General features: G+C 73.5%; 50 protein-coding genes and 1 tRNA gene (2 of these 51 running past the window's edge). 11 read left to right on the top strand and 40 right to left on the bottom strand.

Going from position 1 to position 57,426, the window contains the following annotated elements:
- The 4 genes from ATJ97_RS16000 to glgB form a co-directional block, all read left to right on the top strand.
- Positions 1-1,661: the 3' portion of an alpha-1,4-glucan--maltose-1-phosphate maltosyltransferase gene (locus ATJ97_RS16000; protein WP_098485542.1), read on the top strand. The gene continues 508 nt to the left of window position 1, outside the view; the window shows 1,661 of its 2,169 coding nt (coding positions 509-2,169); its start codon lies off the left edge, out of view; its stop codon occupies positions 1,659-1,661.
- An 89-nt stretch (positions 1,662-1,750) separates the two neighbouring features.
- The gene (gene treS / locus ATJ97_RS15995; RefSeq protein ID WP_098485541.1) at positions 1,751-3,760 is read left to right on the top strand and encodes a maltose alpha-D-glucosyltransferase; all 2,010 of its coding nucleotides are present in this window, start codon (positions 1,751-1,753) and stop codon (positions 3,758-3,760) included.
- A complete protein-coding gene (locus tag ATJ97_RS15990) occupies positions 3,760-5,142 on the top strand; it encodes a maltokinase N-terminal cap-like domain-containing protein (protein WP_245862631.1) in 1,383 nt (460 codons plus the stop codon). The genes treS and ATJ97_RS15990 overlap by 1 nt, the downstream gene beginning before the upstream one ends.
- Before the next feature lie 61 nt (positions 5,143-5,203).
- Positions 5,204-7,429 carry a 1,4-alpha-glucan branching protein GlgB gene (gene glgB, locus ATJ97_RS15985; RefSeq protein ID WP_098484584.1) on the top strand — a complete coding sequence of 742 codons (2,226 nt, stop codon included), beginning with the start codon at positions 5,204-5,206 and terminating at the stop codon, positions 7,427-7,429.
- 105 nt (positions 7,430-7,534) lie between these two features.
- Here the strand turns inward: glgB and ATJ97_RS15980 are convergent, their stop codons facing one another.
- Genes ATJ97_RS15980 through ATJ97_RS15970 form a run of 3 tightly spaced genes read right to left on the bottom strand, consistent with a single transcriptional unit; the run spans position 7,535 to position 11,154 of the window.
- Positions 7,535-8,500, bottom strand: coding sequence for a tetratricopeptide repeat protein (locus ATJ97_RS15980; RefSeq protein WP_098484583.1), 966 nt, complete (start codon positions 8,498-8,500; stop codon positions 7,535-7,537).
- Between the two features lie 60 nt (positions 8,501-8,560).
- On the bottom strand, positions 8,561-9,595 hold the full coding sequence (locus ATJ97_RS15975; protein WP_098484582.1) for a DUF8094 domain-containing protein: 1,035 nt from the start codon (positions 9,593-9,595) through the stop codon (positions 8,561-8,563).
- Positions 9,592-11,154, bottom strand: coding sequence for a hypothetical protein (locus ATJ97_RS15970; protein WP_098484581.1), 1,563 nt, complete (start codon positions 11,152-11,154; stop codon positions 9,592-9,594). Before ATJ97_RS15970 ends, ATJ97_RS15975 begins: the two co-directional genes overlap by 4 nt.
- Before the next feature lie 255 nt (positions 11,155-11,409).
- On the opposite strand from ATJ97_RS15970, the gene ATJ97_RS15965 reads away from it, so the two are divergent.
- On the top strand, positions 11,410-12,507 hold the full coding sequence (locus tag ATJ97_RS15965; protein ID WP_098484580.1) for a coiled-coil domain-containing protein: 1,098 nt from the start codon (positions 11,410-11,412) through the stop codon (positions 12,505-12,507).
- Positions 12,508-12,525: 18 nt separating this feature from the next.
- Here ATJ97_RS15965 and ATJ97_RS15960 read toward each other — a convergent pair whose 3' ends face one another.
- Positions 12,526-13,017 (bottom strand): GNAT family N-acetyltransferase, encoded by a 492-nt coding sequence (locus tag ATJ97_RS15960; protein WP_098484579.1) that lies wholly within the window; start codon positions 13,015-13,017, stop codon positions 12,526-12,528.
- 49 nt (positions 13,018-13,066) lie between these two features.
- Here ATJ97_RS15960 and ATJ97_RS15955 point away from each other — a divergent pair, with 49 nt between their 5' ends.
- Complete coding sequence (locus ATJ97_RS15955; RefSeq protein ID WP_098484578.1) at positions 13,067-13,480, top strand: hypothetical protein; 414 nt, start codon at positions 13,067-13,069, stop codon at positions 13,478-13,480.
- Positions 13,481-13,486: 6 nt separating this feature from the next.
- Here the strand turns inward: ATJ97_RS15955 and ATJ97_RS15950 are convergent, their stop codons facing one another.
- The 17 genes from ATJ97_RS15950 to ATJ97_RS15870 form a co-directional block, all read right to left on the bottom strand.
- On the bottom strand, positions 13,487-14,299 hold the full coding sequence (locus tag ATJ97_RS15950) for an alpha/beta fold hydrolase (protein ID WP_098485540.1): 813 nt from the start codon (positions 14,297-14,299) through the stop codon (positions 13,487-13,489).
- Between the two features lie 78 nt (positions 14,300-14,377).
- Entirely contained in the window at positions 14,378-14,689 is a 312-nt protein-coding gene (locus ATJ97_RS15945; protein WP_098484577.1) for a hypothetical protein, read from the bottom strand.
- A 12-nt stretch (positions 14,690-14,701) separates the two neighbouring features.
- A complete protein-coding gene (locus ATJ97_RS15940) occupies positions 14,702-16,129 on the bottom strand; it encodes a GH1 family beta-glucosidase (RefSeq protein WP_098484576.1) in 1,428 nt (475 codons plus the stop codon).
- Positions 16,126-17,337: an N-acetylglucosamine-6-phosphate deacetylase gene (locus ATJ97_RS15935; RefSeq protein WP_098484575.1), complete on the bottom strand. Its 1,212-nt coding sequence runs from the start codon at positions 17,335-17,337 to the stop codon at positions 16,126-16,128. Before ATJ97_RS15935 ends, ATJ97_RS15940 begins: the two co-directional genes overlap by 4 nt.
- A 44-nt stretch (positions 17,338-17,381) precedes the next feature.
- Positions 17,382-18,077 carry an endonuclease NucS gene (gene nucS / locus ATJ97_RS15930; protein WP_098484574.1) on the bottom strand — a complete coding sequence of 232 codons (696 nt, stop codon included), beginning with the start codon at positions 18,075-18,077 and terminating at the stop codon, positions 17,382-17,384.
- 28 nt (positions 18,078-18,105) lie between these two features.
- Positions 18,106-18,492 (bottom strand): DUF2550 domain-containing protein, encoded by a 387-nt coding sequence (locus ATJ97_RS15925; RefSeq protein WP_211287266.1) that lies wholly within the window; start codon positions 18,490-18,492, stop codon positions 18,106-18,108.
- Between the two features lie 39 nt (positions 18,493-18,531).
- Positions 18,532-18,798: a F0F1 ATP synthase subunit epsilon gene (locus ATJ97_RS15920; protein WP_211287378.1), complete on the bottom strand. Its 267-nt coding sequence runs from the start codon at positions 18,796-18,798 to the stop codon at positions 18,532-18,534.
- Between the two features lie 34 nt (positions 18,799-18,832).
- Positions 18,833-20,299 carry a F0F1 ATP synthase subunit beta gene (gene atpD, locus ATJ97_RS15915; RefSeq protein ID WP_098484571.1) on the bottom strand — a complete coding sequence of 489 codons (1,467 nt, stop codon included), beginning with the start codon at positions 20,297-20,299 and terminating at the stop codon, positions 18,833-18,835.
- Positions 20,300-20,339: 40 nt separating this feature from the next.
- Positions 20,340-21,236, bottom strand: a complete 897-nt coding sequence (locus ATJ97_RS15910) for a F0F1 ATP synthase subunit gamma (RefSeq protein WP_098484570.1) — start codon at positions 21,234-21,236, stop codon at positions 20,340-20,342.
- A gap of 1 nt (position 21,237) precedes the next feature.
- Positions 21,238-22,878 (bottom strand): F0F1 ATP synthase subunit alpha, encoded by a 1,641-nt coding sequence (gene atpA, locus ATJ97_RS15905; protein ID WP_098484569.1) that lies wholly within the window; start codon positions 22,876-22,878, stop codon positions 21,238-21,240.
- Positions 22,879-22,950: 72 nt separating this feature from the next.
- On the bottom strand, positions 22,951-23,766 hold the full coding sequence (locus ATJ97_RS15900) for a F0F1 ATP synthase subunit delta (RefSeq protein WP_098484568.1): 816 nt from the start codon (positions 23,764-23,766) through the stop codon (positions 22,951-22,953).
- A complete protein-coding gene (locus tag ATJ97_RS15895; protein WP_098484567.1) occupies positions 23,766-24,332 on the bottom strand; it encodes a F0F1 ATP synthase subunit B in 567 nt (188 codons plus the stop codon). The genes ATJ97_RS15900 and ATJ97_RS15895 overlap by 1 nt, the downstream gene beginning before the upstream one ends.
- On the bottom strand, positions 24,332-24,541 hold the full coding sequence (atpE, locus tag ATJ97_RS15890) for an ATP synthase F0 subunit C (RefSeq protein WP_211287265.1): 210 nt from the start codon (positions 24,539-24,541) through the stop codon (positions 24,332-24,334). The genes ATJ97_RS15895 and atpE overlap by 1 nt, the downstream gene beginning before the upstream one ends.
- Positions 24,542-24,630: 89 nt before the next feature.
- A complete protein-coding gene (atpB, locus tag ATJ97_RS15885; protein WP_098484566.1) occupies positions 24,631-25,446 on the bottom strand; it encodes a F0F1 ATP synthase subunit A in 816 nt (271 codons plus the stop codon).
- Positions 25,447-25,600: 154 nt separating this feature from the next.
- Positions 25,601-26,098 (bottom strand): Cg1360 family ATP-synthase-associated protein, encoded by a 498-nt coding sequence (locus ATJ97_RS15880; protein WP_098484565.1) that lies wholly within the window; start codon positions 26,096-26,098, stop codon positions 25,601-25,603.
- Complete coding sequence (locus tag ATJ97_RS15875; RefSeq protein WP_098484564.1) at positions 26,095-27,471, bottom strand: MraY family glycosyltransferase; 1,377 nt, start codon at positions 27,469-27,471, stop codon at positions 26,095-26,097. Before ATJ97_RS15875 ends, ATJ97_RS15880 begins: the two co-directional genes overlap by 4 nt.
- Positions 27,468-28,223 (bottom strand): L-threonylcarbamoyladenylate synthase, encoded by a 756-nt coding sequence (locus ATJ97_RS15870; RefSeq protein WP_483866837.1) that lies wholly within the window; start codon positions 28,221-28,223, stop codon positions 27,468-27,470. The genes ATJ97_RS15875 and ATJ97_RS15870 overlap by 4 nt, the downstream gene beginning before the upstream one ends.
- Before the next feature lie 47 nt (positions 28,224-28,270).
- Here ATJ97_RS15870 and ATJ97_RS15865 point away from each other — a divergent pair, with 47 nt between their 5' ends.
- Positions 28,271-28,678, top strand: coding sequence for a VanZ family protein (locus ATJ97_RS15865; RefSeq protein WP_211287264.1), 408 nt, complete (start codon positions 28,271-28,273; stop codon positions 28,676-28,678).
- Here the strand turns inward: ATJ97_RS15865 and prmC are convergent.
- From prmC to argS, 9 genes are all read right to left on the bottom strand, one after another.
- A complete protein-coding gene (gene prmC / locus ATJ97_RS15860) occupies positions 28,638-29,552 on the bottom strand; it encodes a peptide chain release factor N(5)-glutamine methyltransferase (RefSeq protein WP_098484563.1) in 915 nt (304 codons plus the stop codon). The genes ATJ97_RS15865 and prmC overlap by 41 nt on opposite strands.
- Positions 29,549-30,646 (bottom strand): peptide chain release factor 1, encoded by a 1,098-nt coding sequence (prfA, locus tag ATJ97_RS15855; RefSeq protein ID WP_098484562.1) that lies wholly within the window; start codon positions 30,644-30,646, stop codon positions 29,549-29,551. The genes prmC and prfA overlap by 4 nt, the downstream gene beginning before the upstream one ends.
- A 116-nt stretch (positions 30,647-30,762) precedes the next feature.
- Complete coding sequence (rpmE, locus tag ATJ97_RS15850) at positions 30,763-30,975, bottom strand: 50S ribosomal protein L31 (protein ID WP_098484561.1); 213 nt, start codon at positions 30,973-30,975, stop codon at positions 30,763-30,765.
- 180 nt (positions 30,976-31,155) lie between these two features.
- Entirely contained in the window at positions 31,156-33,237 is a 2,082-nt protein-coding gene (gene rho, locus ATJ97_RS15845; protein WP_098484560.1) for a transcription termination factor Rho, read from the bottom strand.
- Between the two features lie 284 nt (positions 33,238-33,521).
- On the bottom strand, positions 33,522-34,415 hold the full coding sequence (thrB, locus tag ATJ97_RS15840) for a homoserine kinase (RefSeq protein WP_098484559.1): 894 nt from the start codon (positions 34,413-34,415) through the stop codon (positions 33,522-33,524).
- 5 nt (positions 34,416-34,420) lie between these two features.
- Complete coding sequence (thrC, locus tag ATJ97_RS15835; protein WP_098484558.1) at positions 34,421-35,521, bottom strand: threonine synthase; 1,101 nt, start codon at positions 35,519-35,521, stop codon at positions 34,421-34,423.
- The gene (locus ATJ97_RS15830; protein ID WP_483866836.1) at positions 35,521-36,831 is read right to left on the bottom strand and encodes a homoserine dehydrogenase; all 1,311 of its coding nucleotides are present in this window, start codon (positions 36,829-36,831) and stop codon (positions 35,521-35,523) included. Before ATJ97_RS15830 ends, thrC begins: the two co-directional genes overlap by 1 nt.
- Positions 36,832-36,912: 81 nt before the next feature.
- Positions 36,913-38,316 carry a diaminopimelate decarboxylase gene (lysA, locus tag ATJ97_RS15825; RefSeq protein WP_098484557.1) on the bottom strand — a complete coding sequence of 468 codons (1,404 nt, stop codon included), beginning with the start codon at positions 38,314-38,316 and terminating at the stop codon, positions 36,913-36,915.
- Positions 38,313-39,959, bottom strand: coding sequence for an arginine--tRNA ligase (argS, locus tag ATJ97_RS15820; RefSeq protein ID WP_098484556.1), 1,647 nt, complete (start codon positions 39,957-39,959; stop codon positions 38,313-38,315). The genes lysA and argS overlap by 4 nt, the downstream gene beginning before the upstream one ends.
- A 197-nt stretch (positions 39,960-40,156) precedes the next feature.
- Here argS and ATJ97_RS15815 point away from each other — a divergent pair.
- Positions 40,157-40,229: transfer RNA gene (locus ATJ97_RS15815), tRNA-Arg, on the top strand.
- A 167-nt stretch (positions 40,230-40,396) separates the two neighbouring features.
- On the opposite strand, the gene ATJ97_RS15810 is transcribed toward ATJ97_RS15815, so the two are convergent.
- Together ATJ97_RS15810 and ATJ97_RS15805 are read right to left on the bottom strand one after the other, a co-directional pair.
- Positions 40,397-40,960, bottom strand: a complete 564-nt coding sequence (locus tag ATJ97_RS15810; RefSeq protein WP_143427047.1) for a TetR/AcrR family transcriptional regulator — start codon at positions 40,958-40,960, stop codon at positions 40,397-40,399.
- Between the two features lie 147 nt (positions 40,961-41,107).
- The gene (locus ATJ97_RS15805; RefSeq protein ID WP_211287263.1) at positions 41,108-41,890 is read right to left on the bottom strand and encodes a glycerophosphodiester phosphodiesterase family protein; all 783 of its coding nucleotides are present in this window, start codon (positions 41,888-41,890) and stop codon (positions 41,108-41,110) included.
- Positions 41,891-42,005: 115 nt separating this feature from the next.
- Between ATJ97_RS15805 and ATJ97_RS15800 the strand changes: the two genes are divergently transcribed.
- Positions 42,006-42,767, top strand: coding sequence for a 3-hydroxybutyrate dehydrogenase (locus ATJ97_RS15800; protein ID WP_098484553.1), 762 nt, complete (start codon positions 42,006-42,008; stop codon positions 42,765-42,767).
- 171 nt (positions 42,768-42,938) lie between these two features.
- Entirely contained in the window at positions 42,939-44,813 is a 1,875-nt protein-coding gene (locus ATJ97_RS15795; protein WP_098484552.1) for a helix-turn-helix domain-containing protein, read from the top strand.
- Positions 44,814-45,001: 188 nt separating this feature from the next.
- Here ATJ97_RS15795 and ATJ97_RS15790 read toward each other — a convergent pair whose 3' ends face one another.
- The 8 genes from ATJ97_RS15790 to ATJ97_RS15755 form a co-directional block, all read right to left on the bottom strand.
- On the bottom strand, positions 45,002-46,123 hold the full coding sequence (locus ATJ97_RS15790; RefSeq protein WP_098484551.1) for a branched-chain amino acid ABC transporter permease: 1,122 nt from the start codon (positions 46,121-46,123) through the stop codon (positions 45,002-45,004).
- Positions 46,120-46,989: a branched-chain amino acid ABC transporter permease gene (locus ATJ97_RS15785; protein ID WP_098484550.1), complete on the bottom strand. Its 870-nt coding sequence runs from the start codon at positions 46,987-46,989 to the stop codon at positions 46,120-46,122. The genes ATJ97_RS15790 and ATJ97_RS15785 overlap by 4 nt, the downstream gene beginning before the upstream one ends.
- Positions 46,990-47,059: 70 nt before the next feature.
- On the bottom strand, positions 47,060-48,277 hold the full coding sequence (locus ATJ97_RS15780) for an ABC transporter substrate-binding protein (RefSeq protein WP_483866857.1): 1,218 nt from the start codon (positions 48,275-48,277) through the stop codon (positions 47,060-47,062).
- A 124-nt stretch (positions 48,278-48,401) separates the two neighbouring features.
- Entirely contained in the window at positions 48,402-49,094 is a 693-nt protein-coding gene (locus ATJ97_RS15775) for an ABC transporter ATP-binding protein (RefSeq protein WP_098484548.1), read from the bottom strand.
- Positions 49,087-49,851 carry an ABC transporter ATP-binding protein gene (locus ATJ97_RS15770; RefSeq protein WP_098484547.1) on the bottom strand — a complete coding sequence of 255 codons (765 nt, stop codon included), beginning with the start codon at positions 49,849-49,851 and terminating at the stop codon, positions 49,087-49,089. The genes ATJ97_RS15775 and ATJ97_RS15770 overlap by 8 nt, the downstream gene beginning before the upstream one ends.
- 393 nt (positions 49,852-50,244) lie before the next feature.
- Entirely contained in the window at positions 50,245-51,591 is a 1,347-nt protein-coding gene (locus ATJ97_RS15765) for a M23 family metallopeptidase (protein WP_098484546.1), read from the bottom strand.
- Between the two features lie 155 nt (positions 51,592-51,746).
- A complete protein-coding gene (locus ATJ97_RS15760; RefSeq protein ID WP_098484545.1) occupies positions 51,747-52,805 on the bottom strand; it encodes a hemolysin family protein in 1,059 nt (352 codons plus the stop codon).
- Positions 52,802-54,115 carry a hemolysin family protein gene (locus ATJ97_RS15755; RefSeq protein WP_098485537.1) on the bottom strand — a complete coding sequence of 438 codons (1,314 nt, stop codon included), beginning with the start codon at positions 54,113-54,115 and terminating at the stop codon, positions 52,802-52,804. Before ATJ97_RS15755 ends, ATJ97_RS15760 begins: the two co-directional genes overlap by 4 nt.
- A 350-nt stretch (positions 54,116-54,465) precedes the next feature.
- On the opposite strand from ATJ97_RS15755, the gene ATJ97_RS15750 reads away from it, so the two are divergent.
- Positions 54,466-57,426: the 5' portion of a multifunctional oxoglutarate decarboxylase/oxoglutarate dehydrogenase thiamine pyrophosphate-binding subunit/dihydrolipoyllysine-residue succinyltransferase subunit gene (locus tag ATJ97_RS15750; protein WP_098484544.1), read on the top strand. The gene runs 873 nt beyond the window's last position; 2,961 of the gene's 3,834 nt are visible here — the first part of the coding sequence; it begins with the start codon at positions 54,466-54,468; the stop codon falls past the right edge of the window.

The following is a 57,426-nucleotide window of genomic DNA, read 5'->3' as shown; positions in this document are numbered from 1 at the left end:
ACGTCGAGCTCATGCTCACCGAGGGGGCGCTCGTCCTCGAGCGCGCCGCGGACCGGGAGCTGCCCGCCGACGCCGCCGCCGTGCTGACCGACGCCGTGACGGCCCTGCGCGACACCGCGCGCCCCGCGCAGGCCCGGCTCGCGGCCGGCACCGCGGCCGAGGTCCGCGCCGTGCTGGACGCCCACCCGCTGCGCGACCTCGTCTCGCCGTCGGCCACGTACCCGGTGGTCGTCCACCGCGAGCGCGCGCTCTACGGGTCCTGGTACGAGATGTTCCCCCGCTCCGAGGGCGCCCGGCGCGACCCGGAGACCGGCCGCTGGACCTCCGGCACCCTGCGCACCGCGGCCGAGCGGCTGCCCGCGATCGCCGACATGGGCTTCGACGTCGTCTACCTGACCCCGATCCACCCGATCGGTTCCACCAACAAGAAGGGCCGCAACAACTCCCTCGAGTCCACGCCCGAGGACCCGGGCTCGCCGTACGGCATCGGCAGCCCCGACGGCGGGCACGACGCGATCCACCCGGACCTCGGCACCTTCGAGGACTTCGACCACTTCGTCGCCCGGGCCCGCGAGCTCGGGATGGAGGTCGCCCTCGACGTCGCCCTGCAGGCGTCCCCGGACCACCCCTGGGTCACCGAGCACCCCGAGTGGTTCACCACCCGCGCGGACGGGTCGATCGCGTACGCCGAGAACCCGCCGAAGAAGTACCAGGACATCTACCCGCTGAACTTCGACAACGACCCCGAGGGGATCTACACGGCCGTCCGGGACGTGCTGCAGACCTGGGTCGACCACGGCGTCACGGCCTTCCGCGTCGACAACCCGCACACCAAGCCGCTGAACTTCTGGCAGCGCCTGCTCGGGGAGTTCCACGAGCGCCACCCGGAGGTCATCTTCCTCGCCGAGGCGTTCACCCGGCCGGCCATGATGCGCACCCTGGGGGCGATCGGGTTCCACCAGTCGTACACGTACTTCACGTGGCGCACCTCCAAGGGCGAGATCGGCGACTACCTCACCGAGCTGGCCACCGAGACCGACGCGCGGGTGCGTCCCAGCTTCTGGCCGACCACCCACGACATCCTCACGCCGTACATGCAGCAGGGCGGCACCGCCGCGTTCGCGATCCGGGCCGTCCTGGCCGCCACCGGCTCGCCCACGTGGGGCATCTACTCCGGCTACGAGCTCGTGGAGAACGTGGCCCGGCCCGGCGCCGAGGAGCAGATCGACAACGAGAAGTACGAGTACAAGCAGCGCGACTGGTCCCTCGCGGACAGCCTCGGCATCGCCGACCTGCTCCGCTCGCTCAACCGGATCCGCCGCGCCCACCCCGCGCTGCAGCGCCTGCGCGACGTCCACGTCCACCCGACCACCGACGACGCCACGCTCTGCTTCTCCAGGCGCGTGCCCGCCGAGCACTCGCCCACGGGTCGGGAGGACACGGTCATCGTGGTGGTGAACCTCGATCCCTACGCCACCCGCGACGGCGTCGTGCACCTCGACCTGGAGGCCCTGGGGCTGCGCCACCCCGGCACCGACGCCCCCGTCATGGAGGTCACCGACGAGCTGGGCGGTGAGCGGTACTACTGGAACGACCACCCGTACGTGCGGCTCGACCCGCACGGCCGCTGCGCCCACATCCTGAGCGTGAGGGCCCTGTGAGCGCGCCCTCCACCGGCGCCGGCCCCCACGGGGCGGACGCCGCACACTCGGCACCCGTCGCCACCAGAACCACTCCCCCGGCGGGCACGCTGCCGGCCCCGGTCCACCCGGTCCGGCACCTCGGCGCCGACCGGCCGGGGCTCACGCCCGACCCCGACTGGTACCGCACGGCCGTCTTCTACGAGGTGCTCCTGCGCGCCTTCCACGACTCCGAGGGCTCCGGCAGCGGCGACCTGCGCGGCCTGATCGACCGCCTGGACTACCTCCAGTGGCTCGGCGTCGACTGCCTGTGGCTCCCGCCGTTCTACCCCTCGCCGCTGCGCGACGGCGGGTACGACGTCTCCGACTACACCTCGGTGGACGGCCAGTACGGCACCCTCGACGACTTCGTCGAGCTGATGGACGAGGCGCACGCCCGCGGCATGCGCATCATCATCGACCTGGTCATGAACCACACCAGCGACCAGCACCCGTGGTTCCAGTCCTCCCGGTCCAACCCGGACGGCCCGTACGGCGACTTCTACGTGTGGTCGGACACCACGGAGCGCTACCAGGACGCGCGCATCATCTTCGTCGACACGGAGACGTCCAACTGGACGTTCGACCCGGTGCGCCGGCAGTACTTCTGGCACCGCTTCTTCTCCCACCAGCCGGACCTGAACTTCGAGAACCCGGCCGTGCAGGAGGCGATGTTCGACGTCGTCCGGTTCTGGTGCCGGCTCGGCGTGGACGGCTTCCGGCTGGACGCGGTGCCCTACCTCTTCGAGGAGGAGGGCACCAACTGCGAGAACCTGCCGCGCACGCACGAGTTCCTGGCGGACCTGCGCGCGATGGTCGACCGGGAGTTCCCGGGGACGATCATGCTGGCCGAGGCGAACCAGTGGCCCGAGGACGTGGTGGAGTACTACGGCACCGAGGAGCGCCCCGAGTGCCACATGTGCTTCCACTTCCCGGTGATGCCGCGCATCTACTACTCCCTGCGGGAGCAGCGCGCGAGCGCCATCCGCGACATCCTCGCCGACACCCCACCCATCCCGGGCGGGGCGCAGTGGGGCACGTTCCTGCGCAACCACGACGAGCTGACGCTCGAGATGGTCTCCACCGAGGAGCGTGCCGCCATGTACGGCTGGTACGCCGAGGACCCGCGCATGCGCGCCAACGTCGGCATCCGCCGCCGGCTCGCGCCGCTGCTGGGCAACTCCCGCGCGGAGATCGAGCTCGCCCACGCCCTGCTGCTCTCGCTGCCCGGCTCCCCGACGCTGTACTACGGCGACGAGATCGGGATGGGCGACAACATCTGGCTGCCGGACCGCGACGCGGTTCGCACGCCGATGCAGTGGACCCCCGACCGCAACGCCGGCTTCTCCACCGCCGACCCCGGCAAGCTGTACCTGCCGGTGGTCCAGTCGCTGGTCAACCACTACGCCGCGGTCAACGTCGAGGCCCAGCTCGCGCAGCCCACGTCGCTGCTCCACTGGGTGCGCGGCATCCTCGAGGTCCGCCGTCGGCACCCCGTCTTCGGCACGGGCGACTTCGTGCCGCTGCACGTGGACAACGACGCCGTGCTCGCGTTCACCCGCAGCAACGAGCACGAGACGATGCTCTGCGTCATGAACCTGGCGAACACGCCGCGCTCCGCGACGGTCCGCGTCCCCGGGCACGCGGGGGCGAGCCTCACCGACGTCTTCGGCGGGGCACGCTTCCCCTCCGTCGGCCCCGACGGCTCGATCACCGTCACGCTCGGCTCCCGGGACTTCTTCTGGCTGCTCGTCTCCCGGGCCGACGACGGCGAGGCCGCCGCCCCGCTGGGCGGGATGCCGGCGTCCGTGCGCCCGGCCGCGCCGGAGGAGCCGGCAGGGTCCGCCCGGACGACGGCGGAGCCGGCCGGGACGGTCACGCCCGCCAGGCCCTCGGCCGACTCGCCGGCCTCCCGCCCGGAGACGTACGTGGTGCCCACCTCCACGTCCGCCCCGCGGCCACCGACGCTCCCTCCGTCGGCTCTCCCGCCGGCCCCGCACGCGGGCCCGGCGCCGGAGGTGCCGTCGGCACCGTGGACGGGGCTCGAGTCCGACCCCGTCGCCGTCACCCCGGAGGAATGATGGCCACTCTCGACCCACCGTTCTCCCAGCTGCTGCCGGCGTGGATGGCGCGCCAGCGCTGGTACACCGGCAAGGGGACCGAGCCCAGCCTCGAGCGCGTCGGGGGCCTGCGGCTGCAGGACCCGGCCGGCGAGGTCGGCGTCGAGGTCCACCTCGTCCGGGACGTGGGCGGCGCGGCGCCGGTGCTCTACCAGGTGCCGCTGACCTACCGCGGTGCGCCGCTGGCCGGCCACGACGACGCGCTCGTCGCCACCACCGAGCACTCCGACCTGGGGACGCGGTGGGTCTACGACGCCTGCCACGACCCCGTCGGCGCGGCCGCGCTGCTGCGCACCGTGACCGAGGAGCTCGAGCTCGCGCCCGACGGGCCCCCGGGGACCGGCCGCGCCCGCGGCCACCGCACCGGGCTGCTGCCCGCGCTGACGGTGCGCGGCTCACGCGTGCTGCGCGGCGAGCAGTCGAACACCTCCATCATCTTCGACACGGTCGACCCCGACGACGGCGACGAGCGGCCGGTGATCCTCAAGCTGTTCCGGGTGCTCCACGCCGGCCGCAACCCCGACGTGGAGGTCCAGCAGGCCCTCGCCCACGCCGGCTCGACCCGCGTGCCGCGCCCGGTCGGCGACCTGCTGGGCCAGTGGCCCTCGCCCGACGGCGCGCACCAGCTCTCCGGGCACCTCGCCCTCGCCCAGGAGTTCCTCCCCGGTGCGCCCGACGCCTGGCGGGTCGCGCTCGACGCGCTCGAGCGCGGCGAGGACCTCGCCCCGCGCGCCCGCGCGCTCGGGGAGGCGACCGCCGAGGTCCACGCCACCCTCGCCGCGGTCCTGCCCACGGCGGAGCCCGACGAGGCCGCGCGCGCGGAGACGCTGAGGGGCTGGCGCGCGCGGTACGCCACCGCGTGCGAGCACGTGCCCGACCTCGCCGCCCGCGCCGAGCAGGTGGAGGCCCTCCTCCAGGCCGGCGCGTCGGCCTGGTGGCCGCGGCTGCAGCGCATCCACGGCGACTACCACCTCGGGCAGGTCCTCGACGTCCCCGGCCGCGGCTGGGTGCTGCTCGACTTCGAGGGCGAGCCGCTGCGCCCGCTCGCCGAGCGGACGCTGCCCGACCTGCCGCAGCGGGACGTGGCGGGCATGCTGCGCTCCTTCGACTACGCCGCCGGCTCCGTGCCGGCGGCCGACGGGCAGCAGTGGGCCCACCGCGCCCGGGAGGCGTTCCTCGACGGCTACGCCCACATCTCCCGGAGCGACCCGCGGGACGAGCCGGCCCTGCTGCACGCCCTCGAGCTCGACAAGGCCCTGTACGAGGTGACCTACGAGGCGCGCAACAGGCCGGACTGGCTGCACATACCCCTCGCGGGGGTCGAACGCATCCTCGGGGCCTGACCACCGGGCCCCCGCGGGCGACGGGAAGCGCGCCCGCACGGCTGATGGAAGAGTGAGACACATGGATCGTGAACCACACACCGAGGCCCTGTCCGGCGCGCCGTCCGACCCCACCGCCGTTCCGGTCCCCGTCGACCCGGGGCTGCTGCGGGAGGTCGCGCTCGGCCGGTACCACGACCCGCACTCGGTGCTGGGCGCCCACGTCGGGCCCGCCGGGGTGACCGTGCGCACCGTCCGCCACCTGGCCGACGCGGTGGCTGTCGTGACGGCCCACGAGACCTACGAGGCCGTCCACGAGCAGGACGGGGTCTGGGTGGCGGTGCTTCCCGGTGACCAGATCCCCGACTACCGGATCCGGGTGACCTACGGCCGCGAGACCTCCGTCGTCGACGACCCGTACCGGTTCCTGCCGTCCATCGGCGAGATGGACCGCTACCTCATCGGCGAGGGCCGGCACGAGGAGCTGTGGAACGCCCTGGGCGCCCACGTGCGCCGCTTCCCCGGCGAGATCGGCGAGGTGCACGGCGTGAGTTTCACCGTGTGGGCGCCGAACGCCCGGGCGGTGCGCGTGGTCGGCGACTTCAACGCCTGGGACGGCCAGGGCACCTCGATGCGTTCCCTCGGGTCCTCGGGCGTGTGGGAGCTGTTCGTGCCCGGCCTCGGCGCCGGCACGCGCTACAAGTTCGAGATCGGCTACCCCGACGGTTCCTGGCACCAGAAGGCCGACCCCATGGCCCGGCGCACCGAGGAGCCCCCGGCGACCGCCTCGGTCGTCGACGAGTCCACCTACGAGTGGGGCGACGAGGACTGGATGGAGCGGCGGGCCGCGTCCGACCCGCACACCGGGCCGATGAGCGTCTACGAGGTGCACCTGGGCTCCTGGCGGCCAGGCCTGAGCTACCGCGAGCTGGCCGACCAGCTCATCGAGCACGTGCGCCGGCACGGCTTCACGCACGTGGAGCTCATGCCCGTGGCGGAGCACCCCTTCGGCGGCTCCTGGGGCTACCAGGTCACCTCCTACTACGCGCCCAGCGCCCGCTTCGGCACGCCCGACGAGTTCCGCTTCCTCGTCGACAGCCTCCACCGGGCCGGCATCGGGGTGATCGTCGACTGGGTCCCCGCGCACTTCCCCAAGGACGCGTGGGCGCTCGCCCGGTTCGACGGCACCCCGCTGTACGAGGACCCGGACCCGCTGCGCGGCGAGCACCAGGACTGGGGCACGTACGTGTTCAACTTCGGCCGCCGGGAGGTGCGGAACTTCCTCGTCGCGAACGCCCTGTACTGGCTCGAGGAGTTCCACGTCGACGGGCTGCGCGTGGACGCCGTCGCCTCCATGCTCTACCTCGACTACTCCCGCCAGCCCGGCCAGTGGCGCCCCAACGTCCGCGGCGGTCGCGAGAACCTCGAGGCGATCAGCTTCCTGCAGGAGACCAACGCGACGGCCTACCGCAAGGTCCCGGGGATCGTGATGATCGCCGAGGAGTCCACCGCCTTCCCCGGGGTCACGGCGCCGACGTCGGTCGGCGGCCTCGGCTTCGGGCTGAAGTGGAACATGGGCTGGATGAACGACACCCTCCGCTACCTCGCGGAGGAGCCCATCAACCGTCGCTACCACCACGGCGAGCTGACGTTCTCGCTCGTGTACGCGTTCTCGGAGCAGTTCGTCCTGCCGCTGAGCCACGACGAGGTCGTGCACGGGAAGGGCTCCCTGCTGACCAAGATGCCGGGCGACCGGTGGCAGCAGCTCGCCGGGGTGCGCGCGCTCCTGGCCTACCAGTGGTCCCACCCGGGCAAGCAGCTGCTCTTCATGGGCCAGGAGTTCGCCCAGGAGGCCGAGTGGAGCGAGGCCCGGGGGCTGGACTGGTGGCACATGGACGACCCCGGGCACGCCGGCGTCGCCGCCCTCGTGGCCCGGCTCAACGAGGTCTACCGGGCGCACCCGGCCCTGTGGTCGGACGACTTCTCGCACACCGGCTTCGAGTGGATCGAGGCGGGCGACGGCGACCACAACACCCTCAGCTACCTGCGCCGCAGCAAGGACGGCCAGGACGTCGTCCTGTGCGTCATGAACTTCGCGGGCACCCCGCACGAGGGCTACCGCGTCGGCTTCCCGATGGCCGGCGGCTGGCGGGAGGTCCTCAACACCGACGCCGCCGAGTACGGCGGCTCCGGGGTGGGCAACCTCGGCCGGGTCGAGGCGAGCGAGCCGATGTGGCACGGCCGTCCGGCGTCGGCAGCGCTGCGTGTGCCGCCCATGGGTGCCGTCTGGTTCGTCCCCGAGGACTGAGATCGCCCCGCGCGGTGCGCACCCGCGCGCCGCGACCGGACGAGATCGAGGTGGTGGTTCCCGACGGAACCACCACCTCGAACTCGTCGGGCGGGAGGTCGGGCGCTAGTACAGCGCGCTTGCCAGCGCCCGGCGGGCCGGGCTGACGTCCGGGTGAGTGGGTCCGGCGATCTCGAACAGCTCGAGGAGCCGGACGCGGACCTGCTCGCGCTCGTCGCCGGACGTCGCCCGGACGACCCGCACCAGCCGCTCGAAGGCGGCCCCGAACCGGCCGGTGGCGGCCTCGACGTCGGCGGCCGCGAGGTGGGCGGCCACGTCGCCCGGCGCCGCGGCGGCCGCGGCGGCGAGGACCTCCTCGGGGTCGTCGTGGTCCACCCGGCGGATCAGCTGCACCTGCAGCAGCGCCGCCCGCGCCTCCTCGTCGCCCGGGTTCTCCTTCAGCGCCCTGGTGTAGGCGGCCTCGGCCGCGTCCAGGTCGCCGCGCTCGATCGCCTCGAGGGCCTCGGCGTGCAGCGGCGGGAGCGGCGGCTCGGCGGGTTCCTCCGCAGCGGGCTCCTCGCCCGGGGACAGCACGCCGGTGACGCCGTTCTGGGCGGCGATGCGCAGCACCTCGTCCAGCACCTGCCGGATCTGCTCCTCGGGGTAGGCCCCCTGGAACAGGGGGATCGGCTGCCCGCCGACGACCGCGACGACGGTCGGCACGGACTGCACCTGGAAGGCCGCCGCGATCTGCGCGTCCGCGTCGACGTCGACCTGGGCCAGCTGGAACCGGCCCCCGTACTCGAGGGCGAGCTTCTCCAGCACCGGGGTCAGCTGCCCGGACGCGGCCGAGCGCGCGGAGTACAGGTCCACGAGGACCGGCACCTGGGTCGAGAGCTGGACCGTCTCGCCGAAGGTCGCCGCGGTCACCTTCACGACGATCTCGCCCGGGACCGCGGCGCCGGCCCCGCCCCCTGCCGCGCCGGGTGCGCCAGGGGCGCCCGGACCGCCCGGGGCGGTCTGCCGCGGCGTCGCCAACGACGACAGGTCGACGGCGCCGTAGAGGTTCATACCAGGCGTGGGCTCGCTCATCACTTTCCTTCGTCCGGGTTCGCTGATGCTGACCCTACGCCGACCACGACCTCCGGGCGGCTAGCCCTCCGCCGGTGCCGCGGCGTCGTCACGGGTGACCTCCATGAGGACGGTGGTCGCGCCGAGCGGACGGATGGTCTTGTCGTCCGCGTCGGACGGCGGGACGTAGAACGCCATCAGGACGTCGGAGGCGCCGGTGACGGTGCCCAGCACCTCGGTGTTGCTCCCGAGCAGCGCGCCGAGGGTGCCACCCGCACGCAGCTCGGAACCGGGAACGGTCTTGCGCAGCGTGAGGTTCGACCGCAGCTCGCCGACGACGATCGCCCCGCCGTCCGCGGTCGCCAGGGAGAGCGGTCCGTCGTTGCCCGGTTCTGCGGAGACCTTCGCCTCCCCGGCCGCCTCGATCGCCTTGTCGAGCTCGGCGGTGCTCTCCGCCCTCGACTTCTTGTAGGGGTCGTCGGCGAACTGGTCCGCGTACTCGGAGTCGCCCTTGTTCAGGGTGTCGACGTAGCGCGCCACCACGTCCGAGGGCGGGACCACGAGGTTGTCGGCGTCCGCCGGGACGACGGCGGAGCCTGCGTCGGGGTGGGACATCGCCGGGGTCTCGATGCCCGGGAAGAGGGTCACCCAGCCCCACAGCCTGTACTGATCGCGCGCGTCGGACTGCTCCAGCACCAGCAGCAGGGGAAGGTTGGCCCCCTCGGGCACCTGCGAGATCACGACGACGGGTCGTGGGAAGCCCTCGGTGGCGGGGACGGCCGCCACCTGGGGCGCCGTAGTGAGCGCGTCGGGCGCGCTCTTGCCGTCGGTCGCGTCAGCCAGCTTGTACTCCGCCGCACGCATGTCCAGGGCGGGGCCACCGACGCGCGGCTTCAGCAGCTCGGGGTCGCGCGCCTCGTCGGCCTCGGCGACGGTGGCCTGCACGTCCTCGAGGACGCGGGCCAGCCGGTCCTCGTCCAGCGCGGGCGGCGGGGTCTCGGCGACCGCATCGGGCTCCGGCTGGGGCAGCTGGGCACTGCAGCCGGCCAGGAGCGCGGCGGAGAGACCGACGCCGGCGAGGGCGGCGCGCACGCGCCGGATCCGTGGGCGGCTCATCGCTGCTCCTCCCCCTCGTCGGTCGGCCGTCGTCGTCCGCCGAAGCCCCACAGCGAGCGCCATCCCTGACGGTCCTCGGGCTGCGCGTCCGGCTCGTGCTCCTCGGTGATCGTGGGCTCCTCGGCAGGGGTGTTCTCGTCGGCCGGCTCCACCACGGGCATCGCCGCCGTCTCGTCGGCCGGCTCCACCACGGGCATCGCCGCCGTCTCCTCGGTCGACTCCACCACCGGCATCGCCGCCGTCTCCTCGGTCGAGGTCACCACCGGCATCGCCGCCGTCTCCTCGGTCGAGGTCACCACCGGCATCGCGGCGGTGGCCTGGTCGCCGGTCTCGTCCTCGGTCCACTCCGCGGCCTCCTCGGCGGCGCGGGCGCTCTCCCGGGACGACCCGGCCGTCGCTCCTTCAGCGGCCGGCGCAGCCGCGGCGGCTCCGACAGCCGCGCCCGTGGCGGCTCCGGCACCCGCGCCCGTGTCCGACGGCTCGTCGACGCCGTCGCGACCCGCTCGCAGCTCCGCCGCCCGGTCGGACGCGGGGACGACCCCGGCGCCGCGCGCCACGCCCGCGGAGGCCGTGTCGTCGTCGGGCGCGAGGGGGTGCTCAGCCGTCGCGGCGTCCGTGACGGCCTCCGGCTCCCGGGCGGCCCGCAGCTCCTCGGCGCGCGCCGACGCCGGGACGATGCCCGCGCCCCGCGCCACGCCGGCGTCGTCGAGGCCGCGCGCGGAGGTCACAGGGATCTCACCGGTCGTGGCGACCACGGGGATCTCACCCGTGCGCCCACGACCGCGGCGGCGTGCCTCCGCCCGCTCCCGCTCCCGCAGCTCGCGGCGGGTCAGCCCGGCGCCCGCGGCGGCCGGCAGGACCACGGTCTCGTCGTCGTCGGCGGCCCCCACGGGCGCGGGACGACGGCCGGACTCCCGGGCGCCCAGGACCTGGAGCACGAGCAGCGCGATGCCGGCGATCATGAGCAGGCCGCCGAGGATCAGGCCGGGAACCAGCCAGGGCGTCCTGACCTCGACGTCCCAGGTCAGCGTGACCTCGGGCGCCGGCGCGGTGCCGTCGGTGGCGGCCAGCAGGCTCCACCGCCCGTCGCGGTCGGCCCAGGTGAGCTCGGCGCTCCCGGTGCCCGTCTGCTCCGCCACCCACAGGTCGGAGCCGGCCGGGTTCGGCAGCGCGGCCGGCTCGGCGGGCTCCGCCGTCGCGCCCTCGGTCGGCTCCTCGGTCCCGCCGGCGGCGACGTCGTCGACCTTGAGCTGCTCCCAGCTCTCCAGCCCGGTGATGCGGGTGTGCGCGGCGGTGCCGACCCAGGCGTCGACGTCGGCGGTGCGGCCGACGGCGAGCACCACGGGCTCGTCGCCCCCCGCCGTGGCCCTGATCGTCACGTCAGGCCCGACGGCGTCGAGCACCCCGGCGTCGGAGACGACGACCGGAGCCTCGGGCCGGGACGGCAGGGAGAGAGTTGCAGTGTCCGTCGGGCGCCAGATCGTCGCCGAGGCGATCGCAGCCAGAACCGCGATCGCTCCCAGGACGACGAGCGCGACGGCGAGGGTCCGTCGAGTCACGTGGGTGGGTTTCCTCCCGTCAGGATGCCGTGCGGCATCGTCAACTCGCCAGAATACGGCGCACGCCTCCCCCGCGCTCTTCGCGTGCGCGCTCCCACGATGCCATCCCGGCCGTCGGGACGCACCCACGGCAACCGCGCGACCTCCGTGACAGGCCGGCGCAGCACCTCCTCCGCACGCCCGCACGGTTCCCCGGCACGCCGCGCCGCACAACCACCCCCAGGTGCGCGACCGACCTGACGCACCGCGGTTACCGTGGACGGGCGGACCAGCGAGCAGGGCGAGCAGGAGAGGGCGGCGGACATGCAGGAGCCCGTGACGAACGAGGACCGGCCGGCGTTCCCGGTGGTGATGCGCGGCTACGACCGGGCGCAGGTTGACCAGCGCATCCACGCGCTCGAGACGGCGCTGACCGACGCCCGCCGCGAGGTGGCCACCCTCGACGCCCGCCTGCTGAAGATCTCGGGCGCGCTCTCCGAGGCGCAGCAGCGGCTGAGAGAGAACGAGCGTCCCTCCTACGCCGGCCTCGGCTCGCGCGTGGAGCAGCTGCTGCGCTCGGCGGAGGAGCAGGCGCTCGACGTCGTCACCCGGGCCAACGCCGACGCCGAGCGGACCCTGGACCGCGCCACGCAGACCGCCCGGGCGCTGACAGAGCGGGCGGAGCAGGAGGCGGCGGCGCTGCTCGCCGACGCGCGCCGGGAGGCCGACCAGCTCACCGAGGGGTCGCGGGCCACGGCGCACACCACGCTGGACAACGCCCGCCGCCGCGCCGAGGAGCTGGTGGCCGCCGCCGAGCGGGAGGCCGCCCGGTCGAAGGCCGCGATCGAGGCGGAGCTGGTCGAGCGCCGCGCCGGCCTCGACCGAGAGCTCGGCCTCCAGCGTGCGCTCGCGGACCAGGAGGTCACCGAGCTCAGGGCGCGCACGGAGACCGAGGCCAGCCAGCTGCGCGCGGCCGCCGAGAAGGAGGCGGAGGAGGCCCACCGCGCCGCCGCCGCGCGTGCGGCCGCCGTCGTCGGGGACGCCGAGGCGCGGGCCGCGGACGCGGAGCGACGGCTGACCGAGGCGCTGGACCGCACCGAGCGCACGCTGCTCGAGGCGGACACCGCTGCCCGCGCGCGGCTGAAGGAGGCCGACGAGGAGGCCACCCGCACGCTCGCCGACGCCCGGGCCGAGGCCCGCCGGCTGCGCGAGGAGGCGGAGGAGGCCGCCGACGCGGCACGGACGACGGCGCAGCGCCAGGTCGAGGAGCTGACCCGCCAGCGGGAGTCGATCACCGGGTACCTGGAGGAGATGCGGGGGCTGCTCGCCGTCCGCGAACCCGCGCCGCCGCCCCCGCCGCCGGCGCAGGCCTGAGCGCCGGGCGGGCGTGTCTCAGCGCAGCATCCGGACCTCGGTGAGGGAGCCGCGCGCCGCCACGGTGCGCCGTTCGCCGTCGAGCTCGAAGCCGTGGTGGCGGAAGAAGCCCTGCGCGTGGGCGTTCCCCTCCTCCACCCAGACCTGGCACGGGGCGTCCCCGACGGCGAGCTGGAGCAGGTGGGTGCCCGTGCGGCGCCCGTGCTCCTGCGCGACGACGTGGAGCAGACGCAGCTCCAGCGGGCGCACGTGGCCGGCGCCGGGCGCGACCGCCATCGCGAACCCCACCGCCTCCCCGTCACGGTGCGCCAGCCAGACGGTGGGGCCGTCGGGGTCGGAGAGCAGCCGCTCCCACTCGCCGGGCCCCGCGGCCTCGCGCTCGGCGTACACGTCCGCGGGGATCTTCTCGCCGTAGGTCTCGCGCCAGCAGCGCAGGTGCACCGCCGCGACGGCCGGCGCGTCGAGCACGGTCGCGGGACGGATCCGCGCGGAGGGTTTCTGGTCGGGCATGTCCCCAGGGTAGGACGCGCCACGTCCCGGCCCGCCGTACGGTGAGGCCGTGGACGAGTGGGCACAGCGGCGCCGGGACGCCGCCGTCGAGCGCGCGGAGCTGCTGGCGCGCCGCCGTCGTGGCGAGGCGGACCGGGCCGCCGCCATGCTGCGGACCTTCGCCGCGGCGGCCCGCCGGGCGGGCCTGCCGCCCCGGCCGCTGCGGGTGCAGGGCTACGGCGGCCGGGGCACCGCCCGCACGGACCTGACCGGGTGGTACCTGCGCGGCGACCGCACCGCCGCCGTCGGCACCGACGGCCACTTCTACGTCCTCACCGCGCGGCTGTCGGTGCTCGACCGCCTGCGCGGCACCACCGCGGCCCCGCAGGAGCCGCCGCTGGTCCTCGGCGCGGGCGGCAAGGACGGCGACTCCGTGGACCTGTCCACGGCGCTGACCCGCCTGCTCCCGGGCTGGGAGGACTGAGGGGCGTCAGGCCCGCAGGCACCGCTCGCGCAGCGCGCGCAGGGCGGTGGCCACCTCCTGGGGCTGCTCGACCGCGCTGAGATGCCCGGCCCGCGGCACGACGACGACCTCGACGTCGCGCAGCGCCGACGCCATGGACTCCGCGTCGTCCTGCGAGCTCTGGAGGTCCTCGGCGCCGCGCAGCACGAGCGCCGGCACGTCGAGCGCCTCCAGCGCGGCGAGCCGGTCCGGCCGGGCCGCCATCGCACGCTGGGCCCAGGCGATCCCCGACGGCGGAGCCTCGGCGAGCCAGCCGCGCACCTTCTCGACCACCTCGGGTCGTTCCGCGTGCGACGTCGTCCCGAGGACCTTGCCGATCATCGGCGCCACGGCTCCCGCGCCCTTCGGACCGGCGGCCTCCTCGGCGACGCGCAGGCGGTCCTCCCTCGCGGCCTCGGGGTCGGGCGCTGCCCGGGTGTCCAGCAGGCCGACGCCCGCCAACAGGTCAGGGTGCCGCTCCGCGAGCGCCAGGGTGGCGTAGCCGCCCATCGACAGGCCGGCGACCACGGCCCGGTCCACGCCCGCCTCGCGCAGGGTGCCTGCGACCGCGTCGGCGTACAGGGTCAGCGTGGGCTCCGACGGCGCGCCGAACGCCTCGGCGAGCTCCTCCGTGGCGGGCGAGCTCCCGAAGCCGGGGGCGTCCAGGGTGATCACCGGCAGGTCGTCGAGCTCGGCGAGGACGTCGTCCCACATGCGGCGGTCGAGCGGGAACGCGTGGAGCAGCACCAGGGGCACCGCTTCGTCGGGTCCGTTGCGGGTCAGCGAGAGCCGTGCAGTCATGGGGCCGAGCATGTCACGGGCGTCACGGGCCCGCAGGCCGCTCGAGGGCTCGCGGGCGCTGCCCCGTCGACGGCGCGCTCACCGGACGGGCCGGCGCCTGCCCCGTGCCTGCCAGCACGCGCGGTGCCAGTGACGCCGGTCGTCCATCGCGGCCTGCTGCCCGAGCAGGTGCTCCGTGCGCCAGGCCACCACGTGCGCGGTGCCCGGGGGGATCAGCTGGTCGCAGCCGGGGCAGCGGTAGGACTTCTCCGAGCCCCGCACCTGGCGCACGGTGTAGTCCTCGCCGTCGGGCCCCGTCTCCGTCCTGGGCAGGGCGCGCAGCCGGTCCGGGTCCAGGGGCACGTGCCCCTCGCCGTACGGGCGGCGGCGGGATCGACGGGATGACGGCACGCGTCGATTCTCTCAGGCCTGCACGTCTGTCAGCTCGGACAGCTCACCGGTCCGCGCGACCTGGGCGTACCAGCGCGCGGAGTCCTTCGGCGTGCGCACCTGCGTGTCGTAGTCGACCCGGACGATCCCGAAGCGCTTGGTGTACCCGTACGCCCACTCGAAGTTGTCGAGCAGGGACCACACGAAGTAGCCGCGCACGTCCGCGCCGTCCTCGATCGCGCGGGCCACGGCGTCGAGGTGGCGGCGGACGTAGTCCAGCCGCTCCGGGTCGTGGACCCGGCCGTCCTCGTCGACCACGTCGGGGAAGGCGGCGCCGTTCTCCGTCACCATGAGCGGCAGGCCGTCGTAGGCGTTGTCCAGGGCGGTGAGGAGCTCGTAGAGCCCGTCGGGCTCGATGTTCCAGCCCATGTCGGTGAGCGGTCCGGCCGGGTCGAGGAACTCCACCCGGTCGAGCCCCACCCAGGGGCTCGCCGCCCCGTCCCCGTGCCCGCCGGTACCGCCCGTGGCGGTCTCGCCCGGCTCGCGCCGGCGCACGTAGTTCGTCGAGTAGTAGTTCACCCCCAGCACGTCCAGGCGCTGGCGGATCTGCACGAGGTCGCCCGGCTGCACGAACGACCAGTCCGTCAGGTGCGCGGTCAGCTCACGCAGCTCGACCGGGTACGAGCCGTCCAGGAGCGGGCCGAGGAAGATGTGGTTCCCGACGAGGTCGACCTCGTGGGCCGCCTCGAGGTCCGCCGGCCGTTCGGGGTCGGCCGGACGGGTGACGTGCAGGTTGAGCGTGACGGAGACGTTGGTCTCCTCGCCCAGCTCCTCGCGGATCGCCTGGGCGGCCAGGCCGTGCGCGAGGTTGAGGTGGTGCGCCGCGGCGAGCGCGCCGGCGGGGTCGGTGCGGCCGGGCGCGTGGACGCCGGAGGCGTAGCCGAGGAAGGCGCTGCACCAGGGCTCGTTGAGCGTGGTCCACACCTCCACGCGGTCGCCGAGCTCCCGGGCCATGGCGCGCGCGTACTCGGCGAAGGCGTAGGCGGTCGCCCGGTTGGTCCAGCCGCCCTCGTCCTCGAGCTCCTGCGGCAGGTCCCAGTGGTACAGCGTCACGACCGGGTTGATGCCGGCCTCGAGGAGCGCGTCGACGAGGTCGCGGTAGAAGGCGACGCCCTCGGGGTTGAGGTCGCCGCGCCCGCCCGGCTGCACGCGCGGCCACGAGATCGACAGCCGGTAGGCGTCGAGGCCCAGCTCGGTCATGAGCGCGACGTCCTCGCGCCACCGGTGGTAGTGGTCGGCGGCCACGTCCCCGGTGTCGCCGTTCACGGTCCGGCCGGGGGTGTGGGAGAACGTGTCCCAGATGGAGGGACCCCGGCCGCCCTCGGAGGCGGCCCCCTCGATCTGGTACGCCGCGGTCGCGGCGCCCCACACGAAGGACTCGGGGAACGTGCGCGGGCTCATGCGGTGACCTCCTGGCCGTGGCGGATGACGCGGAGCGGACGCAGCTCGGCGTCCGTGACGAGCAGGTCGGCGCGGCGCCCCGGCTCGAGGGCGCCGACGGTGGGGTCGCCGAGGACGCGGGCCGGGCCGGCGGACGCCATGTAGACGGCGTCCAGGAGCGGGACGCCGCCGTCGGCGGTGGTGCGCACGACGTCGAGGAGGTGGGCGGTGCCGCCGGCGATCGAGCCGCCGCCGCTCAGCCGGGCCACTCCCCCGGCAACGGTGACGTCCTGCGAGCCGAGCCGGTAGGCGCCGTCGGGCATCCCGGCGGCCGCCATGGCGTCGGTGACGAGAACGGCGTTGTCCCGGCCGACGAGCTCGTGGACCTCCCGGACGACGGCCGGGTGCAGGTGGGTGCCGTCTCCGATGAGCTCGACGACGGCGCCGCCACGGCGGGCGGCGGCGAGGAACTCCCCGATGGGCCCGGGGTCGCGGTGGTGCAGCGGGTGCATGCCGTTGAACAGGTGGGTCACGGTCGCGCGGCCGGACCGCGGGTTCTCGGCGGACGCGAGGAGCGCCGCGCCGGCCTCCAGGGCGGCCCGGGTGTCCTCGGGGCCGGCGTCGGTGTGCCCCCAGGAGGGGAGCGCACCGCCGTCGACCAGCGCCGCGGCGACGCCGTCGCGGTTCCCGGGGTGCTCGGGCGCCACCGTCATGGTGACCACGTGACCGCGGCCGACCTCCAGCAGCTCCGCCGTCAGCGCCGGGTCCGGCTCGATGATGAGGTCCGGGTCCTGGGCACCGCAGCGCACCGTCGACAGGAACGGCCCCTCGAGGTGGATGCCGGCGATCTCCCCGGCGTCGGCGAGGTCGGCGAGGAGGCGTACACCGTCGCGCAGCGTGCCCGGCGCGGCGGTGACGAGGGAGGCGACGAGGGAGGTCGTGCCGTGGCGGCGGTGCTCGTGGACCGCCCGCAGGACGTCCTCGGGGCTCGTGGCGTCGGGGAAGGACGCGCCGCCGCCGCCGTGGCAGTGCAGGTCGACGAGGCCGGGCAGCACCAGGACGCCGGGCTCGGCGGCGGGCGTCCCCGCGACGGCGGGGAAGCCGGCGGCCTCCGCCTCGGCCGTGGGACCCACCCAGGCGATCGTGGTGCCGTCCAGGACGACGGCGCCGTCGTCGATCACGCGCTCCGGGGTGACCACCCGGCCGCGAACCACCGTCAGCTCAGCCATGGGTCCATCCAACACCCCGGGCGGTGCCCGTCCCGAATCGACGCTCAGAAGAGGCGGGACTCGACGTCGTCCAGGCCGCGCATCGCGTCGTAGTCCAGCACGACGCACCGGATGTCCCGGTCGGTCGCCAGGACCCGCGCCTGCGGCTTGATCTCCTGCGCGGCGAACACGCCGCGGACGGGGGCCAGCAGCGGGTCGCGGTTGAGCAGCTCGAGGTAACGGGTGAGCTGCTCGACGCCGTCGATGTCGCCGCGGCGCTTGATCTCGACGGCCACGGACACCCCGGACGGGTCCTTGGCCATGATGTCGACGGGGCCGATCGCCGTCGGGTACTCGCGGCGCACCAGCTGGTGCCCGGGTCCCAGGAGGTCGATCTGCTCGGCGAGCAGCTTCTGCAGGTGCGCCTCCACGCCGTCCTTGACCAGGCCGGGGTCCACGCCGAGCTCGGCGGAGTGGTCGGCGACGATCTCGTGGATGCGCACCACCAGCCGGTCGTCCGTCTTGGTGTTCTGCACCGTCCAGACCTCGCGCACACCGTGCTCCGCGTCGGGGCCCTCCGCCTCCTCCACGACCAGCCGGCACGGCGGGCTCATCCAGTTCAACGGCTTGTAGGAGCCGCCGTCGGAGTGCACGAGCACCGAGCCGTCCGCCTTCACCATGAGCAGGCGGGTGGCCAGGGGCAGGTGGGCGTCGAGACGCCCGGAGTAGTCCACGGAGCAGGTGGCGATGACGACGCGCACTATCACTCGGCTTTCGTTCGGGGGCGACCTACACGAAGTAGTCGCCGCGCGGCGGGGCGGACTCCAGCCAGCTCACGAGGCCCGCCAGGGACTCGCGCCGCATGGCCAGGTGCACCTCGCCGCCGGGCAGGCTGCACAGGATCTCGCTCACCTGGTCCGCGCCGCCGGGCGAGCGGTGCACCCGTTCACGCACCTCGAGGTCGTCGCGCGCGAAGGTCCGGTCCGGGCGCAGGGACAGCGAGACCAGCCGGTACCAGTCCACCCGCCCCACGCCGAAGACGGCGATGCCGCTCGTCCACTCGCGCCGCCCGGCGGGCCGCAGCGCGCACTCGAAGGAGCCGATGCGGTGCGCCAGACGGCGCACCCGCACCACGAAGAGGATCAGCAGCAGGCCCGCGACGAGGGCGAGGACCAACAGGACAGCCCCAGCCGTCCCCGCCCACGTCAATGCGGCCTACCGCAGGTTCTCGGCAAGTACGTCCGCGCCCTCGACGACGACGGTCACGGCGTCCTCGTCGACGGACACGAACCCGGACGTGACGTCCACGGTCACCACGGACCCCGAGGTCGGCGTGATGCGGACGACCCCCGGACGCAGCACCGCGAGCACCGGCTGGCGGCCGGGCAGGATGCCCAGGTCGCCGTTGGCGGCGGGGACGACCACGCTGGTGGCCTCCCCGCCCCACAGGCGGGCGGTCGTCGAGACGACGTCTACCTTCATCGCCACAGCGGCGACCTCCTCGATCTGGTTCGCGTCAGCGGAGCTCGGACTGGATCTTCGACCAGGCGCGCTCGAGGTCCTCGATGCCGCCGATGTTGAAGAACGCCTGCTCCGGGACGTGGTCGTAGTCGCCGTCGGCGATGCGCTTGAACGCCTCGACGGTCTCGGCGACCGGCACGGTCGAGCCCTCGACGCCCGTGAACTTCACGGCCGTGTAGGTGTTCTGCGAGAGGAACTGCTCGATGCGGCGCGCACGCGCGACCGTGACCTTGTCCTCCTCGGAGAGCTCGTCGACACCGAGGATGGCGATGATGTCCTGCAGCTCCTTGTTCTTCTGCAGGATCGACTTCACGCGGGTCGCCACGTCGTAGTGCTCCTGGCCCACGTACTGCGGGTCGAGGATGCGCGAGGTGGAGGCCAGCGGGTCCACGGCCGGGTACAGACCGCGCGAGGCGATGTCGCGCGAGAGCTCGGTCGTGGCGTCGAGGTGCGCGAACGTCGTGGCCGGCGCCGGGTCGGTGTAGTCGTCCGCGGGCACGTAGATGGCCTGGAGCGAGGTGATGGAGTGCCCGCGCACGGAGGTGATGCGCTCCTGCAGCTGGCCCATCTCGTCGGCGAGGTTCGGCTGGTAGCCCACCGCGGAGGGCATGCGGCCCAGCAGCGTGGACACCTCGGAACCGGCCTGGGTGAAGCGGAAGATGTTGTCGATGAAGAGCAGCACCTCCTGCTTCTGCACGTCGCGGAAGTACTCCGCCATGGTCAGGGCGGAGAGGGCGACGCGCAGACGCACGCCCGGCGGCTCGTCCATCTGGCCGAAGACGAGGGCCGTCTTGTCGAAGACGCCCGCCTCCTCCATCTCGACGATGAGGTCGTTGCCCTCACGGGTGCGCTCACCGACGCCCGCGAAGACGGACACACCGCCGTGGTCCTGCGCGACGCGCTGGATCATCTCCTGGATGAGGACCGTCTTGCCGACGCCGGCGCCGCCGAACAGGCCGATCTTCCCGCCCTGGACGTACGGGGTGAGCAGGTCGATGACCTTGATGCCCGTCTCGAACATCTGGGTGCGGGACTCGAGCTGGTCGAACTCCGGCGGCTCGCGGTGGATGGGCCAGCGCTCGGTGATCTCGAGCTGCTCGCCCTCCTTGAGGTTGAGCACCTCGCCGGTCACGTTGAAGACGTGGCCCTTGGTGACGTCACCGACCGGGACGGAGATGGGGGCGCCGGTGTCGACGACCTTCCCGCCGCGCACGAGGCCGTCGGTCGGCTTCAGCGCGATGGCGCGGACCAGGTTGTCGCCGAGGTGCTGGGCGACCTCGAGCGTCATGGTCGACGTCCCGCCGGCCTCCTCGCCGAGGGAGACCTCGGTGGTGAGGGCGTTGTACATGTTCGGGATGGCGTCCGCCGGGAACTCGATGTCCACGACGGGGCCGGTCACACGGGAGATCCGGCCGACGCCGGGTCCGGCGGTCTTCGCCGATTCGGTGGCAGTGGCAGTCATTTTCTGGTTCCTTCGCTTGTCCCCGGTCGGGTGGATGGGCTCACCGGCTCGACGCGAGCGCGTCGGCACCGGAGACGATCTCGGTGATCTCAGACGTGATGTCGGCCTGACGGGCCGTGTTCGCCAGCCGCGTGTAGTCGCGGATGAGGTCCTCGGCGTTGTCGGTGGCCGTGTGCATCGCCTGCTGGCGCGCGGCCAGCTCGGAGGCGGCCGCCATGAGGAGCTCGGAGTGGATGCGCCGGCGCACGTACATCGGCAGCAGCGCGTCGAGCACCTCGTCCGCGCTCGGCTCGAACTCGTACAGCGGCAGCGGCTCCTGCCCGGGGGGCGTGACGCCCTCGACCACCTCGAGAGGCAGCATGCGACGCACCTCCGGCACCTGCGACACCATCGAGACGAAGCGGGTGAACACCACGTGCACCTCGCTGACGCCGCCCTCCTCCTCCGGAGCGAGGAACGCGCTCAGCAGGGTGTCGGCGATCTCGCCGGCCCGCTCCGCCGTCGGGGCGTCGGAGCCGCCCGTCCACGAGCGCACGACCTCGCGCCCACGGAAGCGGAAGTACCCCTCGCCGCGGCGGCCGCTGACGAACAGCACCGGCTTCTTGCCCTGCTCCTCGAGCTCCTCGAGGAGGCGCTCGGTGGCGCGCAGGACCGTGGCCGAGTAGGCCCCGGCCATGCCGCGGTCCGACGTCACCACCAGGACCGCGACACGCGGGGTGTCGTCGCGTCCGGAGATCAGCGGGTGGTCCAGGTTGGCGTGCGCCGCGACGGCGGAGACCGCCCGGATCAGCGCACGCGTGTACGGGTCGGCCCCCTGGGCGGCCTTGCGCGCCTTGCCGATGCGCGAGGCCGCGATGAGCTCCATGGCCCGGAACATCTTCTTCAGGGTCTGGGTGGCCCTGATCTTCTGCTTGTAGACCCTCTGCTCGCCAGCCACGTCAGCCTCGCTTCGTGCTGACGATCTGCTCCTGCGAACGCTCCGCCTCGACCTCGTCCACGTCCACGTCGGGCTCGGCACCGAGGGGGTTGCCCTCGGCGTCGAGGAAGCCCTTGCGGAACTCCTCGACACCGGCGCGCAGCGCGTCCTCGGTGTCGGGCTCGAGCTTGCCGGTCTCGGCGATGGTGGACAGCACGGAGGTGTGGCGACGCAGGTGGTCGAGCAGCTCGGACTCGAAGCGGGCGACGTCCTGGACGTCGACGTCGTCGAGGTAGCCGTTGGTGCCGGCCCAGATCGAGGCGACCTGGTCCTCCACCGGGTACGGGGTGTACTGCGGCTGCTTGAGCAGCTCCATGAGCCGCTCGCCCCGGGTGAGCTGCTGGCGCGTCGTCGGGTCCAGGTCGGAGGCGAACATCGCGAACGCCGCCATGGACCGGTACTGCGCCAGGGTGATCTTCAGCGTGCCGGAGACCTTCTTCATCGCCTTGATCTGGGCGTCACCACCGACGCGCGAGACGGAGATACCGACGTCGACGGCGGGGCGCTGGTTGGCGTTGAAGAGGTCCGACTGGAGGAAGATCTGCCCGTCGGTGATGGAGATGACGTTGGTCGGGATGTAGGCCGACACGTCGTTCGCCTTGGTCTCGATGAGCGGCAGACCGGTCATCGAGCCTGCGCCGAGCTCGTCCGAGAGCTTCGCGCAGCGCTCGAGCAGGCGGGAGTGCAGGTAGAAGACGTCGCCCGGGTAGGCCTCGCGGCCCGGCGGGCGGCGCAGCAGCAGCGACACGGCGCGGTAGGCCTCGGCCTGCTTGGACAGGTCGTCGAAGACGATGAGGACGTGCTTGCCCTGGTACATCCAGTGCTGGCCGATGGCCGAGCCGGTGTAGGGGGCGATGTACTTGAAGCCGGCCGGGTCGGACGCCGGGGCGGCGACGATCGTGGTGTACTCCAGCGCGCCGGCCCGCTCGAGCGTGCCGCGCACGGACGCGATCGTGGAGCCCTTCTGGCCGACGGCGACGTAGATGCAGCGCACCTGCTTGGTCGGGTCGCCGGACTCCCAGTTCGCCTTCTGGTTCAGGATCGTGTCGAGCGCCAGCGCGGTCTTGCCGGTCTGGCGGTCGCCGATGAGGAGCTGACGCTGTCCGCGACCGATCGGGATCATCGAGTCGATCGCCTTCAGGCCGGTCTGCAGCGGCTCGTGCACCGACTTGCGCGCCATGACGCCGGGAGCCTGCAGCTCCAGCGCGCGGCGGCCCTCGACGCCCTGGATCTCGCCGAGGCCGTCGAGCGGCTGGCCGAGGGGGTCGACGACGCGGCCGAGGTAGCCCTCGCCGACCGGCACGGACAGGACCTCGCCGGTGCGGCGCACCTCCTGGCCCTCCTCGATGCCGGTGAAGTCACCGAGGATGACGACGCCGATCTCGCGCACGTCGAGGTTCATCGCCAGGCCGAGCGTGCCGTCCTGGAAGCGCAGCAGCTCGTTGGCCATCGCGCCGGGCAGACCCTCGACCTGCGCGATGCCGTCGCCCGCCAGCGTGACGTGCCCGACCTCTTCGCTCACCGCCTGGGTGGGTTCGTAGGAACTCACGAAGCTGTCCAGCGCAGCCCGGATCTCCTCGGGCCGGATCGTCAGCTCAGCCATCTGCTCTTCCTTCGTTCTGTGTGACCGCTGGGGCGCGGTCGGTGCTACATGTCAGTTCGTATCGGTGGGCGCTCAGCCCGCGAGCCGGCGCCGCGCGTCAGCGAGGCGGGAGGCCAGGGTTGCGTCGACGACGTCGTCGCCGACCTGGATGCGCAGCCCGCCGACCACGTCCGGGTCGAGAGCCACGTGCACCTGCACGGCGCGGCCGTGCTGTCGTTCGAGGATCCGGGTCAGCCGCTCGATCTGGGCCCCGGAGAGCGGGACCGCAGAGGTGACCGAGGCGACGAGCCGCTCGCGGCGAGCGGCCGCCTGGTCCGCCACCGAGCGCAGCAGCGCCGGGAGCGTGTGGTCGCGCGGCTGTGCGGCGGCCCGCACGGCCAGGGCGGCGGTCTCGGGGGTGACCTTGCCGGCCAGCACGCGGGACATGAGCTCTCCGCGACGCTCCGCCCCGGTCTCCCTGTCCGTCAGCGCGAGCCGCAGCTCCCGCTGGTCCGCGAGGATGCGCTCCAGGCGGTAGGTCTCGGCCTCGACCTGCTCGAGCCGTCCGGCCTGCTCCGCCCCGGCGAGGATCGAGTCCGCAGCCAGGATCTCGACGGCGTCCACGAGGTCACGCGGCTCGGACCAGCGCTCGCGCACGAGACCGGAGAGCAGGTCCACCGCCTCGGCGTCCACCTTGCCGGTGAACACGTCGCGCGTGAGGCCCGCCTTGTCCTCGCCGTCGCGGGACGGCTCGGTCAGGGCGCGTCGCAGCGCCACGGAGGCGTCGAGCACGTCGACCACCCCGAAGAGCTGCTCGCCGAGCGTGCGCGCACGCTCGCCCGCCTGGCGCAGGACCGGCTCCCACCGCTCCCGTGCCCGGTCGAGGGCCGCCTGGCTGCTCGCCCGCATCACGCCTCCCGTCGAGCCGTGGCCCGGTCGGCCGGCTGCGCCTCGAGCTCGTCGAGGAACCGGTCGATGACACGGGACTGCAGGGCGTGGTCGCTGACCGACTCACCGACGATGCGCGAGGCCAGCTCGGTGGCCAGCATGCCGACGTCGGCCCGCAGCGAGATCTGCGCGGCCTGGCGGTCCGCCTCGATCTGCCGTGCGGCGTTCTCGGTGATGCGGTCGGCCTCGGCCTGCGCCTTGCCACGCGCCTCGCCGACGATCGCCTTGGCCTCGACCTGCGCCTGCTCGCGCACCTCGGCGGCGTCACGACGTGCCTGGGCGAGCTCCGCGGCGATCCGCTCCTCCGCGTCGGCGGCGGCCTGCTGAGCCCGCTCCGCCTGCTGCAGACCGGTCTCGATCTTCTCCGCACGCTCGTCGAGCATCGCCGTGATGCGCGGCACGGCGTACTTCACCAGGAAGAAGCCGATGATCGCGAGGCAGACGAGCGACCAGATGATGTCGTAGCTGGCGGGGAGCAGCGGGTTCTGGTTCGGATCCGCCGCCAGCGTGAGGGCGGTGGCCTGCATCAGAACACGAAGCCTGCGGCGAGGCCGATCAGACCGAGGGCCTCGACCAGGGCCATACCGATGAACATGTTGATGCGCAGCGGACCGGCCAGCTCGGGCTGGCGCGCCACGGCCTCCTGGGTCTTGCCGACCAGGATGCCCATGCCGATGCCGGGGCCGATGGTGGCGAGGCCGTAGCCGATGGTCGCGATGTCTCCGGTGATGTCCATGCGGAGGTGTTCCTTCCTGTGTGGCGTGGCCGGCGGCCACGTCGTTTCGTTTCCGCCCCCCGGCAGGTGCCGCGGTGACGACGTCTGTACTAGTGGGACTCGACGGACAGCTGGATGTACACCGCGGTGAGCACGGTGAAGACGTAGGCCTGCAGCACCGAGACGAAGATCTCGAACAGGGTGAAGGCGAAGCCCGCGGCGAGGGTGCCGACGCCGGCGATCGTCATGCCGGCGCCGCTCGCCTCGAAGAAGAGGTACTGCGTCGCCCCGAAGCAGAGCACCAGCAGCAGGTGCCCGGCGAGCATGTTCGCGAGGAGACGGACGGTGAGCGTGGCGGGCCGGATGATGAAGGTCGAGAGGAACTCGATCGGCGTCAGGATGATGTAGATCGGCCACGGCACGCCGGGCGGGAAGAGCTGGCTCTTGAAGAAGTGCCCGCCGCCCTGGGCCTTGATGCCCGCCACGATGAACGTGACGTAGGCGAGCAGCGCGAACACCAGCGGCAGGCCGACGACGGACGATCCTGCGATGTTCAGGAACGGCAGGATGCCCGTGATGTTCATGAACAGGACGCCGAAGAAGATCACCACGAGGATGGGGGTGTACTTGCGGCCGAGCTCACGGCCGAGCGACTCCTCGGCGATGCCCTTGCGCACGAAGTCGACCGCCATCTCCCCCATCGACTGCGCGCGGCCCGGGACGAGCCGGAGCTTCCGCGTGGCGAGCCAGAAGAAGAGGATGAGCATCGCGGTGGCGATGAGCCGCACCAGCGTGATCCGGTTGAACTCGAAGATCGTCCCCTCGAAGAGGACGGCCGGCGGGAAGAAGTCCGCGAGGCTCGGGCCGTGGAAGCCGCTTCCCCCCTCGGCGGCGAGCACGACGGCGGAGGTGCTGGAAGTCAGCATCGATGCGGCAGACAGTGTGTCCCCCTGGTGGCTCGGGTCGGGCACGAGTGCGTCCCCGGGCGCGTCCGACGACGGAGGTGTGCTGGGAACGCAGAAAGCCTAACGCATTCGCGGGGGTGCTCCGGACACCGTCTCACCGCCCGCCCGGCGGGGCCTACGCCTCCGGGTCGCGGGCCTCGCCCGTGCCGGCGGTGCCGGCCGTCGAGGGACGCGCGGACAGGTCCACGGTGGGCACCCGGGCACGCAGGACCGCCGCCATCTCGATGCCGAGCGACCCGAGGATCGCCAGGACCAGGACGACGAAGAAGACTCCCGGGGAGTAGAACTCCCGGTCGCGCACGATGAGCAGCACCCCGAAGAGCAGGAGCATCTTCACCAGCCAGCCGCCCACGCCGGCGGCGGTGGCCACCGGCAGCGGCTTGTCCGCGGTGAGCATCATGGTCGCGACCGTGCCGACCATGAAGAGCGCGGCGATCCCGGCTCCCATGAGGGCACCCCACACTCCCGGCGTGCCGGCGACGAGGTAGCCGACGACGGAGCCGAGGACGGCCAGCCCCACGACCAGGACGCCGAGGCGGCGCAGGATGACGGAGTACATGTTCCGGGTCGCCCGGCTCGTCTCGTCGGGGACCTGGTGGGGGTTCTCGCTCATCCTCGGGACTCCTCCTCGGTGCGCACCGGGACGGCTGTCCCGGGCGGGGTGGTCGTGGGCGGGGCGGCCGCCGGGACGGCGCCCGCGGGGTCCGCCGTGGGCGCCGGGCGGGTCCTGCGCCAGGTGGGCGCCGTCGGTGGCGTCTCCCCCGCCGGGCGCCCGGCCGCGGCCGGGCTCGGGGCTGTCGGCGTCGCCGGCGGCGCGGGCCGCTGCTCCGGCTCGCGCGCGTCCGGCGCGGGGGCGTTCGCCACGGGGGCGTCCGGCACGGCCGCACGCCGGGAGCGCCCGCGCAGCCCGGGCAGCTGCGTGGCCGTCACGGCGACGGCCACGGCGACGGCGCCGGCGGTGCCCACGGCCACCTGGGTGGGGCTGTAGACGGCGAGGGCCACGGCGCTGAAGGAGACGACGGCGGTCCACATGTACAGGATCAGCACCGCGCGGCGGTGACTGTGCCCGAGGTCGAGCAGCCGGTGGTGCAGGTGCATCCGGTCGGGGTGGAACGGCGAGTGGCCCGCGCGCACGCGCCGGAAGACGGCGAGCGTCATGTCCAGCAGCGGCAGCAGCAGCACGGCCACCGGCAGCAGGATCGGCACGTAGGCGGGCAGCACCTGCGTGCTGCTCACGGTGGCCGGGTCGATCTGGCCGGTCACCACGATCGCGGCCGCGGCGACCGTCAGCCCGAGCAGCATCGCGCCGGAGTCGCCCATGAAGATCTTCGCCGGGTTGAAGTTGTGGGGCAGGAACCCGAGGCACACCCCCACCACGGCGGCGATCACGGCCGTGGCGAGGTTGGCGTAGTTGCCCGGCGAGGCGTCGCGGGTGAGCAGGTAGGTGTAGACGAAGAACGCTCCCCCGCCGATGGCGATCATGCCCGCGGCGAGGCCGTCGAGACCGTCGACGAAGTTGACGGCGTTGATGGCGACGACGACCACGAGGATCGTGGCGAAGAGCGAGAGCCGCGACGAGCCGATCGTGAGGCCGAAGATCGGGAAGGTGATGAGCTGGACGCCCTGCCAGGCCATGAAGCCCGCGGCGAGCACCTGGCCGACGAGCTTCGTCATCCAGTCCAGGTCCCACACGTCGTCCGCCACGCCGAGCAGGCACACCAGCGTCGCGCCGCCGAGGATCGCCCACATGCCCGAGGTCTCGAAGAACACCTCGTGCAGGAAGGGCACCTGGGATCCGACGACGAGCGCGGAGGCGAGCCCGACGAGCATGGCCACGCCCCCGAGGCGGGGCGTGGGGACGGTGTGCACGTCTCGTGCCCGCACGGGGGTCAGTGCCCGGGTCGCGAGCGCGACGCGCCGGACCAGCGGCGTGGCGAGGAACGTGATCGCCGCCGCCGTCAGCAGGACGAGCAGGTAGACCCTCACTGGGGGGCGTCACCCTCCCCGGGGCCGGTCGCGGTGGAGCCGTCGGTCGCGGTGGAGCCGTCGGACGCGGGCTCCTCACCGGGCGGGTCGGAGCCGGCGGCGTCGCCGTCGTCGGCCAGCTCCGGCGCGACGGCGGCGAGCTCCTCCCGGCTGAGGGCTCCCTGGCGCAGGATCGTGAGCCGCTCCGCCGTCGCGTCGACGATGGTGGAGGCGACCCCGCCGCCGGCGCGTCCGGCGTCGAGGTAGACGGCGACGTCGTCACCGAAGTAGCCGAGCGCCTGCGCCGCCGTGGTCGCGGACGGCTGCCCGGTCAGGTTGGCGCTGGAGACGGCCAGCGGGCCGGTCCGGCGCAGGAGGGCCAGGGCCGTCTCGTCGGCGGGCATCCGCAGCGCGACCGTGCCGTCGGTGTCGCCGAGGTCCCAGGCGAGGGAGGGCTGGGCGAGGCAGATGATCGTCAGGGGCCCGGGCCAGAACGCCGCGACGAGGTCCCGGACCACGTCCGGCACCTCGGTGGCGAGCCCGTCGAGGGTGCCCACGTTGCCCACCAGCACGGGCGGGGGCTGCTGCCGGCCGCGGCCCTTGGCTGCGAGCAGGGCGGCGACCGCCCGCGGGTCGAACGCGTCCGCGGCGATGCCGTACACGGTGTCGGTGGGGATCACGGCGAGCGCGCCGCGGCCCAGGGCATTGACGGCCTCGTCGAGCCCCGCGCTGCGACCCTCCGGGTCCTGGCAGTCGTACACACTCACGCGCACGAGTCTTTCACGGCGCCGCGAGGCGGCGTGACATCCTGTCCGGTGACATGAGCCCCACCGCCCGCCGACGCACCCGCCATCTCGTCCTCGCCGCCGCGGTCCTCGTCCAGCTCGTGGTGCTCTACGTCCCGCGGGTGCCCGACGTCGGCGCGGTCGGCGTCCCCGGCGCGGACAAGGTCGTTCACGCGGCGGTGTTCGCCGCCGTGACCCTCGCCGCGCTCCGGGCGGGCCTGCCCACCGTTCCCGTCCTGGTCCTCGTGACCGCGCACGCCCCGCTGAGCGAGGTGCTCCAGCACCAGGTGCTGCCCGGCCGGAGCGGGGACCCTGCCGACGTCGTCGCGGACCTGGTCGGGGTGGCCCTCGGCGCGGCGGCCGCGTGGTGGCTCACGGCCCGCGCCGCGCGCCCGGCCGCCGTCAGGGCCGCCGGGCCCGGACGTACCGGTCGCGACCCGTGAGGTCCGTCCCGGTGACGACGTCGGTGAACCCCGCGGCCACGACCAGGGCACGGACGGCCTCGGACTGGACCTCCGCGTGCTCCATCACGAGGAGACCGCCGGACCGCAGCAGCCGCGCCGCGGAGGCGACGACGGCGCGCGGCACGTCGAGCCCGTCGGGCCCGCCGCCGTAGAGGGCGAGGTCCGGGTCGTGCTCGCGCACCTCGACGTCGACGGGCACCTGGTCCGGCGGGATGTAGGGCGGGTTGGAGACGACGACGTCGACCGTGCCGTCCAGCTCGGGCAGGGCCGTGGCCGCGTCGCCGGCGTGGAGACGGACGTCCGGCGCGAGGGCGTCGACGTTGCGGCGGGCGACCGCGACCGCCTCGGCCGAGAGCTCCACGGCATGCACCTGCGCGCCGGGGACCTCGGTGGCCACGGCGAGCGCGATCGCCCCGGAACCGGTGCACAGGTCCACGACCACGGGGGCACGGCCGCCCACTGCTCGTGCCGCCTCGATGGCCGCCCCGGCGACGACCTCGGTCTCGGGGCGCACGACGAACGCGCCGGGCGCGGACTCCAGCACGAGGTGGCGGAAGGCCATCCGGCCGGTCAGGTGCTGGAGCGGCACCCGGAGGCTGCGTCGTCGGACGAGGTCCGCGTAGCGGGAGAGGAGATCCGCCTCGACCGGGGGCGCGAGGACCAGGGGGCCGCCCAGGAGGTGCTCGGCGAGCAGCCGGGCGTCGACGGCCGGGGACGGCACGCCGGCCTCGGCGAGCACCCGGCTCGCCCCGGCCACGGCCTGCCGCCAGGTCGGGACGCCACGGCCGGGGGCGGGGCGCGCACCGGCGGGCGGCGGGGCGACCGTCCCGCCGTCGCCGGGAACGGCGGTCATCCGCGGCCCGCGGCCGCGGCCGCGAGCCGGGCGGCCTCGTCCATCTCGACGGCGGAGGCGATGACCGGCCCGAGGTCGCCGTCGAGCACGTGGTCGAGGTTGTAGGCCTTGTACCCGGTGCGGTGGTCGGCGATGCGGTTCTCGGGGAAGTTGTAGGTGCGGATCCGCTCGGAGCGGTCCACGGTGCGGACCTGGGAGCGGCGCTGCTCGGAGGCGGCGGCCTCCGCCTCCTCCTGCCGGGCGGCGAGGAGCCGGGCGCGCAGCACGCGCATCGCCTGCTCACGGTTCTGCAGCTGCGACTTCTCGTTCTGCATCGACACCACGATGCCCGTGGGCACGTGGGTGATGCGCACGGCGGAGTCGGTGGTGTTCACGGACTGGCCGCCGGGACCGGAGGAGCGGTAGACGTCGATGCGCAGGTCGTTCTGGTCGATCTCCACCTCGCCCGGGTCGTCGACCTCGGGCAGGACGAGCACGCCCGCGGCGGAGGTGTGGATACGCCCCTGGGACTCGGTGACGGGCACGCGCTGCACGCGGTGCACGCCGCCCTCGTACTTCAGGTGCGCCCACACGCCGTCGGAGGGGTCCTGCGGGACGCCCTTGGCCTTGATGGCCACGGAGACGTCCTTGTAGCCGCCGAGGTCGGACTCGGTGGCACCGAGGATCTGGGCCGACCAGCCCTGCCGCTCGGCGTAGCGCAGATACATGCGCAGCAGGTCCCCGGCGAACAGCGCGGACTCCTCCCCGCCCTCGCCGGCCTTGACCTCGAGGATGACGTCGCGGGCGTCGTCCGGGTCGGTGGGGACGAGGACCCGGCGCAGCTCCTCGGCGGCCCCGTCGCGCGTGGCCTCGAGCGCGGGGAGCTCCTCGGCGAACGCCTCGTCGGCCTCGGCGAGCTCGCGCCCGGCGGTCAGGTCGCCCTCCGCGGCCTGCCACGCACGGTAGGCGTGGACGATGCGCCCGAGCTCGGCGTAGCGGCGCCCGAGCGTCCTCGCGCGGCCGGCGTCGGCGTGGACGGACGGGTCGGCCAGCGCGCGCTCGATCTCGGCGTGCTCGGCCAGCAGCGGCTCGACGGCCGTGAGGTCCTCGCTCATGCCTCTCCCTCGGTGGTCCGCTCCGGACCCTCGTACGAACTACGGTTCTGCGTACGACAACGCCGGCGGGAGCCGCGGACGGTGTCCGCGGCGTCACCGCCGGCGCCGGAAGGGTGCTACTTGTTCCGCTTGCCGTAGCGGGCCTCGAAGCGGGCCACACGACCACCGGTGTCGAGGATCTTCTGCTTGCCGGTGTAGAACGGGTGGCAGGCGCTGCACACGTCGGCGTGGATCTCGCCGGACGTGGCCGTGCTGCGGGTGGTGAAGGTGTTGCCGCACGTGCACGTGACGGTGGTGGTCACGTACTCGGGGTGGATGCCCTGCTTCATGTCTCTCCTAGGTTCGTGAGTGCCCCGGGTCGGGCGCGAGGGACCGCGTCCGTGAACCGGAGGCCGACGAGATATTGTGCCAGACCGCACCTGACGGCCGGAACCTTGTGTCCAACACCGCGGGCGTCCGTCCTGTTCCCGCCTGGGCGGACGGCCCGCGGATGTGAGCGACGTCTCCGTCTAGCGGATGGCGAGCTCGGGCTCGTGCGTGGGCGTCGGCGTCGTCTTCTGCACCGTCATGAGGAACTCCGCGTTCGACGACGTCTCGCGCAGCTTGCCCAGGAGCAGGTCGATGGCCTGCTGCTGGTCGAGCGCACCCATGACCCGGCGCAGCTTCCAGACGATCTTGAGCTCCTCGGGGGCCATGAGCAGCTCCTCGCGGCGGGTGCCGGAGGCATTGACGTCCACGGCCGGGAAGATGCGCTTGTCCGCCAGCTGACGGGCCAGGCGCAGCTCCATGTTCCCGGTGCCCTTGAACTCCTCGAAGATGACCTCGTCCATCTTCGACCCGGTCTCCACCAGGGCGGAGGCGAGGATCGTCAGCGAGCCGCCGTTCTCGATGTTGCGCGCGGCGCCGAAGAACTTCTTCGGCGGGTACAGCGCCGAGGCGTCGACACCGCCGGAGAGGATGCGGCCGGAGGCCGGCGCGGCGAGGTTGTAGGCCCGGGAGAGGCGGGTCAGGGAGTCCAGGAGCACCACGACGTCCTGGCCCAGCTCGACGAGCCGCTTGGCCCGCTCGATCGCGAGCTCGGCGACGATCGTGTGGTCCGAGGCCGGCCGGTCGAAGGTGGAGGCGATGACCTCGCCCTTGACCATGCGCTCCATGTCCGTGACCTCCTCGGGGCGCTCGTCGACGAGCACGACCATGAGGTGGACCTGGGGGTTGTTGACGGAGATCGCGTTGGCGATCTGCTGCATGATGATCGTCTTGCCGGCCTTGGGCGGGGAGACGATGAGACCACGCTGCCCCTTGCCGATGGGGGCGACGAGGTCGATGACGCGGGGCGTGATGGCCTTCGGCGTCGTCTCCAGGCGCAGCTGCTCCTGCGGGTAGAGCGGGGTCAGCTTGGTGAAGTCCGGCCGCTTGCGCGCCTGCTCGACGCCCATCCCGTTGACGGTGTCGAGGCGGACCAGCGCGTTGAACTTCTGGCGCTGCCCGGTCTGCTGCTCGCCCTCGCGGGGCTGGCGCACCGCACCGGTGATCGCGTCACCGCGGCGCAGGCCGTTCTTCTTGACCTGACCCAGCGTGACGTAGACGTCGTTGGGGCCGGGCAGGTACCCGGAGGTGCGCACGAAGGCGTAGTTCTCCAGGACGTCGAGGATGCCCGCGACGGGCAGCAGGACGTCGTCCTCGCTGACCTCGACGGGCTCGTCGAAGGCGAAGTCGCCCCGGCCCGTGCCGCGGCGCTTGCGGTCCCGGTTGCGGTCGCGGCTACGACGGCGCGAGCGCGAGCCGTGCTCGTCGTCGTCGCGGCGGTTGCGCCCGCCGAGCGGGGACTGGTGACCGGGCTGGTCGTGCTCGCCGTCCTCCTGACGGTCACGACGGCGGGCGGCGGCCTCGCCGAGGGCGTCGAGGGCACGACGCGCGCGCTCCTCCTCGGTCTCCCCGCCGTGCTCGGCGTTCCCGGCGCGCTCCGCGAGCTCGCGCTTGAGGGCCTCCTTCGCGTCCTCGTGGGAGGCGGTCTGCGCGGGGTCGGCGGCGGTCGGCGCGGCGGCGGTCACGGGTGCTGCGGCAGGGGCGGTGGCCCGGCGCGAGCCGCGGCGCTGGCGCTGCGCGGGCTGGACGTCGGGCAGCTGCAGCTGGGCCGGGGCCTCGGCCGCGTCCGACCCGGTCGGCTCGGACTCGGTGCGCTCCGGCTGTGGGCGCTCGGTGCGGGTGCGCTCGGCGCGGGCGGGCTCCGGGGACCGGCGGGTGCTGGGTTCCTGGGCGCGCTCGGCCTTGGCCGGCTCGGCGGCACGGCCCGGCTCGGCGGACTCCGACCGCTTCGGCTCGGCGGACTCCGACCTCTTCGACGCGGCGGAGTCCGGCTGCTTCGACGCGGCGGAGTCCGACTGCTTCGGCGCAGCGGTCCGGCCGGCGCCGTTGCCGTCGCCGCGGGCCTCGCGGATGGCGGCGACGAGGTCGCTCTTCCGCATCTTCGCCGTGCCCTTGAGCCCCATCTCGCCCGCGAGGGCCTGGAGCTCCGGGAGGCGCAGCGTGGTCAACGAGCCCCGGCGTGACCCGGCGGTGCCGGTGTTGGGGGCGTCGACAGTTTCGGTCACGAGGTTCCTTCCCTCGGTGAAACGTCCTCGGTCTGGTCGGCGCAAGGACGCGGGTCGGTTTACCAGCCGGGAGGGCTGGGTGGTGATGGGGTCCCCGCGCGCGGACGCTGCAGGCGCGTGGCGGTCGGGGCAGATGCTCCGTCTGTACGAAGACGCGGTAGACGCACCCAGGTGCGCGGAAACGTCCGCAGGGAGTCGGTGCACTGACGATGCTACCAGCCGTCGACTGCGCGCGCCGCACGATCCGGACGTGTTTCTCGCCCCAGGTCGGCGAATATCCCCGGTCAGCCGACGAGGTGCGCACCCGAGGTCGCGACGCCCGGGTCGAGCACCCGCCAGCCGTGCTGCTCCAGGGTCCGGGCGGTGGCGTCGTCGAGCCGCTCGAGCACCAGCACGCTGGGCCCGGCACCGGAGACGACAGCCGGCCAGCCGGCCTGGCGCAGGGCCCGGACGGCCTCGGCGGTGCCGCGCATGGCGTCGGCGCGGTACCCCTGGTGCAGCCGGTCCTCCGTGGCCGCCATGAGCAGGTCGCTCCGGCCGCCGAGCGCGAGCACCAGCAGCGCGGAGCGGGCGGCGTTGAACGCCGCGTCCGCGTGCGGGACCTGCGTGGGCAGCACCGCCCGGGCCGTGTGGGTGAGCAGCTGCGCCTGCGGGACCAGCACCGTGGGCCGCAGGTCGCCGGAGACGGGGATGCGGGCGGCGTGCGGCCCCGCGCCGTCCTCCCAGGCCGCGGTGGCCCCGCCGAGCAGCGCCGGGGCGGCGTTGTCCGGGTGCCCCTCGAGCTGGGTGGCGAGGTCGAGGAGAGCGTCGTCGTCGAGCGCCTCCGGCTCCGCCAGCAGAGCGCGGGCCGCGACCAGACCGGCGACGACGGCGGCCGCCGAGGACCCCATCCCGCGCCCGTGCGGGATGGCGTTGTGGCAGACGAGCTCCAGGCCCGCCTGCGGGGCCCCCGCCCGGTCCAGGCCGAGCCGCACGGCACGGACGACGAGGTGCTCCTCGCCGTCGGGCAGGGCGCCGTCCCCCTCCCCCACGACGCGGACCGTCGTCGGGCCGGCGACGGCGCGGACGGAGACCTCGTCCCACACACCCAGCGCCAGGCCCAGGGAGTCGAACCCGGGCCCGAGGTTGGCCGACGTGGCCGGGACCCGGACCCGGACGACGTCGCGCGCGAGCCGCACGGGCGTTACAGGCCCAGGGCCGCGACGGCGGCCTCGAGCGTGGGCGCGATGACCTCGGGCTCGACGGTGGTGTGGCCCAGCGCGGTCGCGGTGTCCTTCAGGCCGTTGCCCGTCACGGTGCACACGATCCGGGCCCCCGCGGGCACGCGGCCGTGCTCGGCGGCCTGCAGCAGCCCGGCGACGGAGGCGGCCGAGGCCGGCTCCACGAACACGCCCACCTCGGCGGCGAGCAGCGACTGGGCGTCGAGGATCTGAGCGTCGGTGACGGCGTCGATCCAGCCGCCGGAGTCGTCGCGGGCGGCCTCGGCGTAGTCCCAGGAGGCCGGGTTGCCGATGCGGATCGCGGTGGCGACGGTCTCCGGGTGCTCGACGGGGGCGCCCTTGACGAACGGCGCCGCCCCCTCGGCCTGCACGCCCCACATCTGCGGCACCCTGGTGGCCACCGGCGCCAGGCGCGTGGCGGCGTCGTCGACCGAGGCGGCCGTGGTGCGGCCGGCGTACTCGTTGTAGCCCATCCAGTACGCGGAGATGTTGCCGGCGTTGCCCACGGGCAGGACGTGGACGTCGGGGGCGTCACCGAGGGCGTCGACCACCTCGAACGCGGCGGTCTTCTGGCCCTGCAGGCGGTAGGGGTTGACCGAGTTGACGAGCGCGACCGGGTACTGCTCCGCGAGGTCGCGGGCGATGCGGAGGCAGTCGTCGAAGTTGCCGTCCACGGCCACGAGGGTCGCGCCGTGGACGATGGCCTGGGCGAGCTTGCCGGCGGCGATCTTCCCCGCGGGCAGGACGACGGCGCAGCCGAGGCCCGCGCGCACGGCGTAGGCGGCGGCCGAGGCGGAGGTGTTCCCGGTGGACGCGCACACGACCATGCGGGTGTCCGTGGCGGCGACGTTCGACATCGCCATGGTCATGCCGCGGTCCTTGAAGGAGCCGGTCGGGTTCGCGCCCTCGACCTTGACCCACACCCGCGCGCCGGTCCGCTCCCCGAGCACGGGCGCCTCGACCAGCGGGGTGCCGCCCTCGCCGAGGGTCACGACCGGGTCGTCGGCCCCGATCGGCAGCCGGTCGCGGTACTCCTCGATCACGCCTCGCCACTGGTGGGCCATCATGCTCCTTCGACTCGGGTCACCGAGATGACCTCGTGCACGTGCGGTTCCTCGGCCAGCCTCGCCACCGTGCGCTCGAGCGCCGCCTCGGTGGAGACGTCGCTGATGATCGTCAGCTGCGCGACGCCGTCCGCCGAGCGCTGCTGGCGGACGCTGTCGATGGACACGCCCTCCTCGCCGTAGACGCCGGCCACGGCGGCCAGCGTGCCCGGCGCGTGCGCCAGCCGGAGCTGGACCTGGGTACGGGCGGCGGTCGCGTCGGGGCCGTGCAGCGGCAGCTCGGCGTAGGTGGACTCGCGCGGCGCGTGGCCGCCGTGGACCTTGTGGTTCGCGGCGGCGACGACGTCGCTGAGCACCGCCGAGGCGGTCGGCGCACCGCCGGCGCCCTGCCCGTAGAACATCAGGCGGCCCGCGGACTCGGACTCGACGACGACGGCGTTGAACGCGCCGTGCACCGCGGCGAGCGGGTGTGCGGCCGGCACGAGCGCGGGGTGGACGCGCACGCTGATGCCCTCTGTGCCGCCGGAGACCGTGCGGCGGGCGACGGCGAGCAGCTTCATGACGTGGCCCGTCTCGCGCGCCTCCGCCATGTCCTCGGCGGTGATGTGCCGGATGCCGGTGACGGGGACGTCGTCGATGCCCACGCGGGTGTGGAAGGCCAGGGAGGCGAGGATCGCGGCCTTCGCCGCGGCGTCGTGCCCGTCGACGTCCGCCGTCGGGTCCGCCTCGGCGTAGCCGAGCTCCTGCGCCTGGGACAGCGCCTGGTCGAAGCTGAGCCCCCGGGTGGCCATCTCGTCGAGGATGTAGTTCGTCGTGCCGTTGACGATGCCCAGCACCGCGGTGATCTTGTCCCCGGCCAGGGACTCGCGCAGGCCGTAGACGACGGGGACGGCGCCCGCGACGGCGGCCTCGTAGTAGAGGTCCGCGTCCCCGGCCTCGGCGGCGGCGTGCAGCTCGGGGCCGTGGGCCGCGAGGAGCGCCTTGTTGCCGGTGACGACAGTGGCGCCGGAGCGCAGCGCCCGCAGGACGAGCGTGCGGGCAGGCTCGATGCCGCCGATGAGCTCGATCACCACGTCCGCGCGACCGACCAGGCCCTCGGCGTCGTCGGTCAGCAGGTCCCGGGGCACCCACGGGTCCCGCTCGGCGGCGGTGTCGCGCACGGCGATGCCGACCAGCTCGAGATGGGCACCGCTCCTCGCCGCCCAGTCGTCGCCGTGCTCCCGGAGCAGGCGGACCACCTGGCTGCCGACCGTGCCGCAGCCCAGCAGGCCTACGCGCACGACGCCGTCGGTCGGACGGTTCTCAGTCACCAGCATCCTCTCGATCGCGGGCGGCACCGTTCGGCGCCGCGCCCAGGATAGGGGGCTGTCGGTCCCGGCCTCCGGGGCGTCTCAGCCGAGGTCGAGCGCGAGCAGGTCGTCCACCGTCTCGCGGCGCACGAGGACCCTCACCTCGCCGTCCCCGAGGGCGAGCACCGGCGGTCGCGGGACGAGGTTGTAGTTGCTGGCCATCGACCGGCCGTACGCGCCGGTCGCGGGCACGGCGAGCAGGTCGCCGGCGCGCACGTCGGCCGGCAGGGCCACGTCGCGCACGACGATGTCGCCGCTCTCGCAGTGCTTGCCCACCACGCGGGCGGTCACCGTGGCCGCGTCCGACCGACGGTCGGCGAGCGTGGCGGTGTACTCGGCCTCGTAGAGGGCGGTGCGGATGTTGTCGCTCATGCCGCCGTCGACGGAGACGTACGTGCGGGTCCCACCGCCGTCGAGGGCGACCTCCTTGACGGTGCCCACCCTGTACAGGGTCAGGCCGGCGGGGCCGGCGATCGAGCGGCCCGGCTCCACGGAGATGCGGGGCACGGGGGTGCCGAGCTCGGTGCAGACGTCGCGCACGGCGTCGGCGAGGGTCCGGGCGATCTGCTCCGGGGCGGGCGGGACGTCGTCGGCGCCGGTGTAGCGGATGCCGTACCCGCCACCGAGGTCGACCTCCGGGGCGAGGTGGCCGGTCTCCGCCGCGACCTGGGCACGCAGGCCGAGGATCGCGCGGGCCGCGACCGCGAAGCCCGCGAGATCCACGATCTGGCTGCCGATGTGCGAGTGGAGGCCGACGAGCTCGAGCTCGTCGTGGGCGAGGATCTCGTCGACGGCCTTGCGCGCCGCCCCGGAGGCGAGGGAGAGTCCGAACTTCTGGTCCTCGTGCGCCGTGGCGATGAAGTGGTGCCCGCCGGCGTGGACGCCGGTGGTCACCCGCACCATGACGGGAGCGCGCACGCCGGCCTCCCGGGCCAGGGCCGCCACCCGGCCCACCTCGGCGAGGGAGTCGACGACGATGCGCCCGACGCCGTGCGCCAGGGCGGTGCGGATCTCGTCGTCGGACTTGTTGTTGCCGTGCAGGCCGATGGCCTCGCCCGGCACGCCGGCGCGCAGGGCGACGGCGAGCTCGCCCGCGGTGGAGGTGTCGATGCGCAACCCCTCCTCGTGCACCCACCGGGCGACGGCGAGGGAGAGGAAGGCCTTGCCGGCGTAGTACACGTCGGCACCGGCCATACCCTCGGACTCGGCGAAGGCGGCGTCGAAGGCGGTGGCGAAGGCGCGGGCACGCCGGCGCAGGTCCGCCTCGTCGACGACGTAGGCCGGGGTGCCGTGCGTGCGGGCCAGCTCGCGCAGGTCGACGCCGGCGACGCTCAGGGCGCCGTCGCCGCCGCGGCTCACGCCGGTGGACCAGACGCCGGTGGGGGCGCCGTCGGGCTCGGGCGCCGTCCTCGGGGCCGCCGCGGGGGCGGCGTGCTCGGCGCTCACATCCGCTCCGGGGCCGAGACGCCGAGCAGGTCCAGGCCGTTGGTGAGGACCTGGCTGGTGGCGTCGTTGAGCCACAGCCGCGCGGTGTGGCCGGCGTCGACCGGGTCCTCCCCGCGCGGGGAGATGCGGGTCTGGCCGTACCACTGGTGGTAGGCGGCCGCGACCTGCTCGAGGTAGCGGGCCACGCGGTGCGGCTCACGAAGGCGCGCGGCGTGGGCGACGGTCTCCGGGAACTGCCCCAGCGCCCCGAGCAGCTCGGCGTCGGCGGGGTGGTCCAGGGCCGCGGGGTCGAAGCCGTCACGCGGGACGCCGTGCTCCTCGGCGTTGCGGGACGCGTTACGGGTCCGGGCGTAGGCGTACTGGACGTAGTAGACGGGGTTGTCCAGGTTCTTCTCGCGCAGCTTCTCCCCGTCCAGGGCGAGGGGCGAGTCCGCGGGGAAACGGGCCAGGGTGTAGCGCACGGGGTCCGTGCCGATCCACTCGATGAGGTCGCGCAGCTCGATGATGTTGCCGGCGCGCTTGCTCATCCGGGCGCCGGCGACCGAGACGAGCTGGCCGATGAGGATCTCGATGTTGCTCTCCGGGTCGTCCCCCGCGCACGAGGCGATCGCCTTGAGCCGGTTGACGTAGCCGTGGTGGTCGGCGCCGAGGAGGTAGATCTTCTCGCCGAACCCGCGGTCCTTCTTCGACAGGTAGTACGCGGCGTCGGCGGCGAAGTAGGTGGGGCTGCCGTCGGCGCGCACGAGCACGCGGTCCTTGTCGTCGGAGAAGTCCGTGGTGCGCAGCCACACGGCCCCGCCGTCGTCGTAGACGTGGCCCTGCGTGCGCAGGCGGTCGACGGCACCCTCGACGGCGCCGCCGTCGTGCAGCTCACGCTCGGAGAACCACACGTCGAAGTGGACGTTGAAGTCGGCGAGGGTCTGCTCGATCTCCGCCATCTGCAGCCGGTACCCGAGCTCGCGGGCGACGGCGACGGCCTCGTCGTGGGGCAGCTCCGGCAGGTCGGGGCGCTCGTCGAGGACCTTGCGGGCCAGCTCGGTCACGTACTCGCCCTGGTAGCCGCCCTCCGGGATCTCGCCGCCGGTGGCGCGGGCCAGGATCGAGGCGCCGAACTTGTCCATCTGGGAACCGGCGTCGTTGATGTAGTACTCCGGGACCACCTCGGCGCCGGACGCCCGCAGGAGGCGGACCAGCGCGTCGCCCAGCGCGGCCCACCGGGTGTGGCCGATGTGCAGCGGCCCGGTCGGGTTGGCGGAGACGAACTCCATGTTGATCCGGTGCCCGGCCAGTGCGTCGTTGCGCCCGTAGCCGGCCCCGGCCTCGACGACCGTGCGGGCCAGCTCGCCGGCGGCGCCGGCCTCGAGCCGGATGTTGAGGAAGCCGGGGCCGGCGACCTCGGCGGCCGCGACGCCGTCGGCGTCGCTCAGGCGCGCCGCCAGCAGCTCTGCCAGGGCCCGGGGGTTCGTCCCCGCCTTCTTGGCCAGCTGCATCGCCACGTTGGTCGCCCAGTCTCCGTGCTCGCGCTGACGGGGCCGCTCGACCCTGGGCTCGGGGACGTCGTCGGGGGCGAGGGCCACGTCACCGGAGGCCACGGCGTCGAGCAGGACGGTGCGGATCAGGTCGGCTAGCTGGGCTGGGGTCACCCGGCCAAGGGTAGTAGGCGCCCGGGACGGGGCGAGATCAGCGTCCGCCACCGCCCGGTGGGCCTCGTCACAGGACCTGACGGTCCGCAGGGCACCGCGGGAGCGTGACCTGCACCACTCCCCCGCCGCACGGCCCGCACGGAGGTGAAGCGTCGCCCTCACGGCTGATAACATCACCAGGCGCTGTCAGCAGCGGCGCCCCTTTAGCTCAGTGGATAGAGCGTCTGCCTCCGGAGCAGAAGGTCGCTGGTTCGAATCCAGTAGGGGGCACCGGAACCAGAGCCCCCGCCCTACCGGCGGGGGCTCTTCTCGTGCGGCGGGCGCTCTTCTCGTGCGGCGGGCGCTCTTCTCGTGCGGTGGGCGCTCTTCTCGTGCCGCGACGCCTGGTTCCGTGGGCGGCGTCGTCCTGCCGGCCCCGCTGCTCACGCCGGCTCCCCTCACGCCACGACGAGCGCCTCGTACCACGGCACCGGCAGTCCGCCGACGCAGGCGCGCGCGGTGACCTGCGGGTCGGCCCCCAGCAGCACCGCCTCGAGGGCGCCGTACGCGGCGAAGCCCATCACGCGTGCCACCGTGGCGGTCTCCGTCCCCAGCACCGTGCCGTCGTTCTGCAGCGGCAGCAGCGTGCGGCCCGCCGCCTCGATGAGGCGGTCGGTGACGGCCCGCGAGAGCGTGGGGTCGCCGTCGGGACCGATGAGGGCCGCGTAGGCGGGACGCTGACCGGCGGCGTGCGCGAGCAGGCCCTCCAGCCACACCGTGCTGTCGCCGCCCGCCTCGAGCTCGTCGATCCGGTCGAAGAGCTCCCCGAGAACCGCCCCGGCGAGCTCGGTCACGGTGCGGAAGTGCTTGTAGAAGGTTGTCCGGTGCACGCCGGCGGCCCGGCACAGCCCGGCCACGGAGACCTGGGCCAGCGGCGCCTCGACCACCAGCTGCGCCATGGCGCGCCCCAGCGCCGCGCGGGTGCGGCGCGTGCGGGGGTCCATGTAGTGCTCTGAGCTCACCGTTTCATCATGCCGCCGATACCCGGGGTCAGGTGGCCGAAACGACGCACGAGATCTGCGGCGAGGGACGACACCTCCGCACCGGGGAGGACCGGGGAGGACGGGCGCCGCTCGTGCCAGGTGCGCGGGCGGGGAGGACGGGCGCCGTCAGTGCCAGGGGCCGCGGGCGGTGAGGACGTCGCGCAGGACGCGCGGGCGGTCGGAGACCAGCCCGTCCACCCCGAGATCGAGCAGCGCGTGCATCTGCGCCGGCTCGTCGATCGTCCAGACGTGGACCGCCAGCCCGTGGCGGTGCGCGGCGCCGACGAACCGCGGGGTGACGACCGGGACGCCGCGGTGGGAGACCGGGACCTGGGTGCACACCGCACCGTCCGCGGGGCCCGGGAGCCCGCGCAGCGCCCGCCGCTGGGCAGGCCCGGGCAGCCGGGAGGCCGCGGCGAGCCGGACGATGTCCCGGCGCCCCAGGCTGGTGGCCACCCGGGGGCCGAGCGCGGCCCGCAGGCGCGCAAGACGGGCGTCGGAGAAGGACGCCAGGCACACCCGGTCCCACGCGGCCGTGCGCCGGACGGTCTCGGCCAGGGGCTCCACGACGGCGTCGTCCTTGGCGTCGATGTTCACCCGCAGCCCGGGGAAGTCCGCGAGCAGCTCGTCCAGGCGCAGCAGGCGCTCGCCCGAGCGGTCCCTCAGCCGGGAGAGCCGGTCCCACGTCATCTCCCTCACCGCGCCGGTGCCGTCGGTGACCCGGTCGACCGTGGGGTCGTGCGAGAGGACGACCACCCCGTCGGAGGTCGCGTGGACGTCCGTCTCCAGGTAGCCCAGCCCGAGCGAGACCGTGTGCTCCACGGCCGCGCGGGAGTTCTCCGGTACCTCCAGCCCGCCGCCGCGGTGGGCCAGGGCGATCGGACCGGGACCGTCGAGGTACGCGCTCATCCGGCACATCCTGCCCGAGAGACAGGCGGGGTGGGCGCACTCACACACGCCCGAAGGGAAGTATGTGGTGACGGCCCATCGGAGGGCGGTGTCCCGGTTTCGTAGGTTGCTCGGCATGAGAGACGACGACGGGGTCGGTCTGGGCGGGCGCACGGCCCTGGTGACCGGGGCGGCCAGCGGGATCGGTGCGGCGGTCGCCCGCGAGCTGGCCGGGCGCGGCGCGCACGTCCTGGTGTGCGACGTCGACGCCGCCGGCGCCGAGGCCGTCGCGGCCCAGGTCGGCGGCGAGCCGTGGGCGGTGGACCTTACCGACACCGCCGCCCTCGCGGACCTGCGCCTCGACGCCGACATCGTGGTCAACAACGCGGGCGTCCAGCACGTCAGCCCGGTCGAGGACTTCCCGCCGGAGCGCTTCGCCCTCATCCTCCGGCTGATGCTGGAGGCGCCGTTCCTGCTGGCCCGGGCGGCCCTGCCCCATATGTACGAGCGCGGGTGGGGCCGGCTCGTCCACATCTCCAGCGCCCACGGCCTGCGTGCCAGCGCGTACAAGTCGGCCTACGTCTCCGCCAAGCACGGGCTCGAGGGACTGTCGAAGGTCATCGCCCTGGAGGGCGCCGACCGGGGCGTGACGAGCAACTGCGTCAACCCCGGCTACGTGCGCACACCGCTGGTGGAGAAGCAGGTGAGCGACCAGGCCCGCGTCCACGGCCTCTCCGAGGAGGAGGTCCTCAGCCAGGTCATGCTGAAGAACTCCGCCATCAAGCGGCTGCTGGAGCCTGAGGAGGTGGCGCAGGCCGTCACCTACCTGTGCTCCCCCGCCGCGGCCTTCGTCACCGGCAGCAACATCGTCCTCGACGGCGGGTGGTCGGCCCGCTGAGCCGCCGGGCCGCTGGTCCCCGCGATGAGACCCACCGTACCCCTCCCGGGCCCTGTCCCCGGCGGGACGGGACCTCTCCCGGGCGGCACGCGCCCTCTCCCCGGCGGCACGCGCCCTCTCCCCGGCGGCACGCGTCCGGTCCGGCCCGCCTCCCGACCGCCGTCGGCCACAATGGCGGGCGTGAGAGGCACGGAGTATCTGGAGCTGCTGGCGCGCGACGCCTCGCCGGTCGAGTTCGAGGGACCGCTGCTCGCGGCCCGCACCGCGGGCGCCGACGCGGAGACCGTCGAGCGCCTGGAACGCGCCAAGACGCTCGCCCTGCAGGTGCGGAGCGTGCTGGAGTCGCGCCGGCGCCGCGAGACGGAGCTCACCGCCCTGTTCGAGACGGCCAGCGACCTCGCCTCGCTGACCGACGTCGACGCCGTCCTCGAGGCTATCGTGCGGCGCTCGCGGCAGCTGCTCGGCAGCGACGTCGCCTACCTGTCCCTCAACGACGAGGAGGCGGGCGACACCTACATGCGGGTGACGGTCGGCTGCTCCTCCGACCTCTTCCGCGCCGTGCGCCTGCCGATGGGGGCCGGCCTCGGCGGCCTCGTCGCCCAGACCGCCACGCCGTACGCGTCGGCCACCTACTTCCAGGACGAGCGGTTCAATCACACCGACGGCATCGACTCCGCCGTCGCGGACGAGGGCATCACCTCGATCGTCGGGGTCCCGCTCCTGCTGGGCCGGCGCGTGATCGGGGTGCTGTACGCGGCCAACCGGACGGTCCGGCCGTTCGGCCGCTCCGACATCGCCCTCCTCAGCTCCTTCGCCGCCCACGCGGCGATCGCCCTCGACAACGCCCGGCTGCTCAGCGAGACCCAGCTGGCGCTCGACGACCTCCGGGTCGCCAGCGAGGAGCTGCGGGAGCGCACCACCAGCGTCGAGCGCGCCGCCGACGCCCACGACCGGCTCCTCGAGCTGGTCCTGCAGGGCGGGAGCGTCGACGACGTCGCGCGCGAGGTCGGCGAGGTCCTGGGCGGCGACGTCGTCACGGTGGGGCAGGACGGCACACCCCTGTCCGGGACCGACGAGGCCACCCCGGCGGCGGTCTGCGAGCGCCACGCCGAGGTCGCGCGGGTCGCCGTGACCACGAGCCGCACGAGGACCGGCGAGGGGGTCGTCGCCGCCCCGGTGCTCGCGGGCGGGGAGACGCTCGGCGCGCTGGTGCTGCTCCGGGACGAACCGCTCGACGAGGCGGACCGCCGCATCCTCGAGCGGGCGGCGCTGGTGACCGCGCTGCAGCTGCTCTTCCGCCGCTCGGTCGCGGCCGCCGAGGAACGGCTGCGCGGCGAGCTGCTCGACGACGTCCTGCTCGGGCGGGACCCGCAGGGGTTGCGCGAGCGCGCCCGCCTCGCCGGGGCGGACCTCGACGCGCCGCACGCGGTCGTCGTCACGGAGGTGGTCGGCGACCGCTCCCGGGCGGTGCAGGCGGCGGCGTTCCTGGCGGGCGGGCACGGCGGCCTGTCCACGCTCCAGGAGGGGCACCTCGTCCTCATCCTGCCCCGTACGGACCCGCGGGAGGCGGCCCGGACGGTCAGCGCGGAGCTGCGCCGGGCGACGGGCCAGCCGGTCACCGCGGGGACGGCCGGGCCGGCGCGCGGGCCGGCCGAGATCGCCTCGGCGCGCGCCGAGGCGGCCCGCTGCCTGCAGACGCTGCTCGTGCTCGGCCGCCGCGGCGAGGTGGCCGGGGTGGAGGACCTGGGCTTCGTGGGCCTGCTGCTCGGCGAGGACCGCGACGTGCCCGCCTACGTGGCCTCGGTGCTCGGGCCGGTGCTCGACTACGACGCACAGCGCGGCACCGCGCTCGTGGGGACGCTGCGCACCTACTTCGCCCAGGGCGGGAACCTGAGCCGGACGGGCTCGGCCCTGCACGTCCACGCCAACACCGTCACCCAGCGCCTCGAGCGGATCACGAACCTGCTCGGTGAGGGGTGGAACGCCCCGGAACGACAGCTCGAGGTCCAGCTGGCGCTGCGTCTGCACGCCCTGCTCGGCGACTGACCCGCCCGCCGCCCGCCCGCACCGTCACGGCCCTCACCGTCACGGCCCTCACCCTCACGCACCTCACCCTCACGCACCGCCGTGTCCGGACCAGCTCGTCCGGACGTGCCTGTCCGGACACGGCGGAGCGCCGTTCCCGCAGGGGGACCGGCGCTCGCCGTCGGCCGACGGTGGTCCGACCGAGGGGGTCAGGGCACCACCTCTGCGTCGGACAGTCCGGGTCGGTCTGCGGCGGCGCGCGGCTCGGGGGCGTCTCCCCCGGCCCCGGAGGCCCCTGCCGCCCCCTCCTCCGCGCGCCGGCCGCGCCTGCCGCGCCGGCCGCGGAACGCGTGGAGCGCGGTGCCCCAGACACCGCGCCGGAAGAGCAGCACGACGATGACGAAGACGGACCCGGTGATGATGCCGATGCCCTCGAAGCCCGAGGAGGCGAGCTGGTCCTCGAGGATGACGATGATCGCCGCGCCGACGATGCCGCCCCACAGCGTGCCGATGCCGCCCAGCACGGTGATGAGCACGACCTTGCCGGAGGTGGTCCAGTTGACCTCCTGCAGCGAGACGAACCCGTGGCTGATGGCGAAGAGCCCGCCGGCCAGTCCGGCCAGCCCCGCGGAGAGGACGAAGGCGGCGATCTTGTACTTCTCGACGTCGTAGCCGAGCGCGCGGGCCCGCGGGACGTTGTCGCGGATGGAGACCAGCACGCGCCCGAACGGGGAGTGCACGATCCGCCAGGCCATCCACATCCCCAGGACGATGATCGGCAGCGCCGCGTAGTAGAAGTAGAAGGAGTCGGTCTCCACCGCGGTGATGCCGAAGAACGTCTTGGGCACGGACTGCAGCCCGTTCTCCCCGCCCGTGACGTCGCGCCACTGGTTGGCGAGGAAGAAGATCATCTGTGCGAACGCCAGGGTGACCATGGCGAAGTAGATCCCCGCGCGCCGCACGGAGAGGTAGCCGACCGGCAGGGCGATGAGCATGGCCGCCACGGCGCCGGCGAGCACCGCCAGCGGGAACGGCACCCCCAGGTGCACGGCGACCAGACCCGTCACGTACGCCGATCCGCCCCAGTAGGCGGCGTGGCCGAAGGAGAGCAGGCCGGTGTAGCCGAGCAGGATGTCGAGCGCGACGGCGAACAACGCCCAGCAGGCGATGTCCATGGCCACCGGCGGGTAGATGACCCACGGCAGCGCCAGCGCGGCGACGAGTCCGACGGCGAGCAGGCCCCACGTCCTCAGCGACCGGCGGGCGAGGCGGGCGGGGGCGGTCCGGCTGGCGGCCCGCTCCTCGAGCAGCGTCTGCGGTGTCGAGCTCATGCCCGTTCCTCCCGTCCGAACAGCCCGGCCGGGCGCAGCAGCACGACGACGGCCATGAGCACGAAGATGACGATCTGAGAGAAGTTCTGCGCGTACGCCTGGCCGAACGCCTCGACGAGACCCACCAGGAACCCCGCGACCACGGCGCCCACGATGGACCCGAGGCCGCCGATGACGACGACGGCGAACAGGATGATGATGAAGCTCGACCCCATGTCCGCCGTGATCGCGCGGAAGGGCGCGGCCAGCACGCCCGCCAGCCCGGCGAGGGCGATCCCGAAGCCGAACACCGGGGTGACCCACCGGCCGACGTTGACGCCCAGCGCCCTGGCGACGTCGGGCCGCTCGGTGGCGGCCCGGACGATCATGCCCACCCGCGTGCGGGTCATCACGAGCCACACCGCGAGGCACACCAGGACGGAGAAGAGGAAGACGAACACCTGGTACGTCGGGAGGCGCAGCGCGCCGAGCGTCAGCTGGCCGGTGAGGATCTCGGGCCGCTCGTACGGCAGGCCGGAGACGCCGTAGCGGCGCTTGACCAGGTCCACCAGGAAGAGCGACAGACCGAAGGTGAGCAGGAAGTTGTACAGCGGCTCCAGGCGCAGCAGCCACTGGACGAACAGCCGCTCGACGACCACGCCGAAGCCGAAGAGCAGGAGGGGCACCACGAGGAGCGCCCACCAGAAGTTCAGGCCGGTCACGTCGAGGAGGACGGCTGCGACGACCGCCCCCAGCATGTAGCAGGCGCCGTGGGCGAAGTTGACCACGCCGAGCACGCCGAAGATGACCGCCAGCCCGAGGGCCGCGATCGCGTAGAAGCTGCCCGCGGCCAGGCCCTGGATCGTGTACTGCAGGAAATCGTTCATCGCCCGTCCCTTCTCGTCCGGGGAGCGCCGGGTGCCACGAGGGCACCCGGCGCACCGTGGTGGCTGGGGGTCAGCCCATCTCGCAGCCGGCCTCGTCGACCGGCTGGAAGGCCTCCTCGGCGGGGATGGTGTTGAGGATGTTCTGGTAGTCCCACTCCTCGCTCACCTCGTCGGGCGCCTTCACCTCGGCGAGGTAGACGTCGTGGATCACCCGGTGGTCCTCCGCGCGGATCTTGCCGTTGCGCAGGAAGACGTCCTCGACCTCCTTGCCGTCGAGGTTCTCGACGACCTTGTCGGCGTCGTCGGTCTCGGTGGCCTGGACGGCCTCGAGGTACTGCAGCGCGGCGGAGTAGTTGCCGGCGTGGGCGAAGGAGGGCCGGCTCCCGGTCTCCTCGAGGAACCGGTCGGCCCAGGCCCGGGACTCCTCGTCCATGTCCCAGTACCAGGCGTCGGTGAAGGTGGTGCCCTCGAACTGGTCGACGCCGAGGGAGTGGATGTCGGTGATGAACATCAGGCCGACGGCGAGGCTGATGCCCTGGTCGCGCAGCCCGGCCTCGTTGTACTGCTTGACGAGGTTGATGAGGTCGCCGCCGGCCTGCATGGTGCCGATGACGTCCGGCTGGCCGGAGGCCGCCTTCGTCAGGAAGGTCGAGAAGTTGTCGTTCGGGAACGGGGTCGCGATCGAGCCGCTCACCGTGCCGCCGGCCTCGTCGATCGCCTCGGTGAAGGACTTCTCCATGTCCTGGCCGAAGGCGTAGTCCGGGTAGATGATCTGCCAGTCCTTGCCGCCGTTCTCCGTCACCGTCCTCCCCGTGCCGTTGGCGAGCATGTAGGTGTCGTACGCCCAGTGGAAGACGTACGGGCTGCACTGGGCGCCGGTCAGCTCGGTGGTGGCGGCCCCGATGTTGAAGTGCAGCTTCTTCTTCTGGTCGGCCTGGCTCGCCACGGCGAGGGCCGCCGAGGAGGCGGGGACGTCGAGGATGATGTCCGCACCCTTGCGGTCGTACATCTCCTGGGCCTTGGTGTTGGCGACGTCCGGCTCGTTCTGGTGGTCGGCGGTGATGACCTCGATCTGCTCCTCGGTGACGACGGCGTCGTCGCCGTACTTCTCGAGGTAGTCGGCCACGGCCATCTCCACGGCCTTCACGCTGTTCGGCCCGGACAGGTCCTTGTAGACGCCGGACTGGTCGTTGAGCACACCGATGACGATCTTGTCGTCGGTGAAGGCACCCTCGGCGCCGGCAGGCCCTCCCCCGGCGCACGCGCCGAGCAGGAGCGCCCCGGACATCACGGCGGCCGCGCCGCCGGCAAGCTTCTTGGTCATCTGAAGAACTCCTTCGTTCCTGGGTGGGGTCGAGTCGGTGGGCAGGGTGGATCGACTGGTGGGTGACGTGGGGCGGTGAGAGAGGGCCTCAGACGCCGAGGTGCTCGAGCAGGTCGTGCTCGCGTGCGACGAACTCCGTGTTGTCCAGGTGCTCGACGATGCGCCCCTGGGAGAGCAGGTAGTGACGGTCGGCGACCGTCGCGGCGAACTTCACGTTCTGCTCGATGAGGAGGACGGTGACGCCGGTGGCCTTCACCTCGCGCACGATGTCGCCGATGGCCGCGACGATGACGGGGGCGAGCCCCTCGGTGGGCTCGTCGAGCAGGAGCAGCCTCGCTCCGGTGCGCAGGACCCGGGCGATCGCCAGCATCTGCTGCTCGCCGCCGGAGAGCGTCGTGCCGGCGGCCCGGCGGCGGTCGGCGAGCACCGGGAAGGTCTCGTACACGCGCGCCAGCGGCCACGCCTTCTCCGACACCACGGGGGCCAGCAGCAGGTTCTCCTCCACCGACAGCGAGGAGTAGATGCCGCGGTCGTCCTGGACCCAGCCCATCCCCAGCCGGGCGCGGCGGTGGACCGGCACGCGCATGACGTCGGTGCCGTCGAGGGTGACCTGCCCGCTGGCGTGGCGGTGCAGCCCCATCACGGAGCGCAGCAGCGTCGTCTTGCCGGCACCGTTGCGACCGACCAGGGTGACGACCTCCCCGGCCGCCACGTCCAGGCTGACCTCGTCGAGCGCCCGGGCCTCGCCGTACCAGGCGCTGAGGTTGCGGATCTCAAGCATGGGCGGACTCCCCCAGGTAGGCGGTGATCACGCGGGGGTCGGTGCGGACCTCCTCGTAGCTGCCCTCGGCGAGGACGCGGCCCTGCTGGAGGACCGTGACCCGGTCGGCGAGGCTGCCGACGACGTGCATGTTGTGGTCGACGAAGACGACGGTGCGGCCGACGGCGATCTTCCTGACGAGGTCGATCGTGCGCGTGACGTCCTCGATGCCCATGCCCGCCGTCGGCTCGTCCAGCAGCATGATCTTCGGGTCCAGGGCGAGCACGAGGGCCATCTCGAGGGCGCGCTTCTGGCCGTACGCCAGCTCACCGGCCGGCTTGGTGGCGAGGTGCGTGAGGCCGACCTCCTCGAGGAGCTCGTCCGCGCGCGGCCGGAACTGGCGCATCAGCCGGTCCGACCGCCAGAACTTCCGGCCCGTCGTGGTGCGGCTCTGCAGGGCCAGCTCGACGTGCTCGCGCGGGTCCAGGTTCTCGAAGAGGCTGGTGATCTGGAAGGACCGGGCCACGCCCTTGTGGGCGATCTGCTCGGGCTGCAGACCCGTGACGTCCTCACCGTTGACCGAGATGGTGCCCGCCGTGGGGACGAGGAATCCGCTGAGCAGGTTGAACAGGGTGGTCTTCCCGGCCCCGTTCGGGCCGACGAGCGCATGCACGCCGCCGGCCGCCACGGTCAGGTCGACGCCGTGGACGGCCCGGAAGCCGCGGAAGTCCTTCGTCAGACCCTTGGTCTGCAGGGCGATCCCCTGTGCTGTCGTCACGCTGCCCCTCCGGTGGCTCCGTTGCCGCAAGCGCGGTGCAGTGAACGTTAGGAAGGGCGGCGCGGGGCAACCATGTGGGCCCCGGCCACAAACCACACGCCTGGTGTGGCGTCCGTCACCACCGTCACGGGTGATAGGTCCCTTGCGCGCCGGTGTCAGGGCCTGGTACGGCCCCGTCAGCCCCGGGACGGCGTCCGTCAGCACCGCCCCGGGCGGTAGGTCCCGTGGGCCCGGGCGACTCGGGCCGAGCCCCGGGTGACTCGGGGCGCGAGTGGTGGCCCCGTGCGCGGCGAACCGTCGCGGTGAGGACGACGGCGCGCAACCATCGGACGGTCCGCCTCGTGCGGCGGTCCCGTCAGCGGCGACGGCCCCGTCAGCGCGGCGGCGGAAGACTCAGCAGACCGCCGAGACCTCGACGGCGCCCTGTTTCTCGAGCCACGGCAGCGGGTCGGTCGTGGTGCCCTGGTCGTCGAGGTGGATCTCGAAGTGCAGGTGCGGCCCGGTGGAGTTGCCGTTGTTGCCCACCTCGGCGATGACGTCGCCCGCCGTGACGTCCTGGCCCTCCGTGACGTGGATGCCGTCCTTGTACATGTGGACGTACCAGCTGTAGACGGTCTGCCCGGCGATCTCGTGACGCAGGATCACGAGCATGCTCGAGCGCCCGTCCTTGCCCATGCCGACGTACTCGACGGTGCCGTTCGCGATGGCGTAGATCGGCGTGCCCAGCGGGGCGGCGTAGTCGGTGCCCGTGTGGAACCCGTACGCACCGGAGAGCGGGTGCGAGCGGTTCCCGTAGTGGGAGGAGTTGCGGTAGGTGCCGTCGGCGACCGGGCGCACCAGCTGCTCCGTGCGCTCGGTGACGGCCGCACGGGCCCCGCTGGCACCGTCGAGCGGCGCGCAGGTCAGGGCGTTGCGGTCGGCGGCGCGGGAGGTCTGCAGCACCGTCGCGCGGCTCGAGGCCGCCGGGTCCTTCAGCAGGCTCGCGGGCACGGGGGCCACGGCGGCGGCCGCCGCTGGCTCCAGCACGTCAAGGATGCTCGTCTCGGGCGTGACGACGGCGGCGGCCTCGGCCCTCTCGGCGTCGGGTGCCGCGAAGCCGGTCAGCGGGGCGACGATGGTCAGCGTGCCCATGGCACCCAGCACCGCGGCCCGCGGCGCCCAGGAGCGCCCGTGCGCGCTGCTTGCGGTGGCCCGGGGTGCGCGCTGGACGGGCCGGCGGGTCGGCTCCGACCCGGAGGCGTGACGGAGGTCGCGACGCGAGAGCAGGCGCTCCTGCGTGGGCAGGACCTCCGTGTCGGTGGTGTCCCGGCGCGACGAGGTGGCGGTCACCGCCGCCGGGACCTCGGAGGTCAGAGCGGCCCCGAGGGCCAGGGCGGCCTCCTGCGAACGGCCTGGCCAGGCCCCGGCCGGCGTCCCGGCGCTCGGGGCCGGCGTCGGAGAGGTCAGGGCCGGCGCCTCGGCCGGTGCCGGGGCGGCTCCCGCAGTCGGGCCGGCCGCGGGCGCTGCGGCGCGCAGGTCCCGGCGCAGGGTCTGGGCGGTCTCCGGCTCGCGGGCCTCGGCACGCGCCGCGTCACGGGTCTGCCCGGCCGACTGACCGGGCTCCTCGGCCGCGCGACGGGTCTGCTCGGCCGACTGGCGCTCGCGCTCCGCGGCCTCGGCCGCCTCGCGTGCACGCTCGGCCTCACGGATCTGTCGTCGGGTCAGTGGTGCCGGGTGTCCGGGCACAGCACTTTCCGACATCGAGCAACCTCCGGAGGGTGGAGTGGTACGACCCGCTGGAGGTCGTTGTGAACCGCGATCTGTCACGCCCTGATTACGGTGCGTCACGGAACAATAACGAACGGGTCCCCGCCGGTCCAATACCCCGCGGAGGAGGCATGGGTCACGCCGGCCTCTCAGCGGCGCTCGGCGCGCTGCATCGAGTCGCGGACCTCGCCGACGAGCTCCTCGAGGATGTCCTCGAGGAAGACGACGCCGATGTCCTCGTCCGTCTCCGGCCCGGACTCCTGGACGACGCGGGCGAGGTGGGCGCCGGTGCGCTGCATCACGGCGAGCACGTCCTCGACCTCGTCGCCCGGCACCACGGACGCGAGCGCCCGGGTGCGCCAGGCCGGGACGGGCCGCTGCCGCCCCTCGCCGTCGGCGTAGAGCACGTCCTTGACGTGCAGGTAGCCCGTCAGCGAGCCGTCCGTGGCCACGAGCGGGAACCGCGAGAAGCCGGTGCGGGCGACCTCGCGCTCGACGTCCTCGGGGGTGCACCCCACGGGCAGGGAGACGAGCTCGGACAGCGGGACCATGACCTGCTCCGCCGTCTCCTCCGAGAACTCGATCGCACCGGTGAGGAGGCCGAGGTCGTCACTCAGCACACCCTCCGCCTGGGAGCGCTGCACGATGGAGGCCACCTCCTCCGCCGTGAACGCCGACGTCACCTCGTCCTTGGGCTCCACGCCCAGCACCCGCAGCATCGCGTTGGCGATCCAGTTCAGCGCGGCGATCACCGGGTGCAGCACCTTGGACAGCAGCACCAGCGGGGGCGCGAGCAGCATGGCGGCCCGCTCCGGCGACGTCACGGAGAGGTTCTTCGGGACCATCTCCCCGACGACGACGTGGAGGTAGACGACCAGGGCGATCGCGACCGTGAAGCCGACGACGTGGCTCGCCTCCGCCGGCAGCCCGGCGGCCACCATCGGCCCCTCGACGAGGCGTGCCACGGCCGGCTCGGCCACCACGCCGAGGCTGGTCGAGCACACGGTGACGCCGAGCTGGGCGCACGCCAGCATGAGCGTGACGTGCTCCATCGCGTAGAGCACCGTCCGCGCGGAGCGCGACCCCTGCTCGGCGAGCGGCTCGATGCGCGAGCGCCGTGCGGACATCACCGCGAACTCGGCGCCGACGAAGAAGGCGTTCAGCGCGAGCAGCACCACGCCCACGAGGAGAGCCGTGCCGGTGCTCATGCGGCCTCCTCGGGCAGGCCCCACACCCGCAGGCGGTCGACCCTCCGGCCGTCCATCTGCTCCACGTGCAGCACGACGTCCTCGACCCTGACCTCGTCGCCGACCCGCGGGATGCGGCCCAGCCGGTCCATGACGAGGCCGCCCAGGGTCTCGTAGGGACCGTCGTCGGGGACGTACAGGTCGGCCTGGTGCGCGAGCTCGTCGGGGCGCATGACGCCGGGGACCACCCATGACCCGCCCGGCCCGGCATGGGCGCCGGACCGACGGCGGTCGTGCTCGTCGGCGACGTCCCCGACGAGCTCCTCGACGACGTCCTCGAGCGTGACCACGCCCGAGGTGCCGCCGTACTCGTCCACGACCACCGCCATCTGCAGGCCCTCGTCGCGCAGCTGCACCAGCAGCGGGGCCAGCGCCAGCGTCTCGGGCACCCGGGGGGCGTCGACCATGAGCGAGGAGGAGGAGACCGGTACCTCCGCCCGCCGGTCGTACGGCACGGCGATGGCGCGGCGCAGGTGCACCAGCCCGACGATGTCGTCGTTGTCGTCCCCGATGACCGGGAAGCGCGAGTGCCCGGTGGCCCGGGCGAGGTCGACCACGTCGGCGGCCGTCTCCTCCCGGGTCAGGGTGTGGATCCGGCCCCGGTCCGTCATGACGTCGACGGCGGTGAGCGCGCCCAGCCCGATCGACCTGGTGAGCAGGGTCGCCGTCGAGACGTCGAGGGTGCCGTGCTCCGCGGAGCGGCGCACGAGGGCGGCCAGCTCCGAGGCCGAGCGCCCGCCGGAGAGCTCGTCGGCGGGCTCGATGCCGAAGCGGCGGATGATCCAGTTCGCGGACTCGTTCAGGCCGGTGATGACCGGACGGAGCGCCCGGGTGAAGACGCCCTGCACGGGGGCGACGAACCCTGCGGTCGCCAGCGGGTCGGCGAGCGCGAGGTTCTTCGGCACGAGCTCGCCGAAGACCATCGAGAACGTGTTGACGAGGAGGAGGGACAGGACGACGGCGGCCGGCGCGGCGGCCGCCTCGGCGAGCCCGGCGGAGCCGAGGGGCCCGGTGAGCAGCTCCGCGAGGGCCGCCTGGGTGGTGTAGCCGAGGAGGATCGTGGTGGCCGTGATGCCGACCTGGGCGCTGGAGAGCTCCAGCGACAGGTGCTTGAGCGCCCGGCTCACGGCCGCGGCCCGGCGGTCGCCGGCCGCCACCCGGCGGTCGACCGTACCGGGGTCGAGGGCGACGAGAGAGAACTCCGCGGCGACGAAGACGAACGTGCCGGCCGTCAGGACGACGCCGAGAAGGACGAGGAGCCAGTCCGTCAGCACGCGCCCCTCCGCCTGGCAGGTGCGGGTCTCGGGCTGCGTTCAGGAGGGTCGGCGGGATGTCGACCGCGGCGGGATCGTCGCATGGTGGGTCGATTGTACGAGCGGCGCCCGCGCCGTCCACCGCGGACGGCGGCGGACGTGGCGACGGCCCGGTCCGGCACTGACCAGGCCCTTGGTCCTAAGCTCTGGTGACGCCTCCTTGACCCGTGCTTGGTCGGCGCGCGTGCCGACCGGGCTCGCGGGTGTGATTTTCGGCCCTCCGGCGCCGGGTGGATCGCGACTGTCGGCCACGACCGCATAGGGTTGAAGGGATCTTCGTCACACCCCTGGAAGAGGGCGATTTCCGAGTGTCCACGCAGGAACACCACGACCCCATGGCCGCCTTCGGCGCCAACGAGTGGCTCATCGAGGAGCTGTACGAGAAGTACCGCCAGAACAAGCAGTCGGTCGACCCCGCCTGGTGGGACTTCTTCGAGGGCTACGAGGGTGGCGGGGCGAACGGCTCCGGCCCCGCCCCGGCTCCAGCCGCCCCGGCGGGGCGCACCACCGCCGAGGAGGGGGCCGCCACGCCCCCCGCCCGCGGAGGCGCCGCAACGTCCGCCGCGGACGCGGCGACCGCGGCCGCGGCCCCGGCGTCCCGGCCCAGCGCCGTCACGCGCGTCGACCCGCGCAGCGAGCAGCCCGCCACCGACGAGCTGCGCGGCGACCTCCCGCCCGCTCCCCCGGTGGCCGCCCAGCCGCCGTCGTCGCCCTACGCCGCCCGCGCGGCCGCCCAGGGCGAGGAGGCCCCGGCCGACGCCGAGGACGAGACCCTCAAGCTCCGCGGCGTCGCGGCGCGCACCGTCACCAACATGGAGGCCAGCCTCGAGGTGCCGGTCGCGACGTCCGTGCGCGCGGTCCCGGCCAAGGTGATGGTCGACAACCGCATCGTCATCAACAGCCACCTCTCGCGCAGCCGCGGGGGCAAGATCTCCTTCACGCACCTCATCGGCTTCGCCATGGTCGAGGCGCTGTCGGACATGCCGGACATGAACTACTCGTACACGCAGACCGAGGACGGCAAGCCGGGCGTCTTCCAGCCGGCCCACGTCAACTTCGGTCTGGCCATCGACCTGCCCAAGCCGGACGGCACCCGCAGCCTGGTGGTGCCGTCGGTGAAGAAGGCCGACGAGATGGACTTCGCCCAGTTCTGGGCGGCGTACGAGGACCTCGTGCGCAAGGCGCGCAACAACAAGCTGACGCTCGAGGACTACGCCGGCACCACCATCACGCTGACCAACCCGGGCGGCATCGGGACCGTCCACTCGATCCCGCGCCTGATGAAGGGGCAGGGCACCATCATCGGCGTCGGCGCGATGGACTACCCGGCGGAGTTCGCCGGCTCCTCCGCCAAGACCCTCGCACGGATGGGCGTCTCGAAGGTCCTGACCCTGACGTCCACCTACGACCACCGGATCATCCAGGGCGCCGCCTCCGGCGAGTTCCTCAAGATCATCCACAACAAGCTGATCGGCGCCGACGGCTTCTACGACAGGGTCTTCTCCGCCCTGCGCGTGCCGTACGAGCCCGTGCGGTGGATGAAGGACGTCGAGTACGACCCCGAGCTCGAGATGGGCAAGCCCGCCCGGATCGCCGAGCTCATCCACGCCTACCGTTCGCGCGGCCACCTCATGGCCGACACGGACCCGCTGGCCTACCGCCAGCGCCGGCACCCGGACCTCGACATCACCAACTACGGGCTCACGCTGTGGGACCTCGAGCGCAGCTTCCCCACCGGCGGCTTCGGCAAGTCCGGTCGGATGACCCTGCGCGACATCCTCGGCCAGCTGCGGGACTCGTACTGCCGCACGATCGGCGTCGAGTACATGCACATCGCCGACCGCGCGCAGCGCACCTGGTTCCAGGAGCGGCTCGAGACGCCGTACGCGAAGCCGAACCGCGAGCAGCAGCTGCGGATCCTGCGCAAGCTCAACGAGGCGGAGGCGTTCGAGACCTTCCTGCAGACGAAGTACGTCGGGCAGAAGCGCTTCTCCCTCGAGGGCGGGGAGTCCCTCATCCCGCTGCTGGACACGCTCCTGACGGGCGCCGCCCAGGAGGGCCTGGACGAGGTGGGCATCGCCATGGCGCACCGCGGCCGTCTCAACGTCCTGGCCAACATCGCCGGGAAGTCCTACGGGCAGATCTTCTCCGAGTTCGAGGGCAACCAGGACGAGCGCACCGTCCAGGGCTCCGGGGACGTGAAGTACCACCTCGGCACCGTCGGTGAGTTCACCGCCCCCGAGGGAGAGACCACCAAGGTCTACCTCGCGGCGAACCCGTCGCACCTCGAGGCGGCCGACGGCGTGCTCGAGGGCGTGGTCCGTGCCAAGCAGGACCGCATCGACCTGGGCGAGCAGGGCTTCTCCGTCCTGCCGGTGCTGATCCACGGGGACGCGGCCTTCGCGGGCCAGGGCGTGGTGACGGAGACGCTCAACCTCTCCCAGCTGCGCGGCTACCGCACCGGCGGCACCGTGCACGTGATCGTCAACAACCAGATCGGCTTCACCACCGGCCCGTCCAGCTCGCGCTCGTCGTACTACGCGACGGACATCGCCAAGGGCCTGCAGATCCCGGTGTTCCACGTCAACGGGGACGACCCCGAGGCCGTGGCGCGCGTGGCGGAGCTGGCGTTCGAGTACCGCCAGCGCTTCCACAAGGACGTCATCGTCGACATGGTGTGCTACCGCCGCCGCGGTCACAACGAGGGCGACGACCCCTCGATGACCCAGCCGGTGATGTACTCCCTCATCGAGAACAAGCGCTCGGTGCGCAAGCTCTACACCGAGTCGCTCATCGGGCGCGGGGACATCACCGAGGAGCAGGCCGAGGCGGCGCTGAAGGACTTCCAGCGCGAGCTCGAGCGGGCCTTCACCGAGACCCGCGAGGGCGGCTGGACCCCGCCGGAGGAGGCCGAGCAGGTCGCCGGCCTCGAGCTGCCGGAGTCCCAGCGCGAGGACGCCGGCACCATGGTCGGCTGGCAGACCGCCGTGGCGCCGGAGGTGCTCGAGCGCGTCGGCCAGGCGCACGTGCGCCCGCCGGAGGGCTTCGACGTCCACCCCAAGCTCAAGCAGCTGCTCGAGCGCCGCGAGAAGATGGCGCGCGAGGGCGGCATCGACTGGGGCTTCGGCGAGATCCTCGCCTTCGGCTCCCTCCTCATGGAGGGCACCCCGGTGCGGCTCGCCGGGCAGGACTCGCGCCGCGGCACGTTCGTGCAGCGCCACGCCGTCCTGCACGACCACCGCACGGGCGCCGAGTGGACGCCGCTGATG

The organism is Georgenia soli, assembly GCF_002563695.1.
Taxonomy (GTDB): Bacteria; Actinomycetota; Actinomycetes; order Actinomycetales; family Actinomycetaceae; genus Georgenia; species Georgenia soli.
Note: the sequence above shows the minus strand (reverse complement) of the source record. Positions and strands in the feature narration are given on the sequence as shown.

Coding starts and splice junctions, on each gene's coding strand:
- ATJ97_RS15805 (WP_211287263.1), bottom strand. CDS start 41,890: ATGAGCGCGTACCTCGACGGTCCCGGTCCGATCGCCCTGGCCCACCGC.
- ATJ97_RS15980 (WP_098484583.1), bottom strand. CDS start 8,500: ATGAGCGAGCCCACGCCTGGTATGAACCTCTACGGCGCCGTCGACCTG.
- atpD (WP_098484571.1), bottom strand. CDS start 20,299: ATGACTGCCACTGCCACCGAATCGGCGAAGACCGCCGGACCCGGCGTC.
- thrC (WP_098484558.1), bottom strand. CDS start 35,521: ATGGCCCACCAGTGGCGAGGCGTGATCGAGGAGTACCGCGACCGGCTG.
- atpE (WP_211287265.1), bottom strand. CDS start 24,541: ATGGACATCACCGGAGACATCGCGACCATCGGCTACGGCCTCGCCACC.
- ATJ97_RS15795 (WP_098484552.1), top strand. CDS start 42,939: ATGGCGGGCGTGAGAGGCACGGAGTATCTGGAGCTGCTGGCGCGCGAC.
- ATJ97_RS15775 (WP_098484548.1), bottom strand. CDS start 49,094: ATGCTTGAGATCCGCAACCTCAGCGCCTGGTACGGCGAGGCCCGGGCG.
- ATJ97_RS15760 (WP_098484545.1), bottom strand. CDS start 52,805: ATGAGCACCGGCACGGCTCTCCTCGTGGGCGTGGTGCTGCTCGCGCTG.
- prmC (WP_098484563.1), bottom strand. CDS start 29,552: ATGACCGCCGTTCCCGGCGACGGCGGGACGGTCGCCCCGCCGCCCGCC.
- ATJ97_RS15900 (WP_098484568.1), bottom strand. CDS start 23,766: ATGCGGGCGAGCAGCCAGGCGGCCCTCGACCGGGCACGGGAGCGGTGG.
- glgB (WP_098484584.1), top strand. CDS start 5,204: ATGGATCGTGAACCACACACCGAGGCCCTGTCCGGCGCGCCGTCCGAC.
- ATJ97_RS15780 (WP_483866857.1), bottom strand. CDS start 48,277: ATGTCCGGGGCGCTCCTGCTCGGCGCGTGCGCCGGGGGAGGGCCTGCC.
- ATJ97_RS15950 (WP_098485540.1), bottom strand. CDS start 14,299: ATGACTGCACGGCTCTCGCTGACCCGCAACGGACCCGACGAAGCGGTG.
- atpB (WP_098484566.1), bottom strand. CDS start 25,446: ATGCTGACTTCCAGCACCTCCGCCGTCGTGCTCGCCGCCGAGGGGGGA.
- ATJ97_RS15895 (WP_098484567.1), bottom strand. CDS start 24,332: ATGCAGGCCACCGCCCTCACGCTGGCGGCGGATCCGAACCAGAACCCG.
- ATJ97_RS15800 (WP_098484553.1), top strand. CDS start 42,006: ATGAGAGACGACGACGGGGTCGGTCTGGGCGGGCGCACGGCCCTGGTG.
- ATJ97_RS15765 (WP_098484546.1), bottom strand. CDS start 51,591: ATGTCGGAAAGTGCTGTGCCCGGACACCCGGCACCACTGACCCGACGA.
- rpmE (WP_098484561.1), bottom strand. CDS start 30,975: ATGAAGCAGGGCATCCACCCCGAGTACGTGACCACCACCGTCACGTGC.
- ATJ97_RS15940 (WP_098484576.1), bottom strand. CDS start 16,129: ATGAGCCCGCGCACGTTCCCCGAGTCCTTCGTGTGGGGCGCCGCGACC.
- ATJ97_RS15920 (WP_211287378.1), bottom strand. CDS start 18,798: ATGAAGGTAGACGTCGTCTCGACGACCGCCCGCCTGTGGGGCGGGGAG.
- ATJ97_RS15880 (WP_098484565.1), bottom strand. CDS start 26,098: ATGAGCGAGAACCCCCACCAGGTCCCCGACGAGACGAGCCGGGCGACC.
- ATJ97_RS15790 (WP_098484551.1), bottom strand. CDS start 46,123: ATGAGCTCGACACCGCAGACGCTGCTCGAGGAGCGGGCCGCCAGCCGG.
- ATJ97_RS15935 (WP_098484575.1), bottom strand. CDS start 17,337: ATGGCTGAGCTGACGGTGGTTCGCGGCCGGGTGGTCACCCCGGAGCGC.
- ATJ97_RS15960 (WP_098484579.1), bottom strand. CDS start 13,017: ATGCCCGACCAGAAACCCTCCGCGCGGATCCGTCCCGCGACCGTGCTC.
- prfA (WP_098484562.1), bottom strand. CDS start 30,646: ATGAGCGAGGACCTCACGGCCGTCGAGCCGCTGCTGGCCGAGCACGCC.
- ATJ97_RS15785 (WP_098484550.1), bottom strand. CDS start 46,989: ATGAACGATTTCCTGCAGTACACGATCCAGGGCCTGGCCGCGGGCAGC.
- ATJ97_RS15975 (WP_098484582.1), bottom strand. CDS start 9,595: ATGAGCCGCCCACGGATCCGGCGCGTGCGCGCCGCCCTCGCCGGCGTC.
- atpA (WP_098484569.1), bottom strand. CDS start 22,878: ATGGCTGAGCTGACGATCCGGCCCGAGGAGATCCGGGCTGCGCTGGAC.
- ATJ97_RS15865 (WP_211287264.1), top strand. CDS start 28,271: ATGAGCCCCACCGCCCGCCGACGCACCCGCCATCTCGTCCTCGCCGCC.
- ATJ97_RS15990 (WP_245862631.1), top strand. CDS start 3,760: ATGGCCACTCTCGACCCACCGTTCTCCCAGCTGCTGCCGGCGTGGATG.